This window comes from Methylomonas sp. BW4-1, assembly GCF_052474385.1.
On the sequence record NZ_CP184125.1, the window covers coordinates 3,561,661 to 3,619,331 of the forward strand.

Below are 57,671 nucleotides of genomic sequence, written 5' to 3' on the forward strand. Positions count from 1 at the left end.
CTCGGTGCTGGTATTCGATTTATTGCAGTATCAGGAGAAGGATAAAACCATACAGGAAGGCGAGCGCAAACTGGTGGGCGTGATGCTGAAAGACGCGAAAAAATTTGCCGCGACCGGCGGCTGGGGCTTTGAAGGTTTTGCCGGCAACAGTAAAACCGAGCGGCTAGTGAAAGACGGCGGCACTTCGTGCTTTGCCTGCCATGCCTCGGAGCAAAAAACCGATTATGTGTTCTCGCAATATCGGCCTTAGTCTCTAAAGCTGATACTCGGGAGAGACGTAAACTATTGCGTCTCTCCATTTGCTTTACGCTTGATCGACCAGACGAATGCCTGTCTCTTCAATCACAATCCGCCGCTGTTTATATAAGCCGCCTATCGCTTGCTTGAAGACCTTTTTGCTGACGCCAAAGGTGTCGTAAATAATCTCCGGCGCACTTTTGTCGGTTAGCGCCACATAACCGCCGCGCTTTGCCAGTATCGTCAAAATCTTCTCAGACGTGGCATCGACTTTCTGGCCGTATTTTTCCTGGCTCAGGACCAAATCCAGCTTATTGTCGGGGCGGACTTTTTTAATATAGCCGGTCAATGCCTGGCCTTTTTGCAAGGGCTGAAAAGTCTCGCTTTTATACAACACGCCCCAATATTGATTGTCCACCACGGCTTTAAAGCCCAAGTCAGTTTCGTCGGCGATAATGAGTTGCACCGCCTGGCCGGCTTTGTAATAAAACGCCTGATCCTGAATGAAATCATCCAGCATCATCGTGGCGGCGATGCGGTTGTTTTCGTCTAAAAACAGACGCACCAGATAAGAGCGGCCTTCGACGACTTTCCCCTTCTGTTCGGTGAACGGTAACAACAAATCCTTGGGCAATCCCCATCCCAAAAACGCACCGGCATGGCTGAGTGATATACATTTCAACCAGGCCACCTGATCGACTTGCGCTAGCGGAGTTTGCAAGGTAGCGATGGTTTGATTCTTGCCGTCAATGTAGACAAAGGCGTTTACGGTATCGCCAACCTTTAGATTATCCGCGGCATCTTTGTCCGCCAAGCCAATCTCGCCAAGCTCCCCACCATCCAGACCATACTGATTATCACGTTGGCTGACGACGGTTAAAGTGTTGAATTTGCCTAGTTCGATCATGAAGGTTCCGGAGTTTGATTGGGCATGAGCGTTGGCACTTGCTGGCCTCACGCGGAGAAATGAAGGGCTATTATACAAACGAATCGGTAAAACCGCAGGCTGCATCGCCTTAAACGGCGGCACCATATACTCCAAATACGCACCTAAAACGAAGTCAAAACCCCGTTATGCTGCCGCCCGTCTATAATGGGCGGTTTTTTCAATTCGATAAAACCTGCTTTTATCGAATATAAGTGTCGATTATGAATCTACTGCTGAAGTATCTATCCTCTTGCTGGTTTCTGAACAACCCGTCCGAGTTAGTCCCGCCCAACTCGTTTATGTGGAAAAACGTGGCGTTCTATCTGATTTCCGGGATGATCGTTGAAGGCTTGATCTCCGATCCCGCGGACGGCACCTTGGAAGTTTTAGGTCGCACCACAATGGCTTTCGGCTCGGTAGCGGTTTTATTGCTGATGGAGAAAAAATGGGGGTGTTTTAATCAGTTATATACCTCGATTTTCGTCTGCGAGAATTTCATCATGACTTTGGCTGTCGCTGCCGAAGCCCTCGACTATTGGCTGGTATTGCAACACCATATCTACCGCGAAGAAATTGGCATCGGCATCGCGGTGTTTCTGGTGATTTGGTATATCTCCATCGTCAGCTATATCTTTCGGGCTTTCTTCAGTTACCCAACCAGCGTCAGCGTAGTTTACGCATTTAGTTACTTCATACTGACCTACGGCATTCCAATGCTGTTGATGGATATTTGACGGTCAAGCCAGCCGGAGCCCTCTAACTCCGGCCGGCGTGTCTCTTATATTTGCGCTAAGTTACCCCGATCTTCCAGCCAGCTTTTCCTATCGCCGGCACGCTTCTTCGCCAATAACAGATCCATCTGTTCGCGGGTATCGTCGTTTTCGGCTACCGTTAACTGCACCAAACGGCGCGTGTCCGGATTCATCGTCGTTTCCCGCAATTGCGACGGATTCATCTCGCCCAAACCTTTAAAGCGCTGGATGTTGATCTTGCCGGTGAGTTTCTCGGCTTCGATGCGCGCCAATACGCCCAGTCGTTCCGATTCGTCCAGCGCGTAAAATACCTTCTTGCCGACATCGATACGATACAGCGGCGGCATGGCGACGAACACATGCCCAGCCCTGACCAATGCATTGAAATGCTGGTAAAACAGCGCGCAAATCAGAGTCGCAATGTGGTTGCCGTCGGAATCGGCATCGGCCAGGATGCAGATCTTGCCGTAACGCAGATTTTGCAGGTCGTTGCTGTCCGGCTCTATACCCAGCGCCACCGCGATGTCGTGTACCTCCTGAGATGCCATCACCTCGCCGGAATCGACTTCCCAGGTATTCAGAATTTTCCCTCTTAAGGGCATGATGGCCTGGAATTCGCGGTCCCGCGCCTGCTTGGCCGAGCCGCCAGCCGAATCACCCTCGACCAGGAACAGCTCTGTCCTGCTCAGATCTTGACCGGAACAATCCGCCAACTTGCCAGGCAAGGCCGGGCCACTGGTGATTTTCTTACGGATGATTTTCTTGCCGGCACGCAGCCGTTTTTGGGCACTGGCCAGGATAATCTCAGCGATCTTTTCGCCTTCCTGCGGATGCTGATTCAGCCACAGGCTGAACGTATCCTTGGCGACGCCGGATACAAAGGTCACGCATTCGCGCGAACTCAGCCTCTCCTTGGTTTGCCCGGAAAACTGCGGGTCTTCCAGTTTTACCGACAATACAAAATGGCAGCTTTCCCAAACGTCTTCCGGGGCGATTTTCACGCCGCGCGGCAATAGATTGCGAAAATCCAGAAACTCGCGCATCGCCTCGGTCAAGCCGGCGCGCAAGCCGTTGACATGAGTACCGCCTTGGGCAGTCGGCACCAGATTCACATAACTTTCGGCGATGGTTTCCGGCAAACTGTCCGGCGTCCAAACTATGCCCCACTCCACCGCTTCGTTGCTGGCCGCCATGTTGGCCATGAACGGCGGTTGCGGAAAAATCTCGGCATCGCCGACCCTATCCAACAGGTATTCCTGCAAACCGTTCTGGTAGCACCATTCGAACTGCTCGTCGCTGAGTTCGGAATTTAAAGTAATTTTCAAGCCCGGACACAACACGGCCTTGGCACGCAACACATGTTTCAGCTTGCTGACCGATACCCGATTGGAATCGAAATATTTACCATCCGGCCAAAAATGCACGCTAGTACCGGTGTTGTTTTTACCCACGGTACCGCTTTGCTGTAATTCGCCAACCTTGTCGCCGCCGGCAAACGCCATTTGATAGACGCCGCCGCCACGCTTGATCTCCACCAGCAGTTTTTCCGATAAGGCGTTCACTACCGACACACCAACACCGTGCAGACCTCCGGAAAATTGATAATTTTTGTTGGAGAATTTACCGCCGGCATGCAGTTGGGTCAGGATCACTTCCACGCCGGGAATGCCCTGCTCGGGATGTATGTCCACCGGCATGCCCCGGCCGTTATCATCCACCCGCACCGAGCCGTCTTTATAGAGTACAACATTGATGGTATCGGCGTGGCCGGCCAAGGCTTCGTCCACGCTGTTGTCCACCACTTCCTGCACCAAATGGTTGGGGCGGGTGGTATCGGTATACATACCTGGGCGCTTGCGCACCGGGTCCAGGCCGCTCAGTACTTCTATAGCGGCCGCGTTATATTCTTGGGTCATGATGTCTCGTAATAGGTAATAACAGAGTGTCGGCCGACCATTATATGTCAGCAACGCGCGCCAGGGAGGCTCAGGAAAGCCGGTCCTCATCACTCGGCTCACCATGCCTCGACTTCCGCAAGCGCCATCTGAAATTACCTAAGCACTGGAAAAGCCCGACCCATGGCGTTTTCCAGGGCGCCGCCACCGATTTTTGACGACAAGCCAACTGTTTGGCGCCAGCCCCGGTTTCGATCAGCGCATACGTAGAACTTGGTCAGCGGCGAACACGATGGTTTCTTTGCCGGGCGTTGTTTCGTTGAAATCGATAGCAGCAGGCCACAAGCCATTGAAGCTCCACTCCGCGATGGGCGTCATCGCCTGGTCATAGGCTATCAGCGTCGCATCGACCCGCGACCGGCCTGACCTACCGCTGACAAACTGTTGTCGCCAAGTCCAGAGATCCATCGACTTGGTCAAACCTTTACTGCAGGTAATATTTTTAGCCGATAAGCGTCCGGGTATCTTAACTGTAAGGTTCTCTCCCCGCGCACTAACCCTGGTTTGCTCCACTTCGTTCTGCGAACCCATGCCTTTGCAATCGGTGAAATAAGTGGTGACTCCTCCGGCGCTGAATTCGTAATAAACCAACGGGGCGGAATTGTCTATGACATTCTCAACGGCGCCGCCGCTGGCTGACGAGACCACGACTGCACCGAATAAAACGCTGATAAAACGACTGGTTGTTTTCATGACATATCCTCAAAAAGTTTGATTCGGTGAGCCTAAACGGCGGCCGAACGGTTCGATAATTTGGTTTAGAAGAAAGTCACCGATCCGATGTTTAAACAAACTGTCGTAAAAATCGATGAACTTCGACTTGTAATGGCAAATGGAATGCCACTTTCCAAAAACCCAAGTAACAACAAAATAAATCATTGAATAAAAACAATTATTTTTAAACCGCCATCGATAAACAGGACCGCCGATACAACCTATCGCCCACGGCATATCGTTTTTTGCACGAAATATCGTAAAACTTCGAAAGGTTAATTGGTCTGGCTTGCGAACGGTTCGTACCGAGCGGCGTAATAGCTATCGCATAATGGCTTGAGCGGAGAGCGGTTCCGGCGGAAACGGGATAGGGATAATTGCAACGTGACATTTCGGATGCCCCCCCGCTGAGTGTTTAGGTTCGGAGCACGTGAATGGCTCGGGAAGCTGGAGCCTTGGAATCCAGGCAAACCTGGGCAACCTCAAAAATGTCACCGTAACTGCAGCCGCTGACGCCTCAGTGTTAGCGAACAACTGAGCGAACCGAATTGCTGCCACTAAATCGAAAACAACAGATGCAATCCAAACTCAATGGCAGAGCAATTCATACTATAATGCTTGGTCATTTTTTGAGCACCGCGAGCCACATTTATAATATGTCGAGACGTAAAAGCGCATCCCAATTTGAGGAAGCGATGGAAGAACTGGAGAAATTGGTCGAGCAAATGGAACGCGGCGATATTTCTCTGGAAGAGTCCTTAAAATCCTTCGAACGCGGCATCAGATTAACCCGCACCTGCCAGCAAGCGCTGCAAGACGCCGAGCAGAAAGTCCAAATTTTATTAGAAAAAAACGGCCAGCAAACTTTGGAGCCATTCACCGATGAGTAACTTAAAAGCCTACCTTACCGCCTGCCAGAACCGCGTCGAACGGGCGTTGGACGCCCGGCTACCCGGCGAGAACATTCTGCCGCAAACCTTGCATCAAGCCATGCGTTACAGCGTACTGGACGGCGGCAAACGCACTCGCCCGTTACTGACTTATGCCACCGGCCAAGCCTTGGGCTTGAGTGAAGACCTGTTGGACGCTCAGGCTTGCGCGGTGGAATTTATCCATGTTTACTCCTTAATTCATGACGATTTGCCGGCGATGGACAATGACGATTTGCGTCGCGGCAAACCGACTTGTCATAAGGCTTACGACGAAGCGACTGCGATTCTGGCAGGCGATGCGTTGCAAGCACTGGCCTTTGACGTACTGGCCAACGACTCTGCCATTCAGGCCGGCGCGGAAGCCCGAGTCAAAATGATCGCGACATTGACCCGCGCCAGCGGCTCGCAAGGCATGGTTGGCGGCCAAGCCATCGACTTGGGTTCTGTCGGCCGCAAGCTGACTCTGCCGGAACTGGAAAACATGCACATCCACAAGACCGGCGCGTTGATTCGCGCCAGCGTCAATCTGGCTTCGCTATCCAAACCGGATCTCGATGCCGAAGTCGCTAAAAAACTGGATCACTACGCCAAATGCATAGGCCTGTCCTTCCAAGTCAAAGACGACATTCTGGATGTAGAAAGCGATACCGCTACACTGGGTAAAACTCAGGGGAAAGATGTCGATAACGACAAACCGACTTACCCGGCACTACTGGGAATGGCCGGCGCCAAGGAAAAAGCTCAGGAGCTGCATGAACAAGCCGTCGCCAGCCTAGCCGGCTTTGGCAGCGAAGCGGATTTGTTACGCGATTTGTCGCTGTATATCATCGAACGTACCCACTAAGCGTAGCGAACTGCACGATTTATACTTCTTGCGCCACAATCCTTCCGGTTTTCAGCTTGCGTCTACTGGGCTAGCGCGGAATATTGTGACGCAAACATATAAAGGAATTTTTTAACCCATGACAGCCTCTGATTTCCCGCTCCTCAATACCATCCAGACCCCCGCCGACGTTCGGGCCCTGAAGCCTGAACAACTCGAACCCCTGGCCGATGAGTTGCGTCGCTATCTGACCCATACCGTCAGTATCTCCGGCGGCCATTTCTCGGCAGGCCTGGGCACGGTGGAACTGACGGTGGCGCTGCATTATGTGTTCGATACGCCTTCGGATCAGTTGGTGTGGGATGTGGGCCATCAGGCTTATCCGCATAAGATTTTGACGGGCCGGAAAGAGCGGATGCCGACGATTCGCACCTTGGGCGGGGTGTCGGCGTTTCCGTCGCGCGAGGAGAGTGAGTACGATGCGTTTGGTGTGGGCCATTCGTCAACGTCGATCAGCGCGGCGCTGGGCATGGCGATTGCCTCGCAGTTGCGCGGCGAGGACAAGAAGATGGTCGCCATTATCGGCGACGGTTCGATTACCGGCGGGATGGCCTATGAGGCGATGAATCATGCCGGCGATGTCAATGCCAATCTGTTGGTGATTTTGAACGATAACGATATGTCGATTTCGCCCCCGGTAGGCGCGATGAATAATTATCTGACTAAGGTGTTGTCGAGCAAGTTTTATTCCTCGGTACGGGAAGAGAGTAAGAAGGCCTTGGCTAGTATGCCGTCGGTGTGGGAACTGGCCCGGAAAACCGAGGAGCATGTGAAGGGCATGATTGTGCCGGGCACGCTGTTCGAGGAGTTGGGCTTTAATTATTTCGGGCCGATCGACGGCCACGATGTGGAGATGTTGGTTTCGACTTTAGAGAAGTTGAAGGATTTGTCCGGGCCGGTGTTTTTACATGTAGTGACCAAGAAAGGCAAAGGTTATGCACCGGCGGAGAAAGATCCGCTGGCCTATCACGGGGTACCGGCTTTCGATCCTACCAAGGATTATTTACCCAAAGCCGCACCGTCGCCGCATCCGACCTATACGGAAGTGTTCGGCACTTGGTTGTGCGATATGGCCAAGCAGGATGAGCGGTTATTGGGGATTACCCCGGCGATGCGCGAAGGGTCGGGCTTGGTGGCGTTTTCCCAGCAGTTTCCGAAACGCTATTTCGATGTGGCGATTGCCGAGCAGCATGCGGTGACCTTGGCCGCCGGTCAAGCCTGTCAGGGGGCGAAGCCGGTGGTGGCGATTTATTCGACCTTTTTGCAACGGGCTTACGATCAGTTGATTCACGATGTGGCTTTGCAGAATCTGGATGTGTTGTTTGCTCTAGATCGAGCGGGCCTGGTGGGACCGGACGGTCCAACCCATGCTGGGGCGTTTGATTATAGTTATATGCGCTGTATTCCGAATATGCTGGTGATGGCGCCGGCCGATGAGAACGAATGTCGGCAGATGCTGACCACCGGTTTCAAACACCATGGTCCGGCCTCGGTGCGCTATCCGCGCGGCAAGGGTCCGGGGGCGACGGTCGACAAAGCCTTGACCGAGCTGGCCATCGGCAAAGGCGAAATTCGCCATCAAGGCAGCCGCATCGCGATTCTGGCCTGGGGCAGCATGGTGGCACCATCTGTGGAAGCCGGCAAACAGCTGGGGGCGACGGTGGTGAATATGCGCTTTGTGAAACCGCTGGATGAAGCCTTGATTTTAGAGCTGGCGAAAAGCCATGATGTGCTCGTCACGGTCGAAGAGAACGTGATTGCCGGCGGTGCCGGTAGTGCGGTGAACGAGTTTCTGCAGGCCCAAAACATTCTGATGCCGGTGTTGAACATCGGCCTGCCGGACCGCTTCGTCGAGCAAGGTAGTCGCGAGGAGTTGCTGGCATTATGCGGCCTGGATACTAAGGGTATCTTGGCTAAGATTCAGGCGGTTTGTGCGTAAATCTGGAGGTTAGAAATGGATAGATTGAGAAATAAGATTCGGGATATTCCGGATTTTCCAAAACCCGGCATTATCTTCAAAGATATAACACCGCTGGTCAAAGACCCCGCCACATTACGTCTAGCGGTCCATCAACTGCTACATCCTTTCTTAGGCCGCGACATCACCGCAGTGGCCGGCATGGAAGCACGCGGCTTTATTTTCGGTTCGCTGGTGGCATGGGAACTGGGCATTCCGTTTATCCCACTCCGCAAACCCGGCAAACTACCTTATGATGTACAAAGCGTTTCTTACGACCTGGAATACGGCTCGGCTGAACTGGAAGTGCATATCGATGCAGTGGACAGTAACGACAAGGTGTTGTTGATCGACGATCTATTGGCCACTGGCGGCACCGCCAAGGCTAGTTGCGAACTGATCGAAAAGCTGGGCGCTACCGTGGTAGCCTGTGCTTTTGTGGTGGAACTGGACTTCTTACAAGGGCGGGAAAAACTGGGTAACTACGAAGTGCATGCCTTGCTACATTACTGAGAAATACTACAGAGACGCCTCCCTGCGTCTCTTCAAACAAATTTAACGGCGATTAAGCGGTCTTTTTTTTTACTCATTTGGTCCATTTTGTCGGAGGCTTTTTCAAATTCCAAAGCCGCATTATCGAACGATTTGGACATGCTATCGAACGCCGCACCACTGGGCTTTACGTTGCCAGGAACTACCTCAATGCCATTTTGCACGTGCCCGGGTAGTTTTTTGGTCGTATCGACTTTTGGCTTTTGCGTCGCACTAGTTTCTTTAGGCTTTGCTGAAGAAATTTCGCCAACATCGACATCCGCATCTATATCGAGATCATAGTCAGTCGAATTACTCTTGCCGTCATTAATCAAGTTCTTGCGATATTGCAAAAATGACTCACGGGTAAACACATAAGGATCCAACGCTGCTTCGTCGATAAAATTCAACGCGCCTTCGGCATTCGCCCTATCGTTAATCCCTTCTACAATACCGGTACCCGGCACGTAAGTTCCTGGATTGGCGGCTTTATCCACCACAATTGCCGCGCCGTCACGCACCGTAGTCGGCCCCAAAACCGGCAGCACCAAATAAGGGCCTTGATCGACCCCCCAGACCGCGAGCGTTTGCCCAAAATCCTCAACATTATTTTGCAAGCCTAGATCGCTGGCCACATCAAACAAACCGAGCAGACCCACCGTGGAATTGGTCAGGAACCGCCCAGTATCGGAAGCCCCTTGTTCAAACTTACCTTGCAGAACATCGTTCAAAACAACATTGATACCTTTAAGATTGGTAAAAAAATTGCTAACTCCAGTTTGCATGAAATTGGGCGTTACAGTCTTATACCCATTAGCGATGGGCTTCAGCAAATGCTTGTCCAGACCCATGTTAAAACCGTACATGGAGCGATTGAATCCCTCGTAAGGATCCGCTGCGTCTGACTTAGCTTTAGACGCTCTGTTAGCATCGACCGGATGCTTATCCGTGGTAGCACACCCGGTTACCGATAATGCGCTTGAAAATAACACCACCCAAAACAGGGATGCCTGGCTGCTGCCTTGATAACGAGGGCTATACATTACTGACGATTCCTAACAAACTTATTGCTTTGCGTAACTTTCAATTTTCTCAGTGATTTTAACGATCAAGGCATCAAAGCCATCACGGCTTAATACACTAGTGTAATCCGATCTTTTCAATGCCAAATCACTGACGCCATCGGCTATTATATTGATAATTTGCCAGCCATCGTCTTTTTTCTTCATCATATAATCGAACTTGACATCCTTTTCGCCGGGAATATGCAAGTTGGTATGAATCACCACGCCCCCCCTACCGGTCTCCTCTTCAGAAGCAAAGGTAAACGATTCTCCCGAATAGTCTTTAAAGTTATGAGCATATGCCGACACACTAAGCTTGCTGAATACGCTTTCCAGTTTATTCTGCTGCTCCGTTGTCAACTCTTCCCATTGCTTGCCCACCACGATTCTGGCGATTTTAGGCAGATCATGGCTCTTCTTTACCGCCACATCCAGTTTGTCGTAGCGCCCTTGAAAGCCAAGCTCTTTGCCGGCTTTCATTACGCTCAGCAGCTGATTTTGAAACTCTTCGACAACCTGACGAGCAGAAATCTCTTCAGCATTAGCCAAGGACGACAGGCAGACAAGCATTAGCAAACTAAGACTGAAATACAATTTTTTAAACATAATCGTTATAAAAACCTGTTAATGAGGATGACTTCCAGGGTTAGTCTTAAGACTCTACTTTTACCGGAATCTCGGAAATTGCCGACTTTTTGAAAGAAGCAACAAACTCAGGCTGCTTTTCAGCAACCATTTCGCCGGAGGTTTTGGGACCACGCACCGCTGCCCACAAAGCTTTCAATGGATGCGCCAAGGTATCCTCAACCGCTGTTGCTTCGTAGCCGCAATGCGCCATGCAATTAGCGCATTTAGGATTTTTCACCGTACCGTATTTGTCCCAAGGCGTGTCATCCAGCAACTCTTGAAAGGAATTAGCATTACCTTCGTCAGCCAACAAATAGCAAGGTTTTTGCCAGCCGAATACGTTGCGCGTTGGATTACCCCATGGCGTACAGTCGTAATTCTGATTGCCGGCCAGATAATCCAAATACAGCGACGAATGGTTCAATTTCCACTTACGGTTCTTGCCGATTTTGAAAATACCGCGAAACAGGTTTTTAACGTCAAGGCCTTTAATAAACACGTCCTGCTTAGGCGCGCGCTCATAGCTGAATCCAGGCGCAATAGTGACACCTTCTACACCCAACTCCATCGCGTAATCCAAAAACTCCGCCACTTCTTGCGGGGTTTCACCTTGGAACAGGGTGCAGTTAACGGTGACCCTAAAGCCTTTACCCAAGGCCAATTTGATCGCTTCGACAGCGATGTCGAAAACCCCTTCCTGGCAAACGGAAGTATCATGCCGCTCTTTTAAACCATCCAGATGCACGGAAAAGGTTAAATAAGGCGAGGGGGTGTAATCGTTAATCCGTTTTCTTAACAGCAATGCGTTGGTGCACAGATAAACAAACTTCTTTCTAGCAACGATACCGGCCACGATCTGCGGCATTTCTTTATGAATCAAGGGTTCGCCGCCGGGAATGGACACCATCGGCGCGCCGCACTCATCAACCGCAGCCAAACACTCCTCAACAGAAAGCCGCTTGTCGAGAATATCATCGGGATAATCGATTTTACCGCAGCCCGCGCATGCTAAATTGCATCTGAACAGGGGTTCCAGCATCAAAACCAAAGGATACTTTTTTACACCTTTGATCTTTTGCTTGATCAGATAACTACCTACAGCCAATTGCTGACGTAAAGGAACACTCACAGCATTATTCTCCAAAAACTATCACGACATCCAGCGACCACAGCTGTTACAAAAAAACAACAGCTGCAAACCGATAACCATCCTAGAAGTGACACCTGCTGCGGCCAATTTAGACCATCAATTAGGCTCGAGGCGCACAATTAGATGTGGTCAGAATACCACTTTCCAACAACATACTCCAGATAAAATACGCAAAAAACAACAAGAACATGCGCACATTTCCTGAAAGCCACACAAAGCCGCTTAGCAACCACAAAAAAGCCTAACCCCTAAAAAACCATAATTATTTTTCTAAAACAACAACAAAGGTCAGAAACACCAACTCATATATTGCTTTTGCCAGCACCATTTCGACAAATTTGCCATAAAGCAACATCACTTTGCAAAACACCAACAAACAGTCTATCATTTGGGCAACTAATAGTTAGCCTTGATACAGATGAACGGATCTCAAACACTAATCAATAATCCGGAGTTGCTCAGACAACTAGCCGACGCCGAACTGCAAGCCACCCTGCTTGAAGGTGTGTCGCGCACGTTTGCGCTAACTATCCCGCAACTCCCGGATGAACTGTATCCGGCTGTGGCGAATGCTTATTTGCTATGCCGGATTGTCGACACCATAGAAGACGAAATATCCCTTAGCGCCGAACAAAAGAAATACTTTTGCAGCGCTTTTATAGACATAGTCAAGACCGGCAATAACGCAGACGTATTCAGCGCCGAGCTGGCTCCGCTGCTTTCAGAGCAAACCATTCCGGCCGAACATAGCTTGATCCAGCTGGTGCCTCGCGTGATTGCCATAACCCGCTCACTGGACGCTCCGCAAATCGAAGCCCTGGCGTGTTGCGTGGAAACGATGGCGAACGGCATGCCGGTCTATCAGGCGCTGGATTTACATGCCGGCTTGAAAACCCTGAAAGACATGGACGACTACTGCTATTACGTAGCCGGCTGCGTCGGTGAGATGTTGGCAAAGTTGTTCTGCCATTATTCCCCGGAAATAGCCGCGCATCGCGAAGAACTATTAAGGCTCTCAGTCTCCTTTGGTCAAGGTCTGCAAATGACCAATATCCTGAAAGATATTTGGGACGACGCCAAACGCGGCGTATGCTGGTTACCGCAAGACATTTTCACCGAAACCGGCTTCAATCTCGCCGAACTGACGCCGGAAACCGACGACGAGCGTTTCCGCCTCGGCCTGAGCCATCTGGTGGCTATCGCTCAAGGGCACTTGCAAAATGCATTAACTTACACCCAGCTCCTGCCCAGCCACGAAACCGGCATCCGCAACTTTTGCCTTTGGGCGCTGGGCATGGCCGTACTGACCTTGAAGAAAATCAAGGCAAACCTTAATTTCAACGAATCGAATCAGGTCAAAATCAGCCGTAATAGTGTGAAAGCCACTATTGTCGCGACCAAATTGACCGTGCGCAGCAATTTGCTGCTATCCCTACTGTTTAACCTGACCAGCCGTAATTTGAAATCGCCGGATTGGCACTATTCACCTATATCGCACACTGGACAATAAGGAATCACTATGTTTACTGAAGCCCATATAGATACCAGCAGCCAAGACATCAGCAATGCCAATACCGGCAAAACGGCCGGCCTTGGCTTACTGCATGCCGCCATCGAACGCGCCCAAGCCAAACTACTCAGCTTGCAAAGCCCGGAAGGTTATTGGGTCTTTGAGCTGGAAGCCGACTGCACTATCCCGTCCGAATACATCATGATGATGCACTATCTGGACGACATCGACGAAGAATTGCAGCGCAAAATGGCCGTTTACCTGCGCAGCCGCCAGGCCGAAGACGGCAGCTATCCGCTATTTACCGGCGGCCCCGGCGACATCAGCGGTAGCGTCAAAGCTTATTACGCCTTAAAAATGGCCGGCGACGCCATTGATGCGCCGCATATGGTCAAATTACGAGACTGGATACTCAGCCAAGGCGGTGCAGCGCGCGCTAACGTCTTCACCCGAATCGCACTGGCGATATTCGAACAATTGCCCTGGCGCGGGGTGCCGTATATTCCGGTGGAAATTATGCTGCTGCCCAGCTGGTTTCCGTTTCATATGGACAAAGTATCCTATTGGTCGCGCACCGTGATGGTACCGCTGTTCATCATGTGCACCCTAAAGGCTAAAGCCAAAAATCCGCACAAGGTCAACGTCTTGGAATTGTTTGTCGTTCATCCGGACGAGGAAAAACATTACTTTCCGGAACGGACTCTGCTGAATAAGTTCTTCCTGGGCCTGGATAAACTGGGCCGCGTTACCGAGCCGTTGATTCCACAACGCATGCGCGAACACGCCATTCAAAAAGCCGTTGATTGGTTTACCGAACGCCTGAATGGCGAGGATGGTTTGGGCGGCATATTCCCCGCCATGGTTAACGCCTACCAAGCCATGTTGTTACTGGGCTTCCCAGACCGATCACCCCAACGTGGTGATCGCTCGCCAATCAATCGATAAACTGCTGGTTATCAAAGATGACTACGCCTATTGCCAACCCTGCTTATCGCCAGTTTGGGATACAGCACTGGCGGCATTGGCTCTGCAGGAATCCGACAAAACCGCTAACGCTCCGCAACTAAGCAAAGCTTACGAATGGCTCAAGAGCGTACAACTGTCTGACGAACCAGGCGATTGGCGTGTTCGCCGCCCTAATCTGGCTGGTGGCGGCTGGGCATTTCAATTTGCCAATCCGCATTACCCCGATGTCGACGATACAGCGGTTGTTGGCTTTGCGATGGCAGACTCCAATCTACCTGAATTGGACGAGTCCATTCACAGAGCGACACGCTGGATTGTCGGTATGCAATCGCAAAACGGCGGCTACGGCGCGTTCGATGTCGACAACACCTATTACTATCTGAACGAAATTCCATTCGCCGACCACGGCGCCCTGCTCGACCCACCGACTGTCGACGTCAGCGCCCGCTGCGCGATGCTGATGGCCCGAGTGGCGAAGGATCACGACGAATATTTACCAGCCCTGAAACGCACTATCGAATACATCCGCGGCGATCAAGAAGCCGACGGTTCGTGGTTCGGCCGCTGGGGCACCAATTATATTTACGGCACCTGGTCTGCCTTGCTGGGCCTGGAACAAACCGATGTACCGAAAAGTGACCCGATGTACACCAAAGCTGCGGCGTGGCTGAAAAGCGTCCAACGCGAAGACGGCGGCTGGGGTGAAGACAACTTGAGTTATCACGACGATAAGAAATTTCGCGGCCGCTACCATTTCAGCACCGCCTTCCAAACCGCTTGGGCCGTGTTGGGCTTGATCGCTGCCGGCGAAGTCCACAGCCAGGAAGTCAAAGCCGGCATTGATTTCCTGCTGCGCAGCCAGCAGGCGGACGGGGTTTGGAATGACCCCTGCTTTACCGCACCGGGCTTTCCAAAGGTGTTTTATTTGAAGTATCACGGCTATGACAAATTCTTCCCATTGTGGGCGTTGGCTAGATACCGTAACGAATTAGCCAAACAGTGACCATAGGAATTCTTGTTGCCTTACCGGAAGAGCTCTCCACCCTGACCCGCCTAAAATTGGTCCAGGGTGATTGCGTCAGAATCGCCGACAACATTCTCCTGGCATTTGCCGGTGCCGGACCGGTCAATGCGGAGCGGGCCACGCGCCTGTTAATCGCCAAAGGCGCTAAAAAACTGATCAGTTGGGGCTGCGCAGCCGCATTGTCACCGCAATTGAAACCGGGCGATCTGATGTTGGCCGAACAGCTGTTATCGGAGCAACAACAGGTGTTCGATACTGATCCCCGCTGGCGTAAGCGTCTGCACGAGTTGCTGGATAAGCAGTTTCCGATTTCCAACGGCAAGTTGGCTGAAAGCAGCCATATCGTCAGCAACAGTAGCGATAAGCACAAACTATACCGGCAGACCGGTGCAATTGCCTTGGACATGGAAAGCTGCGCCATGGCCAAAATTGCCGAGCAATCGAACTTACCTTGTCTGGCAATTCGTACGATTGCCGATCCGGTAAGCATGAGCCTACCCCAAGCGGTTACTCAGGCCTTAAACGGCCAGGGGCAGGTAGAAACCAGCAAACTCTTGCGTTTTTTGGCAACCCACCCATGGGAAGCGCCCAGCCTCATCAAGTTGGGCTTACATTTTCATGCCGCGCAAAAAACCTTGAAAATCATTGCCAAACAACTAAACGAAATCATCGTTTTTTAGCAGAAAACCGTGAATTATTGAAGGGTTAAGCAGCGGGAACATAGCGTAATCCGGAAATAGACCAAGCACTTACGAGGTATTACATGTCTTTTAGCATTGCCGATCTTTTTACTCAGCATTTCGACGAGAAATTCGACCTGCATGAGCATTATCTTAACAACCAGATGGTGCGCGTCTTACGTACCATTGGTTACGACAGAAACTATAAAAAAGCGATCGGCCAATATCTTTACGACGAAGACGGTAACGAATACCTGGACTTGCTAAGTGGTTTCGGAGTGTTTGCGATGGGACGCAACCATCCGACCATCATCAAAGCCCTGCAAGAAACCCTGACGCTGGAATTACCCAGCCTGGTACAGATGGATGTGTCCTTGCTCAGCGGCCTGCTGGCCAAAGAAATTCTGGCGACCTGCCCGGACAATCTGGAGAAAATGTTTTTCTGCAATTCCGGTACCGAAGCCGTCGAAGCGGCGATCAAATTCGCCCGCTACACCACCAAACGTTCGCGTATCGTGCATTGCGACCATGGCTACCACGGCCTGACGATGGGCTCATTGTCACTGACCGGCGAACACATCTTCCGCGAAGGCTTCGGCCCACTATTGCCGGAATGTACTTCCGTACCGTTCAATGACTTGGCCGCACTGGAACAAGCCTTGAGCAGCAAAGATGTGGCGGCCTTCATTGTCGAACCGATACAAGGTAAAGGCGTCAACATTCCGGACGATAACTACCTGCCGGAAGTCGAGCGTTTATGTAAAAAATACGGCACCTTGTTCGTGGCCGACGAAATTCAGACCGGCATAGGCCGTACCGGCAAGTTCTGGGCCATCGAGCACTGGGGCGTTAAACCGGACATGATTTTGATGGCCAAAGCCTTGTCCGGCGGCTTCATCCCTGTCGGCGGCGTCGCCATGACCACCCATATCATGGACACCGTGTTCAACCGCATGGACCGAGCCGTCGTGCATGGTTCAACCTTCTCGAAAAACAATATGGCGATGGCTGCCGGCCTGTCTGCCTTGCATGTGGTTCACGAAGAAAAACTGGTCGAAAACAGTGCTAAGGTCGGGGAAGACATCATAGCCACCATCAACGCGATGGCGCCGAAATACGAATTCCTGAAAGAAGCACGCGGTAAGGGTTCAATGATTGCCATCGAATTCCAGTCACCAAAAAGTTTGGGCTTAAAGGCCGCCTGGGCCATGCTGGAAGCCGCCAACAAAGGCCTGTTCTGCCAGATGATCTTGATCCCGCTGTTCAAGGAACACCGAGTACTGGCACAAGTGGCCGGCCACGGCATGAACGTGGTCAAATTTTTACCGCCGCTGACGCTGACTCAAAAAGACCGCGATTGGATTGTCAATTCCGTGGAAAAAACCATTGCCGATACGCACAACGTCACCGGTTCGATCTGGACGCTGGGTAAAAACCTGACCGGCCATGCTTTAAAAAACAAAAAATAAGGTGCCACACATGAATTTTTTCAAACCTGCTTTGTTCGCCTTGGCACTGGTCGCCAGTAACAGCGCTTTCGGCCACGCCGTTGTCACGCATAATTCTTTAAAACTCAAACCCGTGCCGGTCAATTTGGCCAGTGACGTGGAGCTATCGTTCAATTCCAAAGTGGAATTGGATTTATCGGAAGTATTCCTGGTCAGCGCCGGCGATAAAATGCAAACCATTACGGCCACACCAGGTGAAAAACCCGGCCAAGTCTTGTTGCATCTGCCAGCCTTGGAACCCGGCGAATATGCCATCAAATTAAAAATATTCGCCGCCGACGGTCATCTCAGCGAAGACCTGCTGCGTTTTTTTGTCAAACAGGCTAAGTGATCCGCATGGAAGGCATTGCAAATTATTTAGACTCATTGATAGGCGGCGTCGATCTCACGTTTTATTCCATCACCATCGGTGGCTTACTGTGGGGCCTGTTAGTCCTGCGCCCCTGGCATGAAGAAGCGCTGTATAACTCGGCCTTGCTGAGCAAAACCGTCAACCTGATTCATTTCGGCAGTAAAGCCCTGGTCATCACCCAATTGTCGAAAATCGGCCTGAAAATATGGCTGATGGCCGTGACCTTGGGCAAATCGCCGTTCCCGGCGTTTTTCCAAACCGTGCAATTCCAGGCCGGTTTAGCGCGCGCTACCTGCGCTTTTATTTTGGCGGTGTTCATCCGGCAAGCGTTAAAAAGCAATCCACGCTCCAAACAATTCTGGGTGCTGTCCACGGCGATTATTGTGCCGCTGGTCATTTCCGCAGCTTGGCTGGTACACGGCGCGAGTCGTTTGGAGGATAGAGGTCTGTTAATGACGTTAACTGTCACGCATCAGATCGCTGCGGCCACTTGGGTGGGCGGCATATTTCAAATTCTGACGTTATGGGGCTTGAAAAAACGTAATGCCATAGCCGTTGAAGTTTGGCCTTTATTGCTGAAACGCTTCTCGGCAGTGGGCATCGGCTCAGTCGTCATATTGCTGGTCACCGGCACGCCGCTGGCCTGGTATTACATCCGCACTTTCCAAGGCTTCATCGGCGCTGGCTACGGCAATCTGTTATTGGTAAAAATCATCATGCTGGGCCTGGCATTAGGCTTTGCCTGGTTGAATCGGCAAGCCGTGAATGCCTATTTTACTAGCCGCAGCCTGTATGCCCTGACCGCGCGCGTGCCCTACTATATCGAAGCGGAAACCCTGATACTGCTGACTATCCTGTTCACTGCCGCCAGTTTGGCCTCGCAACCGCCAGCTGTCGACATTCCGCATTTGACTGCCAGTTTCGAAGAAGTCTTGAACATGTTCCATCCGCGCGTACCGCGTTGGGAATCACCGACTCACGAAGCCTTGATTGCCGGCGAAGCCGGACGGGTGGCCATCGTCGGCCAAATCCCGTCGGAAGCCGCTACCGCCTGGTCGGATTACAACCACAACATTTCCGGCATCTTCCTGGCGACCATGAGCTTCTTCGCAATGCTATCGTTTTCCGACCGCTTCCATCGTTGGGCGCGCTTCTGGCCGGTGGGTTTCATGGCATTGGGCGTGTTCCTGTTTTTCCGCAGCGACGCCGAAAGCTGGCCGCTCGGTCCTATCGGTTTCTGGGAAAGTACGTTTAACAATGGCGAAATTCTGCAACATCGGATCGCCACGCTATTGGTGTTTGTACTGGGTTTGATCGAAGTGCGCGCCCGCCTCAACAATAACAGCGGCTTCATGCCTTACATGTTTCCTTTGCTGGCGGCATTTGGCGGCATGATGCTGTTGGCGCATTCGCATGTCGGTTTCGAGGCAAAAACCGCCTTCCTGATTCAGGTCGGCCATACCATGATGGGCGTATTCTCGCTGATCCTGGCTTGCGGCCGTTGGCTGGAACTCAAATTAGATTCGCCCGGTAAAAACGTAGCCGGATTTATTTCAGTGTTCGCTTTATTCCAGATAGGCGTCATCCTGATGTTCTATCGTGAACCCCTGTACTGATCATGAAACAGACTAACGAATTTCCGTTACTAGACACCATCCAGACCCCCGCCGACGTTCGGGCCCTGAAGCCTGAACAACTGGAGCCGCTGGCCGATGAGTTGCGTCGCTATCTGACCCATACCGTCAGTATCTCCGGCGGCCATTTCTCGGCTGGCCTGGGCACGGTGGAACTGACGGTGGCCTTGCATTATGTGTTCGATACACCTTCGGATCAGTTGGTGTGGGATGTGGGCCATCAGGCTTATCCACATAAGATTTTGACGGGGCGGAAAGAGCGGATGCCGACGATTCGTACCTTGGGCGGGGTCTCGGCGTTTCCGTGCCGCTCTGAGAGCGAGTACGATGCGTTTGGGGTCGGTCATTCGTCAACGTCGATCAGTGCGGCGCTGGGGATGGCGATTGCCTCGCAGTTGCGCGGCGAGGACAAGAAGATGGTCGCCATTATCGGCGACGGTTCGATCACCGGCGGCATGGCTTATGAGGCGATGAATCATGCCGGCGATGTCAATGCCAATCTGTTGGTGATTTTGAACGATAACGATATGTCGATTTCGCCCCCGGTAGGCGCGATGAATAATTATCTGACTAAGGTGTTGTCGAGCAAGTTTTATTCCTCGGTACGGGAAGAGAGTAAGAAGGCCTTGGCTAGTATGCCGTCGGTGTGGGAACTGGCCCGGAAAACCGAGGAGCATGTGAAGGGCATGATTGTGCCGGGCACGCTGTTCGAGGAGTTGGGCTTTAATTATTTCGGGCCGATCGACGGCCACGATGTGGAGATGTTGGTTTCGACTTTAGAGAAGTTGAAGGATTTGTCCGGGCCGGTGTTTTTACATGTAGTGACCAAGAAAGGCAAAGGTTATGCACCGGCGGAGAAAGATCCGCTGGCCTATCACGGGGTACCGGCTTTCGATCCTACCAAGGATTATTTACCCAAAGCCGCACCGTCGCCGCATCCGACCTATACGGAAGTGTTCGGCACTTGGTTGTGCGATATGGCCAAGCAGGATGAGCGGTTATTGGGGATTACCCCGGCGATGCGCGAAGGGTCGGGCTTGGTGGCGTTTTCCCAGCAGTTTCCGAAACGCTATTTCGATGTGGCGATTGCCGAGCAGCATGCGGTGACCTTGGCCGCCGGTCAAGCCTGTCAGGGGGCGAAGCCGGTGGTGGCGATTTATTCGACCTTTTTGCAACGGGCTTACGATCAGTTGATTCACGATGTGGCTTTGCAGAATCTGGATGTGTTGTTTGCTCTAGATCGAGCGGGCCTGGTGGGACCGGACGGTCCAACCCATGCTGGGGCGTTTGATTATAGTTATATGCGCTGTATTCCGAATATGCTGGTGATGGCGCCGGCCGATGAGAACGAATGTCGGCAGATGCTGACCACCGGTTTCAAACACCATGGTCCGGCCTCGGTGCGCTATCCGCGCGGCAAGGGTCCGGGGGCGACGGTCGACAAAGCCTTGACCGAGCTGGCCATCGGCAAAGGCGAAATTCGCCATCAAGGCAGCCGCATCGCGATTCTGGCCTGGGGCAGCATGGTGGCACCATCTGTGGAAGCCGGCAAACAGCTGGGGGCGACGGTGGTGAATATGCGCTTTGTGAAACCGCTGGATGAAGCCTTGATTTTAGAGCTGGCGAAAAGCCATGATGTGCTCGTCACGGTCGAAGAGAACGTGATTGCCGGCGGTGCCGGTAGTGCGGTGAACGAGTTTCTGCAGGCCCAAAACATTCTGATGCCGGTGTTGAACATCGGCCTGCCGGACCGCTTCGTCGAGCAAGGTAGTCGCGAGGAGTTGCTGGCATTATGCGGCCTGGATACTAAGGGTATCTTGGCTAAGATTCAGGCGGTTTGTGCGTAAATATCGTATATGGACGTATCAGCTTCTAGCACTGATGCGTCTTGCCGGTTAAGAATCCCACACTGCAAATTGAAAACAGGTGCGGATAAGTTGTTAGACTTCGTTATTGAGCGAGGCTAGGCTTCATACCATGTTGAGTATTCTTATCGTCCCAGCCCTAACCGATAATTATATTTACCTGCTGCACGAATCAAACAGCGGCAAAACAGCTGTGGTCGATCCAGCTGTTCCCGAGCCGGTGCTGGATGCACTTCAGCAACAAGGCTGGCAACTTGATTACATTTTTAATACCCATCATCACAGCGACCATATAGGCGCCAATTCACAACTCAAGCAGCAAACCGGCTGCAAGATCGTTGGCTCAGCAGCCGACCAGGCGCGTATCCCCGGCATTGACATCCTGCTCGGCGACGGGGATGTAGTAAAACTCGGCAATCAGTGCTTTCAGGTCATCGACACACCCGGCCATACCGTAGGGCATATCGTTTATTACAGCGCCGATAGCCAGGCTTTGTTTTGCGGCGACACTTTGTTTTCGCTAGGCTGCGGTCGGTTGTTCGAAGGCAGCGCCGAACAGATGTGGCATTCGTTGGAAAAACTGAAAGCCTTGCCGGCCGAAACCCGCATCTACTGCGCCCACGAATATACCGCCGCGAATGGCCGCTTTGCGTTGTCGGTTGATCCGGACAATCCGCAATTGCGACAGCGAATTGATCAAGTCGCCGAACTTCGTCAACAAAACCGCCCCACCCTTCCTTCGACTATAGGCCTGGAATTGGCGACCAACCCTTTTTTTAGGGCGCACGACCTCGGTATTCGCAGGAATATCGGCATGACAGACCAATCCGACTTGGCGGTTTTCAGGCAATTACGCCTATTGAAAGACCAGTTTCGATAAATCGACCCCAGCTGTCGATACCCTTTAATTCTGCTAGACTGTTGTCCTCATTTCGGCATGTTTCCTTGCCAACCTTTGGATTTTCATGAATAACATCCCCTCGATCAGCATCGTAATCCCCGCGAAAAACGAGTCTAGAAATCTGCCGTCCTTTTTACCGATGTTACATCTGCTGTACCCTGATGCGGAGATTCTGCTGATAAACGATGGCTCGACGGACGATACTGCCGCCATCGCTCGCGCGGCCGGTGTCACAGTGATTGATCACCCTTACAGCATGGGCAACGGCGCGGCTATCAAAACCGGAGCCAGACATGCAAAAAACGATATTTTGGTGTTTATGGATGCCGATGGCCAACACGACCCCGGCGACATTCCGGCGTTGCTTAACAAACTGAACGACGGCTACGATATGGTGGTCGGTGCCCGAAACGCCGGTAGCCATGCCTCATTATTCCGACGTCTGGCGAATAAGTTCTACAATAAGCTGGCATCAGTGATGACTGGGCACAAAATAGAAGATCTTACGTCCGGATTTCGTGCGGCCCGAGCCAACAAATTCCGCAAATTTCTTTACCTCTTACCCAACGGTTTTTCTTATCCGACCACCAGCACAATGGCGTTTTTTCGTTCCGGCTTCCCGGTAGCCTACATTCCTATCCACGCCGGCAAACGCAGCGGCAAAAGCCATATCCGGCTGATGCATGACGGTTTTCGATTTTTTATTATTATCTTACGGATTGGGGTGCTGTTCTCACCCATGCGGCTGTTTTTACCCATCAGCAGCATAGTATTTAGCTTGGGCGCCGGCTATTACGGCTACACTTATTTTACCGAAAACCGATTTACCAATATGAGCGCGGTACTGTTTTTGTCGTCCTTGTTTATCTTTCTGATCGGCATCGTTTCCGAACAGATTTCATCCTTACATTATAAAAATATCGAATAGCTCAAACCTTCTCGCTGCTGAAAATCACGAACTTGGCATTAGCCGCCACTTGTCGGCAATTGCCGAATAATTTCTTCAGCGCCAGATGATAGTTCAAATGGCGATTACCGATTACCCGCAACTCACCGCCCTTACGCAAGACCTTATGTGCCTGCCGGAACATCTGCCAGGCAATATGATCGCCTATGGTGTGCTGTTGATGGAACGGCGGGTTACAGACTATGCAGTCTGCACTGTTCTCCGGGTAATCGCTCAAACAGTCGGCAACTAAAAAATCGGCCTGCCGACTATCGGCAAAAGCCGCCGCAAAATTTTCTTTGGCCGAGGCGATAGCCATAAACGATTCGTCGACAAACCCAATTCGCGCGTTCTGGTTCTGCTTTGCCAGCATCACGCCGACAATCCCATTACCGCAACCCAAATCGATAAAATCGTAATATTCGGGATTTTGCGGCAGATGCTCCAATAAAAAACGAGTGCCTATGTCTAGGCTATCGCGAGAAAATACGTTGGCGTGATTGCAGACCGAAAGATCGCTATTCTCCAACTGATAGCGCGTGGGATAAGGGTTTTCCGGCAGTTGCAGATTTGGGTCCACCTGGGCAAAAATCAGCCGGGCTTTTTTTACCGCCAAGGAAGGTTGCGTGGGCCCGACCAAGCGCTCCAGCAATTTCCAGGCGTTTGGCGGCAAGGTCTTTACCATACCGGCAGCGATTACCCGACAATCAGCCTTCAACAACGGTTTAAGCCTATGCAATTGATATTCCAGCAAAGCCATGGTCTTGGGGATTTTAATCAGTAGGTAATCAATGTCCGCTTCCGGTAGCGACAAGCTATCCAACAAGCGCACTCGCTCGTGGTCTATGCGATTCAATGCCAGATTAATACGTGTCGCCTGCTGCGAAAGCCAGGAATCGGACATAGCGGTTGGCCGGTAAGCGCTGAGCGAAACTGCCAACGCACCGAAGCTGTCATTGAGGATAACGATACTGCCATGCTCGGCAATGCCTGCGGCAGCCAGGTGATTTAACAGATATTCGTCAGCAGCATCCCAAGCCCGTAGCAGTTCATTTTTGCGAAAGGGTAAGCGCTGGAGTTGAAAAATTCCTAGCGGACTAGCTAATTCCAGATCCATATTCCGAGAAAAATAAAGTTGCTATACCCCTGGGCATAAAAGGTAGATTGATGTCATGACGGCATTTCAAGGAATTATGTTAACCACCAGGGCAGCGACAATTTGCCACGCGGCAAAATGCCACATTTTCAGGACAGTGTCGCTTCAGTAAACTGCAAGCAACTCTTGTATGCGCCCCTATGGGGAATGAGAGTTATACCCCACCTCTCCGAACGGCCGGTCCATCGCAACATGGACCCGGTCGTTTTTTTTAGCTAGCCCGACGTAGCTTATCGGCCGAAGAGCCGGCAAACAGGCGATAAAAGTTCTCGGTCGATTGCTCGGCAATGGCTTCGACAGAGGTTCCGCGCAAATCCGCAATATGTTCCGCCACATAGCGGACATAGGTCGGATAATTCGGTTTACCGCGATACGGGACCGGTGCCAGATACGGTGAGTCGGTTTCAATCAGAAAACGGTCGGCTGGTATTTTACGCGCCACATCTTTGATGGCTTCCGCGTTCTTGAAGGTCACGATGCCCGAAAAAGAGATATAAAAATTCAAATCCAATGCTTTTTCCGCATAAGCCCAATCCTCGGTAAAACAGTGGATAATCCCGCCCACTTGGTCCGCGCGTTCTTGCCGCAACACATCTAAGGAATCCTGCCCAGCCTCGCGAGTATGGATAATTAAAGGCTTGTTGAGTGTCTTGGCGGCGGCGATATGGGTGCGAAACCGTTGAAACTGCCATTCCAAATCGCCCTCGCTACGAAAATAGTCCAGCCCCGTCTCACCAATGGCGATCACTTTTTCGTTATCGGCCAACTGCAGCAAGTCGTCCAGCGTGGGTTCACGCCCATCATGAACATTCGGATGCACGCCCACCGACAAGGAAATATCCGAATACGGCATGACTTGCTCCAGCATAGCCGGATAGGCTTCCATATCGATGGCAATACACAGCATATGTCGAATCTTGGCGGCCCGCGCCGCATCGACAAAGTTATTGAAATCGTTAGCGTAAGGTGCCAAGTCAATACGGTCGAGGTGGCAGTGGGAATCGATGAACATGAGAATTGCGAAAAGTTAAAACCAGCGAGACAACACTACCGCCGGCAGAGGGGTTTACATTGTATGCGTGGAACGATCGGATTCCAGCGCACCGGCCAGATAGGTTTCGATTTTATTGCGCGCAGCGCCGCCATCCTGATCGCTGAATTGCACGCCAATACCGGCGGCGCGATAGCCTTCCGCGCCGGACGGCGTTTTCCAGATAATTTTACCGGCAATCGGCAAGCGTTCAGTTTCGTCCATTAAATTCAGCAACATGAACACTTCCTCACCCATCTCGTATTCGCGTTTGGTCGGGATGAACAAGCCGCCATTTTTCACGAAGGGCATGTACGCCGCATACAGCGCGTTTTTATCCTTGATCGATAAGGACAGGATACCTTGTCTGGGTGCTGCTGATTCTGCCATACGCTTAGTGTCTATTCAGTTGCGACCAGCTAATCAATAGCTGCTCGACCATCAATTGTTTATTAAGTTGCGTGTTCAATTGCGACTTGGTGGTAAGCACATTATCGTAAAACCGATAGAGGCGTTTCAATTCTAGCCGCTCGGCAAGGGCTTGCAAGGCATTTTTCAGATCCGGATTGGCAAGCGCCGGCGATTCCGCCCGGTAAGCACATTTAACAATGTCAGCAACCCAGCTTGCCATCCAGCGTAACACCACGGCCAAATCAATCTTTTCCTGCTTTTGCCAAAGCTCGGCGACGGTTAACAGATTCTCCTTGCCGTTCGCCACTTGCCACCAAGCGTCGAAATACTGCTGCCGGAGCTGAATCATATTAAGCTCGGCGTATTGCTGGGCCAATAGCGGCGAGCCTTGGGCCAGAGTTAAGAGCAGATCGGCCTGCTCTCCGACACTGCGCTGCTGCCGCAACCAAGTCATTGCCAGTTCGTGAGCGGGGGTTACGCAATCGATTTTCTGGCAACGACTGCGAATCGTCGCCGGCAAGCGACTCGGTTGCTCGCTGATCAACAATAAACAAGTGCGTTCGGTCGGCTCTTCCAGGCACTTCAAAAACGCATTCGCTGAAGCCGTATTCAAGGCATCGGCCGGCTGAATAATCACCACGCGATAGGCATCGTCGTACTGCGGTTTCAAAGCCAGCTTGACGATTAACTGTCTGATTTTATCGATACCGATGGCCTTGCCGGGTTCGTCGGGCTCTATCGTCAGAAAATCGGGATGGGTTTGTGCATCGAATAATTTACAAGCAACGCAATGACCGCAGGCACTCGCATCAGCTAGCGGCGCATGGCACAACAGGGTTCGAGCGTAATATCCGGCCAAATGCCGTTTGCCTTGCCCTGCCGCGCCGGAAAACAGCAAGGCTTGCGGGATGCGTTGTTGCTCGATATAACCGCGCAGCTGCCGCCAATTATCCTGTTGCCAGGGATAAACCTGCATTTGGGTAGACATCAATCCGCCCACAAGCCGGCCAACTCAACACGCAACTGTTGTTGCACCTCGCTGAGCGGCAAACTGGCATCGATAATTTTGTAACGACGGAAATCCGTCGCGGCACGTTGTAAATATGCTTGCCGGACTCGGTCGAAAAACGCTAACTGTTCGGTTTCAAACCGGTCCAGTTCGCCCCGATGCTTGGCGCGCTGCATACCGATTTCTATCGGCGCATCGAAGACAAAGGTCAAATCCGGCCGAAGCGTGCCCTGCACGGTGTTTTCCAGCCAGGCTATGGTGTGTAGATCCATATGGCGGCCTCCGCCCTGGTACGCATAAGTAGCGTCAGTGAAACGGTCGCACACCACCCACTGCCCTTGCTGCAACGCCGGCAAGATCACTTGTTGAATATGTTGAGCGCGAGCCGCGAACACCAACAACAACTCGGCTTGCTCGGTCAAACTTTCCGCTTGCCGTTCCAACAAAATCCCGCGAATCTTTTCGGCAATGCCGGTACCACCCGGCTCGCGGGTCAGCACGAACCGGACGCCTCGTTCTTCCAGCAGCTGTTTGATAAATTGCAAATTGGTGGACTTGCCAACGCCTTCACCACCTTCCAGCGTAATAAATCGACCGTAAGTCATCGTTGATATTGATCGACGTATTTTTCGTGTTCAGCCAAGGTCGAAGAAAACGCATGGCGGCCATTTCCGCGGGCGACAAAGAACAAAGCATCACTATTATCCGGATGCAAAGCGGCTACAATCGCCTGCTTGCCCGGCATCGCAATCGGTGTAGGCGGCAGGCCTTCGATAATATAGGTGTTGTAGGGCGTGGGTTCGCGCAAATCTTTATGCCGGATATCGCCATGGTAATCGTCGCCCATGCCATAAATGACGGTAGGATCGGTTTGCAACAACATGCCTTTCTTTAAACGCCGGGCAAATACCCCGGCGATCTTTCTGCGCTCTTCGCCAGCGCCTGTCTCTTTTTCGACAATAGACGCCAAAATCAACGCCTCGTAAGGGTTTTCCAAGGGCACGCCGTCGTCGCGTTTTTGCCATTCTTCGTTCAACACCGCTTGCATGCGATCATGCGCGCGTTTCAGCAAATCGACATCCGAGGTATTTTTTTCAAAGAAATAGGTGTCGGGAAAAAACAAACCCTCCGGATGATTCTTATCCGAGCCGATTTGCGCCATTAGGTCTTCCAATTGGTTATCGGTCAGCGTGTGTTGCAGGTTGGGGTTGTTTTTGATGGTATTGAACATTTGCTTGAAGGACCAACCCTCTGGAAACGTAATCGAATACTTGCGGGTTTTACCATCGGTCAATTGTTGCAGAATGTCGGCGGCGGTAGAACCTTTCGCTAACACATACTCACCCACCTTCAACAAATGGTCGAGATTTTTCCGATAGGCAAACAACCGAAACCACAAGCGATTCACCGTCACCTGCTGCGCACGCAGATTTTTCACCACCGATTCCAGCGTATCGCCTTTTTTAATTTCAATCACGGTTTCGGTCATGACGACCGGCTTTTTTAGAATCAGTTGATAGTGCATGCCGGCCCAAACCGACACCAAGCCCAATACCATCAGTAATGTAAATGCGATAATGCTTCTAAACACTTCTATACCTCTGCCATGCGGGCTGCGTTGAGCAAGTCTTGCAAGCCCCGGGTGATGGCGCCGACACTAAAAACTTGCGCTTCCAGCCGTTTAATCGGCCAGATACCGATTACCGAGTTGCTGACAAATAGCTCGTCAGCGTGCAAAACGGCAGTTTGATCGATTGCTTGCTCAAACAACGGTAGCTTGCTGCACTGCGCGAACGCCATAATCAACTCTCGCACAATACCCGCAACGCCGCATTGCCCTAACGGCGGCGTGTATAAACTGCCTGACTTGACGATGAATAGATTACTCATCGTGCCTTCCACGACCCGGTCTTGAGTATCCAACATCAAACCCTCTTGAATTGAATCATCTTGCCATTCCGCTCTGGCTAAAACCTGCTCGAGTCGATTCATGTGTTTGATACCGGCCAAGCTAGAATTCAAAGACAAACGCTGTTCGCAAAAACGCGCGGCGATGCCGTCTGTTTGAAATTGCAGGGGATAATCGGGGTAAGGATGCAGGCTGAACAGCCTGGTAGGGATAACTTGCTCTGGCTGCCGGTAACCGCGACCACCGCTGCCTCGCGTCACGATCAACTTCAACACGGCCCGCTCGCTGGATTTGCTCAATTGCCGGGCTTCAGCATCGAGCAAGGCGCTATCCGGCATCGGGATCAGCAATCGCCGACAGCCTTCGGCCAAGCGTTTTAGGTGCCGGTCAAAAAACAGCGGCTTGCCCTGCAAGACTTCGATGGTTTCAAACAGACCGTCGCCGTATTGAAAACCTCGATCAGAAACATCGACACAGTGTCTGTGCTCGCCGTTTAATAAAAACATAGAGACACTGCGGAAGCGGAAGCGCTTATTGGTAACGTTTGAAAACCAGAGAGCCATTGGTACCGCCAAAGCCAAACGAGTTGGAAATAGCGACGTCGATGTGCATGTTTCTGGCGATATTCGGAACGTAATCCAGATCGCACTCGGGATCCGGATTTTCCAAATTGATGGTGGGTGGCGCGATTTGATGCTGAATAGCCAGGGCCGTCAATACTGCTTCGATACCCCCGGCAGCACCCAACAAATGACCGATCATCGACTTGGTGGAACTAACGGCCAATTTGTAAGCGTGATCGCCTAGCGCCAACTTCATGGCATGCGTTTCACCAATATCCCCAGCCGGCGTCGAGGTGCCGTGGGCATTAATGTAGTGCACGTCTTCAGGATTAACTTTAGCGTCACGCATCGCGTTGCGCATGCAGCGCGCAGCGCCTTCGCCACCTTCAGACGGCGAAGTAATATGGTATGCGTCGCCACTCATGCCGTAGCCAACCAGCTCCGCGTAAATTTTCGCCCCGCGCGCCTTGGCATGCTCCAGTTCTTCCAGGACCACTACGCCTGCGCCGTCGCTGAGTACAAAACCGTCACGGTCGCGGTCCCAGGGTCGGCTAGCAGTCGTAGGGCTGTCATTACGGCGCGACAAGGCTTTTGCCGAAGCAAATCCACCCATCGCGGTCGGCGAGGTCGTGCAGCGCTCTGCACCGCCGGCCACCATCACATCGGCATCGCCGTATTTGATCAGGCGCGCAGCGTCGCCAATATTATGCGTACCCGTCGAACAGGCGGTGACGATGGCAAAGTTGGGGCCTTTCAAACCATATTTGATCGACAGATTACCGGAAATCATATTAATGATGTTGCCCGGCACAAAGAAAGGCGAAATCCGTCTTGGTCCGCCGGCCACGTAGGTGGCATAGCATTCTTCAATACCGGTAATGCCGCCGATGCCGGCGCCGATAGCCACACCGATCCGTTCCGCATTTTCTTCGGTGACTTCAAAACCGGAATCCTCAATCGCCTGGCAGCCTGCCGCAATGCCGTAATGCACGAAACCGTCCATGCGTTTGGCATCCTTCTCGGCAATATAGTCGCCGATATTGAAATTTCTGATGACACCGCCGAACGTCGTTGCAAAAGGGGATATGTCAAATGAATTGATCGGACTAATGCCGCTCTTCCCGTTGACAATGCCATCCCAGGTATCGGCAACATTATTGGCTAACGGCGTAATGGCGCCTAAGCCCGTTATAACAACTCGACGTGTGCTCACAGTAAACTACCGGTAAAAAAAGAAGACAACCAGAGAAGGGAGATAAACCGGCTAGTGGATGGCAAGCACCCACTAACTTTTGGAAACAACTTACTGCAGATTGGCGTTGATGTAATCGATAGCCAATTGGACTGTGGTGATTTTTTCAGCTTCTTCGTCTGGAATTTCGCATTCGAATTCTTCTTCCAGAGCCATGACGAGTTCAACTGTGTCTAAAGAATCAGCACCAAGATCGTCAACAAAAGACGCATCGTTCGCGATTTCTTCTTTTACGCCTAATTGTTCTGCGACAATCTTTTTTACTCGTTCTTCGATATTACTCATATTTTTTTCCTCGAACAATGCAAATGCCTGACTGCGAGCACTTACCTTATCTTTAGTGTTGTATTAATTGAATTTGCAATCTCGTCACTGGCCTTGCCTAACGACAGCGCGGATTATACTTTATGTTCCAAAAAATTCACAACATTCGCCCGCGACTAGGCGATTCGCGGCCTGAGGCTATGTTTTCCCGCTCAAATTTTTAATAATTTCTTCCAAAGGCACCAAATTCAGTTTGATCCGGAACAAAACCGCTTTGTTCTCCAACACGCCAAAACATTCGTAGGTACGCAGCATGATACTGGTGTGATTCAGGGTTTTATCCGGGGACTCCGGCAGTTGCTTGACCAGAATATGCAGCTTGTCGTTGTTTTTCAAAGTCGCCAGATGCACGCGATCCACTGAAATGTCGTGAGAGGTGTATACCATCGGATTGCGTTTGAAGTCGTGGTTTTCCAACTGCGCCTTCTCCAGCAACGCGCCGGACGTCAAACTGCAGGGAAACACTTCCGGATACTGCGCCACCTGCAACAACTCGTCGAAATAATCGGACTGTTCCGCAAACGAGCCGGACAAAAAGTTCTTGACGTTGCCGTTATTCATCCACTTGCGCTTTAAAAAAAACGCGGTGCCGGGCACCACGGTTTTATCGCATAGGGCATTCAAATCCGGCAGGCCGCTTAAATCGGTATCCGCTAAAAACAAAGGCTGTTTGGTTTCTTTTTTATACCCCAGCAAAATGGTTTTGCCTTGCGACTTGATCGCGATGCGATTGGTCAAAGTCAGCTCGGGTATTGTCGCAATCAAGGTCTTTTTAATATCCAGCGTCATCTCTTGCCGCGGCCGCAAGGCATTAACAAAGATGATCTGATAATTACTAAAACGCAGCTGATTGTCGGCGATAATCTGGTCTTCGTGATGCGCCTCCCGGTATAAGCGCATCTGATATTCGATCAAAGTATTTAACTGAAAGCCCAGCACAATCGGGCCTTTAAACGGATTGTGCGTGACCTGCAGCCATTTATGCTTGTCGTGAAACAAGTTGAAATCGTCAGATGCATTGCGGGCGACTTCGATATGAATTTGTTCGAAAGTAAACGATTTATCTTTCATCGATGACCAATGACAGTAGATATGAGCCGGCTATTCTAGGCCGATTGCGGCGAATCAGGAAATAACGTACCCAACCAGCTTGTTCTGAGCCGACAACAATCGTCGGCCTGGACCGGAAATCAGCTTACTATCGACATAACCTTACTAACTTGGTTAACGACAAGCCATCTGCATATCTAATGACACAAAAACCGCCGGCGTGCTTATCAGTTATTCATCTTGATAAGTGCCGCTACCTGCCCGCGTATTTCTGCACCCACCCGGCTATCCAATTGGCCCAACCACCGTCCCGGAATCTGCGCCAATCCATATTTGGCCCCTGCCAACATCCCGGCCAAGGCCCCCGTCGTATCCGCATCGCCGCCCTGATTCACGGTAGCAATCAGGCAGGATTCGAAATTATCGGTATTGAAGAAATAATTCAGCACCGTCTGTGTGGTATCGACGATGTAGGCCGAGGCTTTACTCGGATAAGGGTGGTAGGCAAATTCGCTGTATTGGTTGATCAAGCGTTTGACCTCCAGTAAACAGGCTTCAACAGGTTGTCCATGAATCAACCGGTTAGTCATTCGACCCAATGCCAGCGTAGCAGCGTCGGACAATGGATTATGGTGGGTGATGCGGCTCTGCTCCAGACTCCATAATTCGAAATCATCCGGCCGATTTAGCGTCGCCAACACCACCGGCAAATTACGCATACAGGCGCCGTTACCGGCGTCATCTTCACGCGGCAACCCCATCAATACACCTTCATCACGATACCGCACGAGGCCGCGTCGGCAAGTATTGCCCACATCCGGCGGATCGCTTTCCAACCAGGCGAGAAAATTGTCGGCCACAGACTTCAAATTCCAACCTTGATGCTCAATGATAGCCCGCCCCAAGGCCAGCGACATTTGCGTATCGTCTGTCACCTGCCCCGGCTCCAAACCCAGCCAGCCGCCGCCTATCATTTCGGTATGCACGCCGTAACGACTCTGAATTTGCTTCGGCGACATGAATTCCACCGTCGCACCCAGCGCGTCACCACAAGCAAAACCCAGGTAAGCACCCAGGGCCCGATCCATTAATTGCTCATTCATCGCAACACCTTCACTCGATAATCGCCGCCAATCACCAAATATTCGGCCTCGCCGCGCAAGGCGTGGTGTGGCAACAAATCGTTAAAAAACACCAGCTTCACCATCGGCACCTCAACCTCCAAAACATAGCCGCCAAATTCGCTGGCGATACTGTAGCGGTCGGTAAACGACACAATGCTGTTGAAATGCACAATCTTGTGCTCGCGGCTCCAATCGCCCAAGGCATTGACCCCTCGATAAAGGGTTTTGTGGGTTGCAGCCGGCACCTGAAAGCGCTCGATCACCCACTGGCAAAACTCATATAACAAATCCAACTGCATGTAGATGCAATTATTGTGGTAGCGGCTGTTCATCTTTTCTTCGATGTAAGTTACCCAGTCCTTACTCATGAAACTGCTGATTTGTTGTTTATGGTAATTGGGGAACAGGCCAAAGCGGCTTTCCACCCAACCCTTCAGTACCGCACCTTGAGCGTTATTGGAATCCAGACCCCAATCTTGAATCAGGCGCAGATAGCTGTTGCGGTAACGCCGCCGGCCGTCGGCATCGTCGCGTAAACGCTGCTCGGTTTCGAAGCCGAATACCACGCACATGTAGTCTTGAAATATCCGCCCGCAATCCGCCAACGAGGCTTGTCCGGCCAACTGCTCAAACAGTCCGGGCGCGGATTCTCGGGTTCCGGCGATATGCAAGGGCTTGGGGTATTCGTTAAATAGGTGACTGGCCAAACACGCCGTCGCCATGCCGATCAAATTGGTACTGTGGCCGTGCTGGGAAATATCGGGCATGGGGGCTAACTGAGAAGAATGTCGGACACTGATAAGCCCTAATTCTCACATCGAATAGGGAAATTAGCCATACGAAATAAACTTTCCCGAACTATTCTTCCGGAATTCCCGGTACCACAAAACACTCTCGATTCCGCGCAACCGGCTAGCTAGCTGGAAATAGCAAGCTTCAAGCAAGAACCTAGCCGTTTTTTGTGATTGACATCACACAAAGACAGAGAATACAGTGCGCTAGCCAATTGATTATTAAACAAAAAACAAGCGATCAATAACAGGCAAAACAATAACAACACACAGGAGAGTCATATGAAAAAGTATGTAGCCGAGTCCTTCGGGACATTTTGGTTGGTTCTTGGTGGCTGCGGTAGTGCGGTATTAGCCGCCGCATTTCCGAATGTGGGCATCGGCTTGCTCGGCGTTTCGCTGGCGTTCGGTTTGACAGTACTGACCATGGCCTATGCCATCGGCCATATTTCCGGCTGCCACCTCAATCCGGCGGTATCGGTTGGCTTGTGGATGGGCGGCCGCTTTCCGGCCAATCAATTGTTGCCTTACATCGTTTCGCAAGTGCTCGGCGCGATTGCGGCCGGCGGCGTGTTGTATTTAATCGCCAGCGGCAAGGCCGGCTTCGATGTGTCCGCCGGCTTTGCCTCCAACGGTTACGGCGAACATTCGCCGGGCGGCTACTCCCTACTCTCCGCGTTGATTACCGAAGTGGTCATGACGATGATGTTTTTACTGATCATCCTCGGCGCCACCGACGCCCGCGCCCCTGCCGGCCTGGCGCCTATCGCGATTGGCTTGGGATTAACCTTGATTCACTTAATCAGCATTCCGGTCACCAACACCTCGGTCAATCCGGCTCGCAGCCTAGGCGTGGCGGTTTATGTCGGCGATTGGGCCTTGGCACAACTTTGGCTGTTCTGGCTGGCGCCGATTATTGGCGCGGTTTTGGGCGCATTGATTTATCGCTTTATCGGCAGGCCAGACGAGTAACCCCCGAGCTTAGTTCAGCGCAGTTCAGCAAGCCTTCGTCATTCCCGCGAAAGCGGGAATCCATTTTGGCAACAGGGCTACCTGCTGCGCGTCAGCGACAATATTAGGGCCGGATTAATTCAGGCATCGCCGGCCGGCCACCTATCTTGAAATCAACATTTCGCCAGCAATTCTGATATGGATACAAAAACCTACAAAGGCCGATCAAATGTATCCGGCGCAATAGCCCTAAATGACCGTTACTTCATCGTTGCGGACGGCGAAGACAACGAACTAAGCGTGTTCGACCATCTGACGCAAAATCCCGCCGATCTCGAAGAGCTGAATATCCAAGCCGCGTTCTTTTTTCCAAATAATGAAAACCAGATCGTACTGCTAAGCGACGAGAGCAAGGACAAGAAAAGCTTTCAATGCGTTTCTGTGGCGCTTTAACAGGCTGGTGAAAAACCCGCCGATATTTCCCCTTACCCACGATGTTCGTGATTTTTTCGAGTTGAAATCGGTCATGACATCGAGTTTCAAGCGTTTTGCCCCGGTTTCAAGGGCTTTTTATTCGCCTGAAGCCGTCTGTGGACGGTTTTCAGGCGAACTTCACCCTAGGCGGGTGCACTCCACGCCGGTTTCGGCGTGAACACCAATAGGTTGAGCATGCGCGTCAGGTTGTAGGCGGCAAAGCAAAACAAGGCCTGACCCGCGACTTTGGCTAAGCCGATGTGACGGGTTTTGCGCAGGCCGCCGACCGTTTTGACCCAGCCAAAGGCTTCTTCGACGATTTTGCGGCGCTTGAGACTTTGGGCGTAACCTTTGCCGCGCGCGGTGCGGCCGTCGACGGCACTGCCAATCTTTTTGCGGGCCACATGGGCTTTGATATCACGGGACTCGAGTCCGTTGACGAACGCCGGTTGGTCATAGCCTTTGTCGGCACCGACGCTGCCACCTTGGGGCACGCGGCGTTTGATCATTTTTTGCGCGGCTTCGATTTCGGCGGTGCCGGTGGCTTGAGTGGTTTCGACATCGACAATCAGGCCGTTGCGATTCTCGGACAAGGCATGGGTGATGTAACGCAGTTTGGCCTCGGTGTATTCGCCTTTCTTGTAAAGCCGGGCTTCGGGATCGGTTGTACTTTGATGGGTGGCGTTGCTGCGCTTTTCGCCACTGAAGTCGATCTCGGGATTGCGGCCGGCGGGTTTATCGGGACCACTACCATCTTTTTTGACGAAGCTTTTGTGCGAGGCCCAGGCTTCAATGAGGCTACCGTCGACGCTGAAGTGTTCGTCGGACACCAGATTTTGCCATTCGGCTATGGCCAGTACCCGCTCAAAAAATTCGCGACTCAGGGCTTCGGACAGCAGGCGTTCGCGGTTGGCACTGAACACTGTGCGTTCCCACACGGCGTCGTCGATGCCCAGACCGACAAACCAGCGAAACAACAGGTTGTAGTCCAGTTGTTCCATCAACTGACGCTCGCTACGGACCGTATACAGGACTTGTAACAGCAAGGCGCGCAGCAGTTTTTCAGGGGCCATCGAGGGACGGCCTGTGTGCGAGTAACGCTCGGCAAAGACGGCATCCATAGAGGCCAATACGCCATCAACCAGTAGCCGTAAACGACGCAACGGATGCTGTTTGGGAATACGGTCTTCCAGGCTAACATAGCTGAACCAGCTGTTTTGAATGGCATCGTGTCCGCGCATTGAAAGGCTCCAAATTTAGGTAGCCTATTTTAACAGTTGGCCGCTCATCTATGCCTTAGCTTACTTGGCTTTTCGAGTTTTTCACCAGCCTGATAAAGCAGATATTTTAAAAAATAGCGCTCTAGTTAAGAAGTTCATCAAAAAACCCAAGCAGGTTTCAAAATTTTATGGATGCTATACCGAAGGCTTCGCAAAAACCTGGAATGGAGTTTTCGGCGTAGCTAGCGCGGGGGCAAAAAATAAAATCGATTTTGGCGTTGTCGATACTCCATCTAACATAACAAATATAATGGAACGGATTGAAAAAACACCCACTTCACTCGGTAATCCCGACTGGACGGAATACAAATAATGTATATAACAGTCCTTGTGAAAACCATCATTTTCGCGCTGCTTTTAATACTTAGCTTCAGCTGCGATGCTGTAAATACCGAACAAAAAAATCTTGAACTTCTTTTACCAAAATCCTTTGAGCAAATATATCTCGCCAAATTTGGCCTGGACTTTCCTAAAACATTAGACATTTTAAATAGATGCATTCAATATAATGACACGCAATGTTTGAAAGCTTATAACGAGGTTATGGAAGGAAAAAAAACACTCCAATCCATTTCCTCCTCTCATGTCTTAGAAACAACACTGAATATTATTGAAAAAGCCTGTCTTTCCAAAGATGAAAACCTGGCAAATTTTACTTGCTATGGCGGCATTATATCCTTGTATTTTTATAACTCTCCGGAACAGGATGCCAAAATTCTTCAGCGAATTAAAATCTATCCAAAGAAGATTAAAAACATGATCTTTGATAATGAATTCTATTGGTTTTACAACAGGCCAAATAAGGATGTATGGATAAGCGCGGTATCAACGATGGATGTGGATTGGAAAAACGACACTTACAAACAATATATTTTGAGCCTTTTTAGAAAAAGCATTGAAGAAGCAAAAGGTGAAACTTGGGTATCGAAATAGGACCGCAGATTGATTTGGAGGAAAGCCAGTTTTCCTCCAAGATTGATAGATTAACCAGTCCAGCGTACTCTTCCGCCTCCACAACCTTAGCCAACTCCCGATTAGTCAAAAAACACACCATCGAGATAGCCTCCAAAAAAACAAGTCAAAGCAAAAATCGCATTCATGATCGGACCAAAAAAGATCTGACTCCTATCATCACAACCCCGAGTACCACAACAAGCACTGTCAAAGAATCCAGATATAAACCGGTAACTCCGAACAGGACAATCACATCGACCAACCCCATGTAAAGACAACAAAGCAGCGATCCAATTAGCTTTTTTATCCCAGCCTGTTCATTTTTGCTACAGTTCCCCTTAAGATACGACCCAATGACTAAAAAAATGAATGCTTGAAATGTTCGAACGGCGTGGTAACTTTAACCACTTAACCATAATAATAACTAGCTTAAGAGGAAACATCGCATGAGCCTTGACGAAAACAACAACGAGACTGAAGCCCAAAATCAAGCTGAAGAGCCTAAGCAACCGGAAACAAGTTCAGCCGCTGATTCCGCCGTAGCGGCAAAAGATGCGGCCGGAAATATTGTCGCTAACCTGTTGGCACTGAAAGAATCCAATCCTAAAGTATTTTTTGGCGGCGTGGGCGCTGCGGCGCTGGTCTTGGTCGCCTTGATTTTTGGTGGTGGCTCCGATGCCAAATTGCCTGTTCACCAAGCCAAAGCCATGGTTCCCGGTCAGAACTACGTGTTGAAAAGCCCCAACACTTATGATCCAAATGCAACTGTAAGATTGGTCTCCGTTCCCGGCTCCATGGCCGCTTACGATGATACCGAAGAAAATGACCGCGACGGCGCTTGCAAACACATGCCGCTTAACACTCCTGTAAAACTGATTCAATCTCAAGCTGACACCACCGACAAAAATGTTCTGTGGGCGGAAGTTGAGATCACTGAATCCGGCGAATGCCAAGGCCGAAAAGCCTGGACTTCGGCAATAAACCTGCAATAACTGTTGACACAAAAAAATATCTTTTTATAATACGCAGGATAGTAAGCCAAGCGGGAATAGCTCAGTTGGTAGAGCACGACCTTGCCAAGGTCGGGGTCGCGAGTTCGAGTCTCGTTTCCCGCTCCAAATTTGAAAAGCCGCGGCAAATCGCGGCTTTTTTATTGTCCTTATAAAGGCTGCGTAGCAAAATGGTTATGCAGCGGCCTGCAAAGCCGTATATACCGGTTCGATTCCGGTCGCAGCCTCCATTACTATATTTTGCGGGAATAGCTCAGTTGGTAGAGCACGACCTTGCCAAGGTCGGGGTCGCGAGTTCGAGTCTCGTTTCCCGCTCCAAATTTAAAAAGCCGCGATTTATCGCGGCTTTTTATTGCCTGAAGATAAGCAAACCACAGCTTGTGGACTGGTGTAAAAGCCAGATTTTACGACGTACAAATGGCAAAGCCGGCTGAAGAATCGCCGGCTAACCAATTCTTTAACTCACACCAAAACCCGCTCAATACCGCCCTTGGTGACCTGATCCAAATACCCGGTCATCCAGTTTTCACCCAATATATGCTTGGCGATTTCCACGACGATGTAATCGACTTCCATTTGCTCGACTTCGTCTTCGAACCGCTGTAAACCTTGCATGCACGAGGGACAAGAGGTCAACATCTTCACCGCGCCGTCGTAACCGTCTGAGCGTAATTTAGCCGTATCTTTCTGCAATTCTTCCGCCTTACGAAAACGAATCTGCGTGGAAATATCCGGCCGCGCCACCGCCAAAGTGCCCGACTCGCCGCAACAGCGCTCTGATTTCGCAACCGGCGCACCGATCAACTGATTGACCACTTTGATCGGATCTTGCTGCTTGAACGGGCTATGACACGGGTCATGATATAGATAACGCGCACCATTCACCCCTTCCAGCCGCACACCTTTTTCCAGCAGATATTCGTGAATATCGATCAGGCGGCAACCGGGGAAAATTTTCTCGAATTCGTAATCCTGCAATTGATCCTGGCAAGTACCGCAGCTGACCACCACGGTCTTAATATCCAGATAATTCAAGGTATTGGCTACCCGGTGGAACAACACCCGGTTATCAGTGGTAATTTTCTGCGCCTTATCAAACTGCCCGCCGGCACGCTGCGGATAGCCGCAGCACAAATAACCGGGCGGCAGCACAGTTTGCACACCAATCTCGTACAACATCGCCTGAGTCGCCAATCCGACTTGCGAGAACAAACGCTCGGAACCACAGCCGGGGAAATAAAACACCGCCTCGGAATCGGTGCGGGTTTTGGCATGGTCACGAATGATCGGCACAATCTGCCCGTCTTCGATATCCAGCAACGCCCGCGCGGTTTTGGTCGGTAAATCGCCAGGCATTTTCCGATTCATGAAGTGAATTACCTGCTCGCGCATCGGCGGCTTGCCGACCGTGGCCGGCGGCTGCGCGATCTGCGCTTTGCTCCAAGGTTTTAACAGCGTATTGCCGATGCGTTGCGCCTTGTAGGTCCAATCAATCATCGCCGTGCGCATCGCCTTGACCGTGTTCGGGCTGGACGCGGTCAGAAAAGCAATCGCCATGGTCTTGGCCGGATTGAAACTTTGCTTGCCCATCTTGCGCAGCAAATTGCGCATATTCATCGACACATCGCCGAAATCGATGTCCACCGGACATGGATTGAAGCATTTGTGGCAGACCGTGCAATGGTCGGCAACATCCTCAAACTCTTTCCAATGCGTAATCGAAATCCCGCGCCGGGTTTGTTCTTCGTACAAAAACGCTTCGATCAATAATGAAGTCGCCAAAATCTTATTGCGCGGCGAATACAACAAATTGGCCGGCGGCACGTGCGTGGCGCAGACCGGTTTACACTTGCCGCAGCGCAAACAGTCTTTCACAGAATCGGAAATCGCGCCAATATCGCTTTGCTGCATGATTAAGGACTCAAAACCCATCAAACTAAACGACGTGGTATAAGCCGAACGCAAATCGGCACCCGGCATCAACTTGCCGCGATTAAAACGGCCTTCTGGATCGATGCGGTTTTTATACGCATGAAAATCCGCCAACTCGTCCTCGGTCAAGAATTCGTATTTGGTAATGCCGATGCCATGTTCGCCGGAAATCGCCCCGCCCAATGAACGCGCCAGGGCCATAATCCGCGCCACTGCAGCATTGGCTTCTTGCAGCATTTCGTAATGATCGGAGTTGACCGGCAGATTGGTATGCACGTTGCCGTCACCGGCGTGCATGTGCAGAGCCACGAATACGCGACCGCGCAGAATTTCTTTATGCAAAGCCTCGATGCGCTCGACGATGGGCCGGAAATTATCGCCTTCGAAAATTTCCCGCAAGCGTGGTAGCAATTCCTGCTTCCACGACACCCGTAACGAATAATCCTGCAAGCGATGAAACAAAATCGGCTCGACGGCACGATTGCTCAGTTCGCCGGCCTGGATACCTTGTGACACGAAGGCTTTTTCGGCTTCGGCCAACGGCAAATCCAAATTATCGTAAATCCATTGCCAGCGCTGCTTTACCGTGTCTACCGCATCCAACGCCAAGGCCCGACGCTCGTCCAACAATTCGGCTTTATTCACGCCTTCTTCGTAGGCTCTAAGCGGCAAGTCGCCGCCCAGCAGTTCAATTAAGGCACTGCATAAGCGCAATTTATTATTCAGTGACAATTCGATGTTGATGCGCTCGATGCCGTCGCAATAATCGCCCATGCGCGGCAGCGGAATCACCACGTCTTCGTTGATTTTGAAGGCATTGGTATGCCGGGCAATCGCTGCGGTGCGGCCGCGATCCAGCCAGAATTTCTTGCGGGTTTCCGGGTTCACGGCGATAAAGCCCTCGGCACCGCGCGCATTACATATGCGCACTACTTCGGACGCCGCCATCGCGACTTGGTTTTCATCGTCGCCAACAATGTCGCCGATCAGCACCATTTTCGGCCGGCCGTGGCGCTTGGCTTTAGTAGCATAGCCGACTGCTTTGACGTAGCGCTCGTCCAGATGCTCCAAACCAGCCAGCATCACTCGACTATCGCCCTCTTTCGGCAAATCCGCCAGGTAATCGCGAATTTCGACGATAGAAGGCACCGCCTCGCGCACCTGCCCGAAGAATTCCAGGCAAAACGTGCGGCTAACCGGTGGCATTTCATGCAGAATCCAGCGTGCGGAGGTGATAATGCCGTCACAACCCTCTTTTTGAATACCGGGCAAACCGCCGAGAAACTTGTCGGTCACATCCTTACCCAGGCCGGTCTTGCGGAAAAAACTGCCGGAAATTTCCAGGGTTTCTTCGCCCAGCAATTGCTTGCCACCGGCATCGAAACGCTTTAACAAAAAACTGGCTTTATCTTGTTCGTGGATCTTACCCAGATTGTGATTCAGCCGCTCGACTTCCAACCAATTGCCGTCCGGCGTCACCATCCGCCAGGAGGCCAGATTGTCCAACGCGGTTCCCCATAGCACGGCTTTCTTACCGCCGGCGTTCATCGCGATATTGCCGCCGATGCAGGACGCATCCGCGGAGGTCGGATCACAGGCAAATACCAAACCGGCCTGTTCGGCGGTTTCCATCACCCGCCGGGTGACGACGCCGGCGCCGGTGTAAATCGTCGCATACGAACACTCCACGCCCGGTAATAGCGTATGCCGCTCTACCGCCCCCATCACCAACAGCTTTTCGGTATTGATCACCGCCGAATAAGCATTGAGCGGCACCGCACCACCGGTGTAACCCGTGCCACCGCCGCGAGGGATGATAGTCAAGCCCAGCTCGATACAGCCGCGCACCAAATGCCCGACTTCATCTTCCGATGTGGGATACAGCACGACAAACGGATATTCCACCCGCCAGTCGGTGGCATCGGTCACGTGGCTAACCCGCGCGAAACCATCGAAGCTGATATTGTCTTTGCGGGTATATTGCGACAGCAGCGTCAACACGCTACGGCGCAGTTGCGCGGTACGTTCGAAATGGGCTTCGAATTCATTCACCGCCTGATGGGCCGCAGCAATCAATTGCCCCACCCGCCCGGCCCGCCCGGTGTGCTGATTCTCCAGTTCGGCTTGCCGACCCTCCATCTGCCCCAAACGATGCCGCAAGGCTTGCAGCAAGGCGCGCCGCCGCTTGGCATTATCGAGCAAATCGTCTTCGAGATAAGGGTTACGCTGTACCGCCCAAATGTCGCCCAATACTTCATACAACATCCGCGCGGAGCGCCCGGTAATTCTCTCACCGCGTAACGACTCAAGCACCCACCACATGTCTTCGCCGAGCAGACGTATGACGATTTCACGATCAGAAAACGAGGTGTAGTTATAAGGAATTTCCCGCAGTCGCGCGGGCGTTGCATCATCGGATACTGGGAATAATTGAGAAGCCACTGGCAATCGGCGCATAGGAAGTCATAATGCGCCGAATTTTAGCATGTCATCCGCGCCAACCCCTTAAATATCCACCTGCACCAGGAGGCCACCGATCATCAAAAAAACCACCTGTTTGCCAATTTACTAATTTGCCTTGCAACCGGCACGGCAAGTCTTTTATTTATTTCAAAACAACAAATTGAAAACCATCGAACTTCCGGTCTTGAAATCTAAAACCAATCGATAGTCCGCCCCCTAAAATAGTGTCGATTTTTTTTACAAAAAAAATACGTCGAACAATCCGTTCAAGTGCAAATTATTGAAAATAATAAGGTGGCCCAATACTTGCTTTTTATGAATTGCTTTCCCCCAACTAAGAGACACTACCTAGCAATCGGGACTCGTCCAACGAAAACGCTTTGCCAGGTAAAAACGCTCCGAACTGCTGGGGAGTTAACTTGAATGGAACACTTTTTGGAGATCACATGAGAAAAATCCGCAAACTCACTTTGGCTGCGTCAATGGCGGCTACCTTCGCACTAAGCGCATTTGCGTCCAGCTCAGCCAATGCCGGCACCATCCAACTTGGCTTTATTCTCGACGAATCAGGCAGCATTGGCTCATCAAACTGGAATATCATCAAAGCTGGATTATCCAACGCTGTTAATAATTTGATTCCGCTGAACAGCAACTATGAAATCTCTGTCGTGACATTTAGCAGCTCTGCGACCGCGGACATTCAAAACTTCCTCGTCACAGACGCGGCCAGCCGCACATCACTGGCCACGAGTATCGCCAACCTAGGTTATAGTGGTGGCGGCACAAACTTTACAGCGGCATTCGACACCATGCGAACCACTCTGGCGGCGTCTACTTTGAATATCGATTTTTCTTACGTAAATTTTGCAACAGACGGAGTCACAAGCAACGAAGCAACCGCAATTACCGCGCGCAATAATTTGATTGCTGCCGGCGTGGATAACATCAGTATCGAAGGCATTGGTAGCGGGGTGGATACTGCCTATCTGCAAAACAGCATTTGCTACCCGGGTCCTTGCGACACAACCTCACCTTACAATTTCCCAACTCAAGGCTTTTACATTGGCGTTGCTAACGCGACTGCTTACGCAGCCGCGATTGAAAACAAAATTCGCGTTGTGACCCAACCAAATAATACTGTACCCGAACCAGCAAGCTTGGCCTTGACCGGGCTGGGCTTGTTTGGCATCGCCATGTCTCGCCGCCGTAAAGCTGCATAATCAACACTAAGCTGCGCTTTCATCCTGCTAAACTCGGTCACAGACCGGCTTTAGCAGGCTTAGCCGCGACAAATAGCCCAATCAGAATTACTTGCAGAATTATCTGCTGATAATCTGCGTAAACACACCTCTTCCCCCAGATTCACCGCTCTTTGAAAATCCCTCCGCAAAGATCGGAAAACTAAATCAATTAAACCTGAGCTTATCTCGCAAACTCTGTAAGCCCTTGTGCACAGGGTTGACTTCCAAACCTTCCTGTACTTTTTTCAAAGCCTCCGAGCGGTCGTTCTTTTCGTAAAACTCCCACGCCTGCTGTTCCAGCGTATCGGCAATTTTATTGATGCCATCCATGGCCGCTTTGTTGTATGGATCAATTTTCAAAACTTCCTGATAAGCCCAGAACGCATTGCTGCCGGTCGGCGCGGTGAGGTAACCGACATCAAAATGAATATCCGCCAATTCCAGCAAATCCTTAATTTTTTGGTTTTGCTCCGGATTGAGCTCAACAGCGACCTTTACCACTTCGGTAGCGGTTTGCTTTTCATTGAGAGTCCAATAGACGTTCAACCCGATCAAACAAGCCAGCAACACACCCGTTGACCACAGTCCGTAATAGACCGACGTATGCGGTCCGATAGCCGCTAAAAATTCGTCGATAGTGGCGCAGCGATCCTCCTGCCTAAAAGCCAGAGCCTTTTGCAATCCTTTCCATTGCCGGCGTTTAAGCTGCGCAATGGGTTTGGGCTGTAGATTGACCTCCGTGGCCTTTTCCGCCGATAACCGGCCAAACGGATGCTTGCCGCTCAACAGTTCGTAAGTGATGCAAGCCAAAGCATAAATATCGTCGCGCGGATCGGGATCGCTATTTTGCAGTTGCTCCAAACTGGCATAGGCTGGAGTCATAGCGCCCAGCGACCGCGCATTAAAAATCGTCGCGTCGTGACCGTCTGTTTCGCTGCGGCCAATGGCGCAAGCAATCCCGAAATCCAGCACCCTGATTTCGCCGTCGTCGCCGACAAACACATTCCCCGGTTTAAAGTCGGAATGCACGATATTTTTCTTATGCGCATGCGCCAAGGCTTCTGCCATCGCACTGATGATAGGCCAGGCTTTTTTGAAGGGTAATCCGCTGTCGACATGCTCGCGTATCAGATGACTGAGCGGCCTACCCTGCAGGTATTCCATCGACATAAACACGTGCGTGCCGTCCCGATCAAAATCGTAGACTTTAATAATATTGGGGTGAGACAGGGTTTGCGCGCGCTTGGTCTCCCGCTGCAAAGCCACCAGCGCCATCGGATTGAATTGAAAATCCTGGTTTAACACCTTTAAAGCGACGAAAGGCTCTTTATCCGAGGCCTCTACTTTGCGCAAGTCGGTGGCTTTAAACACCATACCCATGCCGCCCACCCCGAGCAACTCTTCGAGCACAAAACGACCTTTCAAGGTACTCCCGACTGTCAGCTCGGCGCGCGGCTGCGAGGGATCCAAGCCTTGCAGCAAGGATTCGGTCGTCAGGGTAGGTGTTTGCGTAGCGGGTGAAACCGGCAGTATCGTCGTCGCCGTAGCCGGCGCCGAAACTATGCTGGTTGCATCGTCCGCAGCGGAGCCCCGTGAAGGCGCCATTTGGGTTTGGTCGTCGACAAACCGGGTTTCGTCTTGCATGACCGATTGCAAACCGCGATAAACATCCGCGCCAATTTTTCCGTTCCGATATTCGTTTTCCAAGAATTGGCGGGCTGCATCTAAAACCTGTTCGGGTTCCGCGCTTAACGCGGCTGCCACCGCCAATAAATCTTCATAGGCTAGTTGAGCCTGCTGAAAGGCTTTCAATGCGAGCTCAAATCTGGACATGGCAAACGACAGTCAGGGAAAGTGTAAGGATTTTAGCCGAAGAGCTTGTTCGTGTCGCGGCAATTGCCCTTGATGGTCTAAAAACCGCCAAGCACCAAAATCGACCAGGATAAATCCCGTCCAGGTCCGGCAAATTCTCGCCACCGCTGCATTTGATCTCTCCCAAGCCCGACGGTCATCAGAAATTTACTGACCACGATTCAATAAGAAAAAGCGCGATTGGCCGACACCGAATCTCCAGAAAAATTTAATTACTATTGAAAACATCAACATGCATCTATAATAAGTTGCAAAAATTATTTGGAATAAATGCTCATGAAATCACTGTTTTTTTTTGAACTATTCTGCTCTAAAACCGCTGTTGCGCGATTAAGCAAACGGCAATCCCTAACCGCAGGCTCGTTAGTGACATTGCTGCTGGCGTCGCCACTCGCGGCAGGCGTGGAATTCGCGAGCGGCACATTCAATCTAACCGGCTCCGGGGCGGGATCCGTGGGCTACCTGCCCTTCTCGCTATCACAAACCACACTGGTCGATATTGCCACCAGCGGCCCCACAACGGACCCCTATATTTTCCTGCTGAGCGGCACCGGCAATTTTACCAGCCTCTCCGTACTCACTCAGAACGACGACGGTTGTAACCAAATAGACTGCGGCGCGGCGGGCGTTTCTCCGAATTTTAACTCGCTGATTAACGACTACCCCTTGAGCCCCGGCAGCTATACTGTCGCGCTGGCAAACTACCCGTTTGCATCAACCGACGCTATCGCGGGTTCCAATATAAACAGCGACACGGGCAATGTGTTACTGATAGTCGGCGACTCGGGACTGATCATTCCCGGCACCGGCACCGGCTCGGGCAGTGCAAGATTGATTAGCTATGCCGGCAGCGGTGGCGCAGTCATTTCCCAATCGCAAATTATCGAATCCACCTCCAACGCCAGCGCTACCTCTCTGGCAATTAATAGCTTGTGCGCCTCACCCACCAGCAGTGCTGTTATCAGCGACTGCGCCAGAATCGCCGGCCTGGGCGCGGCTGCCAAAGCCGATGTTATCGATCAAATCACCCCTGAAGAGATCAATACGATTGCAGCCACCACGGTTGCCACTTCGCGAGCGAATTTTAGCAGCGTAATGGATCGCATCGCCACCTTGCGCGCCGGTAATGCGGGCGGCATCAACCTGGGCGGCACCAAAATCGGCGGCGGCAGCGGCGACGAACTACCGGAAATATTTCAACGCCTGGGCCTATACGGCAATATCGACGGCAGTTTTGGTAGCCGGAACCGCACTGCCAACGAACAGGGTTACAGCTTCGACAATCAAGGTGTCACGGTCGGTGCGGATTATGCTTTCACCGATAATTTTTTTGTGGGGGTGGCCTTTAATAACGCTCACAACAAAGCCGATTTCAGCAACCGCGCCGGCCAGCTTTATACCGCAGCCTATACCGGCTCGCTATACAGCACTTTGAATATTCAGGATTTCTATATCGACGCGCTGGCCAGTGTCGGCGGCATCGATTACGAATCCGAGCGGGCAATGAGCTTTTTCAACACCTCGGCAAAAGGCAGCACCTCGGGCATGCAGTATGCCTCCAGCTTGGGCGCGGGTTATAACTACCACATCGACAAGGTAGTGGTCGGACCTTATATCGGTTTCGACTACGCCAAAACCGAAGTGGACGGCTACCGCGAAACAGGTGGCTCCAGCTTCGGCACCAGCTACGGCAAACAAAACATAGAATCCATGCTGACCAAAGCCGGCGCCAGGGCTTCGTATGCGTGGAGCTTGCCTTGGGGCGTCATCGTGCCGCAAGTTAATGCTGAATGGGTACATGAATCCAGCTATAACGCCCAAGTCAGCGTCGTGCGCTTCGTGCAAAACAATGCCGGCTTTAATATCCGTTCCGACAATCCGGACCGCGATTTCATGCAACTGGGATTTAACGTGGCCGGCCAATTTGCCGATGGCATGTCCGCTTTCGTGGCCTACAACACCATCATCGACCGGGCAAACGTGTCAAACCACGCCTTTTCCAGCGGCTTGCGGCTGTCGTTTTAAACAACCTGGCAAACGGTCGATTGCCGGACGACCAAGCCTCCTGACCACGCTGCATGCCCCGCATGCAGCGTGGCCTATTCTAAATCGCCTGTAACTCATGCGTGTCAAGCGGCTACATTTGCTGATTAAACTAAGTCTGCTGCTTTTCCTGGCAGCTTGCAGTACCCCGGCGATGCGCCTACATGAGCAAGCCACGGCATTCGGCTTTCAGGCCTTAGAATCCAAAGTAGCCGGATTTAAACTGACATCGTTTACCCATTTGCCGCCATCAGCCGGTAAACGCCTGCATGTTTATCTCGAAGGTGACGGCTACCCTTGGGAACGCGGACTATTTCCAGCCTCTGACCCGACCACCCGCACAGCTACCGTCCTGTCATTAATGGCTTCCGACCCGAAGCCAGCTTTATACCTGGGACGGCCATGCTACAACGGCCACGCCGGCGACCCCGGCTGCACACAAAGCTTGTGGACCGGCGCCCGCTATAGCGAAAGAGTGGTAACGGCTATGACCCAAGCATTAACAAAATTCTGCACGTTAAACGGTTACAGTGAAGTGGTGTTGATAGGCCACAGCGGCGGCGGCACGTTGGCACTATTGATAGCCGAGCGTTTGCAGCAAACCGTCGCGGTGGTGACGCTGGCGGGGAATTACGACATCGATATATGGGCCGATCATCACGGCTACCAGCGTTTGCATGACTCACTAAACCCAGCTAAGCGCGCCGGCAAACCCGGCATTGCGGAATGGCACCTGCTGGGCCAACGCGATAACAACATTCCGCCGGCATTATTCCAACAAGCCTTACAGCAACGCCCCAACAGCCACGTACAAATCGTCGATGCCGATCACGGCCATGGCTGGCAAGCCATTTGGCCGCAGATGCTAAAACGCCTGGACCACCAGCCCTAGCCATTTGCGGGGTAGCGGATTTCTGCTATGGTTGCCGGATAAAATCAATCATTCGAGGCGGCACACCATGGCGACACAAAGAGTATTGAACCGTACGCTGGCATTGGCAATTGGCGGCATTTTAATGTCCGCCTGCGCCCGCGACGTCAGCCAGGAAGAAATGGCCAAAGCCACCGAAGGCTATATCGTGGCCGACACCAGCAAACTGTTTGTCGTCGATTGCCTGCTGCCCGGACAGGTACGCAAGCTAGGCTCGCAAATGACTTATCTCAGCGCCCGCCGCCCCATCCGCACGACCGCTGCCGATTGTGAAGTCCGCGGCGGCGAATATGTCGCTTACGACCGCGCCAATTACGCCAGCGCACTGAATATCTGGCTACCCAAGGCGCAGGAAGGCGATGCCGCCGCCCAGCTGTATGTCGGCGAGATTTTCGAAAAAGGCCTGGGCACCCAAGCCGATTACAAAGCCGCCGCGCAGTGGTACGAAAAAGCCGCCAATCAGGGTAACTCTCAAGCACAATTGAACTTGGGCCATCTTTACGAAAAAGGCCTGGGCGTTACCGAAGACAAAGAAGCCGCACTGCGTTGGTACCGCAAATCGGCCGGCCTGGAAGACGCCGGCATTCAGTTCGCGCCCGCCGTCAATGCTCAAGCCATCGCCAATAGCGAAGAATTGGCCACCTTGCGCAGCGAAGTAGCCGAATCCCGCCGCGAAGCGGAACAACTGCGCGAGCAACTGCAAAGCACCCGCCAGCAAACCCTGGATCAACAGGAAAGTTTACGCAAGGCTCAAGACGAGTTGGAAGCCTTGCGTAACAAACTGCAACAACAAAAATCCACCACGCCCGGCGGCTCCAGCGACATCGAATCGCTGGAAAAACAGTTGCGCGAAAAAGAAAGCCAATTAAAAGACCAACAAGCCAAATTGGGCAGTTTGACGCAATCTCTCAGCCAGGAAAGGCAACGTATGAAACGCGAACTGGAAGCGGCGCGCCAGCAAAGCCCCAGCGCTAAAGCTGTCGAAAGCAAAACCAACGACATCGAAAACAAGCTCAACGAAAAAATCGAAACCTACCAAAAACAATCGGCCGAACTGACCGGCTGGCTGACCTCACAGGACAAACTGGACAGAAATCAAATAGATTTGCGCAAGCAGGCCTTACAACAGCAAGCCAAGGAGATTGCCGCGCTGAAAGAAAAATTACAGCATCAATCATCCAACGTGGTGGCTTCGGGCAACGGTCCGAATATCGAATTGCTGGAACCCGCCGTCACCGTCACCAGGGGTATTCCCAGCATTCAATTTGGCTTGGGCGAGAGCAGCAAACGCATCGTCGGCAAAATCGACGCGGCGACCGGCCTGAGCCGCTTGCTGTTAAACGACAAAGCGATAAAAGTCGATGCCAACGGCCGTTTTGAAACCGATGTTAGCCTAAAAGGCGACGAAACCTTGGTGCGCATTGTCGCTACCGACAAACGCAATCAAAGCAGCGATTTAAGCCTGCGCTTGTTGGCGTCCGGCAATGCGGCCGAGGCAGTGTTTCCGAGCAGCAACGGCAGTGAATTGAAACGCTCCGGCGATATTCAATTCGGCAAATTCTACGCAATCATCATCGGCAATAACGAGTACGGCGCTTATCCGTCTTTGAAAACCCCCATCGCCGACGCGAAAAGCCTGGAATTGCTGTTACGCGAACGCTATGGCTTCAAAACCAAATTGCTGATCAATGCCAATCGCCACACGATCATGTCGGCGTTCAACGAACTGAATCAAAAACTCACCGAACAAGATAATTTACTGGTTTATTACGCCGGCCACGGCGAGATCGACAAGAAAAGTCAGACCGCTTATTGGCTGCCGGTCGATTCGGAAACCGGCAATAGCGCCAATTGGATTTCCAGCCAAAGCATCACGGAATTTTTGAGCATCATGCCGGCCAAGCACATTATGGTAGTGGCCGATTCCTGCTATTCCGGCGCGTTGACCGGCTCGGCGGTGGCAAAACTGCCGGAAGGCATGGACGACGCCAAGCGCGAACGCTGGTTAAAAGCCATGAACAGCCGCAAAGCCCGCACCGTGCTGACTTCCGGTGGCGTTAAACCGGTGATGGATCAAGGCGGCGGCGACCATTCGGTGTTCGCCAATGCGTTTTTGAAAGTGTTACGCGGCAACAAACGCATCATTGAGGATTACGACATCTTCCGGGACGTGGCCAATCAAGTACGTGCGTCTGCGGCGCGCGGCGGTTTCGAACAAATGCCGCAATACGCCCCCTTACAGCACGCCGGCCACGAAGGCAGCCCGTTCTTTTTTGTGCCGGAAGTTTAGGCGGATTGGCTATTCCGACTGGAAACCGCCATTTGTCCCGATGAATTGTCGGCCACTAAACTCGATAAGATTATGCGGGTAGTGGTTTAAGTTTTTGGAAATCACGAACTGTCACGGCCGACCCGTTGCGGACTATCATTCGATCTGATTCAATGGCAGCAATCTGGCCGTTAGCGGAAACTTATTGTCCGTTGAATGATATATAGAACCAGGGAGATCATATGCAGATCAATAAATTGTCGTGCCGAAGAGCGTTTTTCGGTAGCTATATGGAAACTATCTAATTCATTGTTAGAGCTAAAGATACCGTGATGCCAATTACACAGAAGGAAATAAACCAAATTGTTGCTCGGATTGTCCCGATCTTTCAGCAAGTACTCAATGAGTATGACTTCAGAAAATATCCAGCGGCTGACTATGCACGGTTCAAGAATTCGTTCACCGCTCTTGCCAACCAGAACAACGACATTGCTGACGCAATGATTTGGAAATGGGGTCATTGGGGAAAGCCCAACTATCCGCAACGCCACCAAGATTTAATTACCGAAATACAGGGGCTTTGGCCGCAATACGTTGCCTCCTTTAATAACAATACTTCTAAGCAGACGTTCCAGTGGTGGAGTGAACACCTCAATAGACAAACCACCTACATCACTGTTGCATACATCACTCATTTGGTTCATCACCAAGAGCCACTTCCAATAATTGACCAACACAACTTTCGGGCGATGAACTCTTTTTTGAGCTGTGTACGACCGCCTGCGCGCTCTAAAAAGAAACCTTCAAATTGGAATGACATTATTGCGTTAAAGCATTTCATGACATCTATTCATGCCGCTTTGCCCGCACAAACCTTTAGTGAACTCGATCGCTTCCTGATGATGTATGGAAGAAACTATGTTGCGCGTTAGCTCTAACAAAACGGTCAAAGGGACGCAAGTTGCCTTTCATTGCTTTTATAGTCGCTCTGTTTACCCTTTATCGACTTTTGGTAGAACAAAAAGATGCAACAATTCAATTGCAGAAGGAAAACATTGCGTATCTTAAAGATCAACTCACAGATGCAAAATCGCAGTCTCCAGACTCACTTGCCCAAAGCTTATCAAGCAGAATCAAGCTTTATGAGGAAGAATTACTTAGGCTTAAGCAAGATAAAACCTCTACGCAAGAGCAGGTTCAAGCAAAGGAGACTGAACTAAAACAAGTGCGTGAAGAGGCGGAAGAACTGACAAGGAAAATTCTTCATGCCAAAGAATTGCTAAGTGATTTTCTTTGCCCATACTGCGGCGCACCGTTAGCAGAGAAAGCTTATCAAGAAGAATTTGTCGAACACAAAGGATACGAGTTCAGCATTGACCACGAATATATAGCATTTGAATGTGGATACTCAATTTTGGATGGCAAACCTGGCGTGTGTCCATCCCAGCATAGTAAACATGAAAATGCCTAACCCAACGCTCCAGCTTAGTAGGGTGGGCACGGTTTTTGTGCCCACGCGGTTAAGGAACTTTTGTGTTTGTGTCGCTAACGCGACGACTGATTTCAATGTCGGTTTCACGAAAAACCTCCCTGTTTTTCGCCCTTCGGGTGCGAACGCATGCAAATCGGCTATCCTGCCGATTTGTCGGCCCGACAGCCGAGTAACTTTTCTTTGTTTGGCCAAAGAAAAGTCACCAAAAGAAAAGCCACCCGAATGCCGCTTATTCCCTGCGCTCCTCGCTTTTGAACGGGGTTGCCGAAAGGGGCTTCCTGCCCCCTTCGGTAACGTGCGGCACATGCCGCACCCCTGCGGGCTGTTCCGTTCAAAAGCAAGTAGCCTCGATGGAATCGAGGAATCGAAGGCCAACACCCTTAAAATTTGGCGAGGTTAGTCTGATGGCGGATGGTCGACACCCTCGATTCCGCTAACGCTGCATCGAGGCTACGCAAGACCAGGATCATAGGATTTGCTGAACAGCGTGAAGCGCATCGTTCGCGATTGGTGCGGTTCGTAACTCTCCACACCCTACGCCTGTTTTAGCTGGTCGCCGCCCACGGCGGGTTTCGATTGGAGTACCTGCCGTTTAGAAACAGGAATTGGTGGCGGATTTAATTGAAATACGCAGACGATTAAACAGCCGGACAAACAACGCCCGCCCGGCTGATGTTTAAACAGTGGAAACTATCATTTCCACTTTTTAAGCAGCCCTTTTAGCCCGGCAGGCTTGGCGGGTTCGACTACGGCGGCGGCTTCGGCAATCGGCTCGGGCTCCGCTACCGGTTCAGACGCAACGACAGGTTCTGCCGCTTTTTTACCGAACAAACCTTTCAGCTTACCGCCAACGCCGGCGGCCGGTTCTTTAACGGCTTCGGCCGCAGTTTCCGCAATTTCCACCACATTTTCCTTAAGCTCAGCGGCCGCTTCCACTATAGGTGCGGCGATTTCTTCCAACTCTTCCTGGATGGCCTCGGCAGCGACTTCGGTCTGTGTTCCCAGCTTTTGGTCCAACTTGGCCATCTGCTGCATGGTGTTGTTCAACATTTGCTTGAACTTGCCGAAACCGCCGCTTTTTTCGGCCAATTTATCGACGGATGACTGCTTCGCCGGTGCCGGCTCGGCAACCACTGCTTTGGGCTTCTCGACAACCTGCGCAACTTCACGCTCGACCGGCTTTGGCGGCTCGACAGGCGCCTGAACCACAACAGGTTCAGCAACAACAGCCGGGACAGGCTGGATAACGGCAGGAGCTTCGTTGATGACAACTTTGGGCTCCGGCTGAGATACCGGCTGCGAGTAAGCAGGCGTAGGCGTCGCCGAATGTTTGGCCGAGTCGGCGTAACGCGCCAATTCGGCTTGATGTTTGGCTTGGGCCTCTGCCAGCAGTTTTTCCGCGCTGGCTTGTTCGCGCTCGCGTAGAATTTTTTGCTCTTCCACCGCCAACTCCAGCTTATTCAGCTGTTCGGTTTGCGATTCCAAACGTAATTGCAGCGGCCCCAATAGCGCATCTTTTTCAGCGACTTTGGAAGTTTCCGCCCACAGTGCCAGTTGCAGCTCGGTTTTGCCTTGTTGTTCGGCTTTAAAGCGCTCGGTAATTTGCGCGGTAAGCGCGAAATATCGTGACCACAGATCAGTCGATTGCAGATCGTTGGCGGCCGGTAAGGCCGGCTCGGTCAATTCGAAACTGGTAGCCAAGGTTTTGATGCTGTCGATCACCTGCCGATTCGCCTGTACCAGCTTTTCTTCCAGACCGGCTGCCCGTTGCGCTTCGTTATCGGCAACGGTTTTGGCGACCTCCAGCTGCTCGGTATTGGCAGTCAATTGCTCTTGCAAGGCTTGCTGCTGCTGTTGCGCCGCATCGAAATCGGCTTGTAAAGCAAGGCGCGCTTTTAAATTAATCGCATTGGTTTTCTTTAAAAAATAAATCCTGATGCTGTAAAACATTGCCGTCAGCAACCACACGGCAAGCGCTAAAGCGCCGGCATATTCCTGGTTTTCCAGCGTAAATCGATACCAATCCGACAGTATGCTTTGAATCATGGGCAAATAAGCTTCCATAAATAATCCTGGCTAATATAGTTTTTATAATAATGACGTAGGCTTCCGACCCGGAACAGCAGATAGCTAACCTGAGACAGACAAAAGCCAGTATATCAGTTTGACTCTGCAACTTTACCGTAAGCTGCTGGAATAGGACAGAAAAACGCCCACCCAAAAACGGCTGCACACCGTCTGCAACGGGTGGCCGGCAGCCTCGGCAAATTCAAAATGGATTGTTTACGTGCGGACTGTATCTTATATAGATTCCCGGTACGGCCGGACCTGAGGCATCAAGCTTTCGGTTTGACGTGTGTGGTTCTTTTCGACTGGCGCTAACTAAACAGCTCAAGCCTGCTCGGTCTGACGTTAGAGGAACTGAGAGCGTAAAGGCTTAACGACGAGCCGCGACGTAATGGCTTTCAGAAGAAGGAAGTTTCCGGGAATAAGCTGCGCGGGGGATTTAAACAATGCTGGCACGCGCGCACTGCGTCTGCCGCATAACTTAGGGCTGTTTTCACGCTCTGGTCTACGGCATCGGTAACCACACTAGCAGCTTACTCCAATCCGGCAGCCGCACCGCCCAGATTTAATAGATCACCAGCGCAAACCGGGCTTTTTTGGATGCGATAAAGTTGCCCTGCAAACCGCTTAGTATCTGAAACTGGGCATGATCGCGCGCCGATACTTTAAGCTCTTTGCCGCTTAGCCACCGATTGCTCTAGCAGTTCTGAATATTTGCGGTAATCCAACTGATAGTCTTTTTGCCACAAAGGATTGGCAAGAATATGCTCAACATCCAATGCATAAGGAATACGCTGACCGCGATGGTCGCAGGCGCCGCCTACCTGTTGCATTTCAAACCCCTCTTTCTTAACCGCGTAAGCCAAAGACGGCGTTACCAATATGTACCACTGTTTAATATCGTTCCGCGCCGAGTAGACAACCGCCGCCCGATACAAACCCCACATAATGCTGCGAGTCTGATTTTTAATGGTATGCAGATAACGGATGTTACCGCTGTCCTTGGCAACTTGTTCAGCGTCTTGCTCCTGTTGCGGGAAAGCCCTCGGGGCAAAGCGTCTGGCTTCTCTCAATACGCAGAGGCGGGATATTTCTATTGATTGCTGGTATTGCTGAGGGGTTATAGGCTGATCGGGAACGCACTTGGCTTCGAAAGGGAAAACGGCTTGGTTCTGATAAACCAAGCGTAACGCGCCCAGCCATTGCCCGGTGTATCGGTGCCGAACCATGAAATGCACGGAATGGCGGTCCCATTCGTCAAACTCCATTTGTTCCGGAAAATTTTCTTTATCCTCATACCCCATTTCGTCGCAATAAACTTGGTATCTGAGGTTGTAATGAATGCGTTTGCTTTCAGGCGTATCAGCTAAAAAAACCTCAAAACAACTATCAAATGAATGCTTTTCAGAAATCAAGATGAAACTCCATAACGTAATTAATCAAATTCCCTAAACATCCGGGCACTACTCTTCAAACTCAAAGAATTGATAACAACTGTTGCTGTTATCCCCGCTCTATCGGTGAAAGACCCTGTCGGTCTTTTGCACATCCAACCTTGTATTTTTTTCCGAATTTTTGCTGAACCATACCGGCGCGACGCCTACGTACAATTAACAAAAAAAACCGGTTCTGACCGGAAAAACACAATGTTGGTTAGGAATCTACAGAGTCAAGATGAAGAAAAACTGTAATTTAGATTAGGATAAGATGAAGATTGGATTAATTTTAGAACCAGTTTTGCCGTTATTCCGCGAAAATACTGGCTTAGTCGTCATAAGGAAAGCATCGATTTACGATCTGCCGTTAAGGCTATTTTCAGAAATAGCGCCCGCCCAATAAGCTTTATGCAAACTCAAGCGTCTGTTCAAGCTCTGCGGCATTCTAGCGTGCATCCCCCCGCCCATTTTATAGCCCAGCCATTTCAGACCGGTGCGCAAACACGCCGAAGGCAGCAGCCAGGGCGCATTTTTCAATAGATACTTCAACTCCGACACGACAAAACGCCGGCCTTCGCCCGAAGCACCGCCAAAGGTCTGCTGCAACCAAGGCGTATGGGCGTGAAAAACGCCAATATCGAAATAGCGCTTAAATTCGTCGGCAAATCCGTAATCGTGGGAATGAAACACAGCGGCATCGCCGCAATAAGCCACCTTCCAGCCGTTTAGCAACATCTTGCCGACCACAAAAGTATCTTCGTTCATGATGGTATTCAGCGGAAATCCGCCAACGCCCATCAACGCGCTGCGCCGGTACGCGGCAAACGAATTGGATATAAACGCCGTCTTGATGCCGAATTGCGCCTTATCTTGCATGCTGCGCAACTGACTTTGCGACGGATAATTGAATAAACGGGCATGCGCGCCGATTGGCCCGGCATTGCGGTGAGGCAATTGCCGACCGTAAGCTGCGCCGACGCTGTCGTCTGTAAACGCTGCCAGTAACTTTTCGATGGCATCGGGGGCCGCCAGCAAGGCATCCTGAGTCAGAAATAGCAAAATATCGGCATCCGCCAGCCGGTTCACGCCTAGTTGCCGGGTGCCGCCATGATTAAACTCGGACTTGGCTATCACTTGCACCTCAAAACCTGCGTCGCGGGCCAAAACCACCGTATTGTCGGCGGATGAGGAATCTATCAGCAGCCGATAATCCGGCTTCACGGTTTGTGCGGCAAAGGCTTGTAACCACGATTCCCAAAGCTCGCCGGCATTCAGAGTCGGCACGATCAGACCCACTTTTTTATTCATAAGACGAACCTTCTATTAAGGACTGCGGCAATTTGACGTGATCGGCTTTTGTCATCACTTTCCAGGCTTTATCGCCTAATTTAACCGGGTCCAGCTGCTGTTCGACATATTCACGGCTACGCAGCGCCATGTCTTGCCAAGTCGCTTGAGTCACCACTTGCGTTTGCCGTAGCACCGCACAAACCGAAGCCTCATTGCGCTCGAACACCAAAC

General features: G+C 51.4%; 52 protein-coding genes and 3 tRNA genes (2 of these 55 only partly in view). 30 read left to right on the plus strand and 25 right to left on the minus strand.

Translation table 11 applies throughout. The features are described 5' to 3' along the window. A protein-coding gene (locus ACH5Y9_RS16500; protein WP_445366874.1) for a cytochrome P460 family protein crosses the window boundary here: on the plus strand, positions 1-250 show its 3' portion. 233 nt of this gene lie to the left of the window's left edge; 250 of the gene's 483 nt are visible here — the last part of the coding sequence; the start codon falls outside the window, past its left edge; its stop codon occupies positions 248-250. 54 nt (positions 251-304) lie between these two features. On the opposite strand, the gene ACH5Y9_RS16505 is transcribed toward ACH5Y9_RS16500, so the two are convergent. After that, complete coding sequence (locus ACH5Y9_RS16505) at positions 305-1,144, minus strand: CvfB family protein (protein ID WP_445366875.1); 840 nt, start codon at positions 1,142-1,144, stop codon at positions 305-307. 242 nt (positions 1,145-1,386) lie between these two features. On the opposite strand from ACH5Y9_RS16505, the gene ACH5Y9_RS16510 reads away from it, so the two are divergent. Beyond that, the gene (locus ACH5Y9_RS16510) at positions 1,387-1,899 is read left to right on the plus strand and encodes a hypothetical protein (RefSeq protein WP_445366876.1); all 513 of its coding nucleotides are present in this window, start codon (positions 1,387-1,389) and stop codon (positions 1,897-1,899) included. A gap of 44 nt (positions 1,900-1,943) precedes the next feature. Here the strand turns inward: ACH5Y9_RS16510 and parE are convergent, their stop codons facing one another. Together parE and ACH5Y9_RS16520 are read right to left on the minus strand one after the other, a co-directional pair. After that, on the minus strand, positions 1,944-3,833 hold the full coding sequence (parE, locus tag ACH5Y9_RS16515; protein WP_445366877.1) for a DNA topoisomerase IV subunit B: 1,890 nt from the start codon (positions 3,831-3,833) through the stop codon (positions 1,944-1,946). A gap of 234 nt (positions 3,834-4,067) precedes the next feature. Then, complete coding sequence (locus ACH5Y9_RS16520) at positions 4,068-4,565, minus strand: phage tail protein (protein ID WP_319961289.1); 498 nt, start codon at positions 4,563-4,565, stop codon at positions 4,068-4,070. Between the two features lie 677 nt (positions 4,566-5,242). On the opposite strand from ACH5Y9_RS16520, the gene ACH5Y9_RS16525 reads away from it, so the two are divergent. From ACH5Y9_RS16525 to ACH5Y9_RS16540, 4 genes are all read left to right on the plus strand, one after another. Further along, positions 5,243-5,476, plus strand: a complete 234-nt coding sequence (locus tag ACH5Y9_RS16525; RefSeq protein ID WP_020484945.1) for an exodeoxyribonuclease VII small subunit — start codon at positions 5,243-5,245, stop codon at positions 5,474-5,476. Beyond that, positions 5,469-6,362 (plus strand): (2E,6E)-farnesyl diphosphate synthase, encoded by an 894-nt coding sequence (gene ispA, locus ACH5Y9_RS16530; protein WP_445366878.1) that lies wholly within the window; start codon positions 5,469-5,471, stop codon positions 6,360-6,362. The genes ACH5Y9_RS16525 and ispA overlap by 8 nt, the downstream gene beginning before the upstream one ends. 118 nt (positions 6,363-6,480) lie before the next feature. Beyond that, entirely contained in the window at positions 6,481-8,340 is a 1,860-nt protein-coding gene (dxs, locus tag ACH5Y9_RS16535) for a 1-deoxy-D-xylulose-5-phosphate synthase (protein WP_445366879.1), read from the plus strand. A 15-nt stretch (positions 8,341-8,355) separates the two neighbouring features. Continuing rightward, positions 8,356-8,871 carry an adenine phosphoribosyltransferase gene (locus ACH5Y9_RS16540; RefSeq protein ID WP_319961292.1) on the plus strand — a complete coding sequence of 172 codons (516 nt, stop codon included), beginning with the start codon at positions 8,356-8,358 and terminating at the stop codon, positions 8,869-8,871. A gap of 32 nt (positions 8,872-8,903) precedes the next feature. Here ACH5Y9_RS16540 and ACH5Y9_RS16545 read toward each other — a convergent pair whose 3' ends face one another. Genes ACH5Y9_RS16545 through hpnH form a run of 3 tightly spaced genes read right to left on the minus strand, consistent with a single transcriptional unit; the run spans position 8,904 to position 11,709 of the window. After that, positions 8,904-9,932, minus strand: coding sequence for an MlaA family lipoprotein (locus ACH5Y9_RS16545; RefSeq protein WP_445366880.1), 1,029 nt, complete (start codon positions 9,930-9,932; stop codon positions 8,904-8,906). A gap of 21 nt (positions 9,933-9,953) precedes the next feature. Next, complete coding sequence (locus ACH5Y9_RS16550; RefSeq protein WP_101053361.1) at positions 9,954-10,559, minus strand: ABC transporter substrate-binding protein; 606 nt, start codon at positions 10,557-10,559, stop codon at positions 9,954-9,956. Positions 10,560-10,605: 46 nt separating this feature from the next. Next, entirely contained in the window at positions 10,606-11,709 is a 1,104-nt protein-coding gene (hpnH, locus tag ACH5Y9_RS16555; RefSeq protein WP_205453454.1) for an adenosyl-hopene transferase HpnH, read from the minus strand. Between the two features lie 439 nt (positions 11,710-12,148). Between hpnH and ACH5Y9_RS16560 the strand changes: the two genes are divergently transcribed. From ACH5Y9_RS16560 to ACH5Y9_RS16605, 10 genes are all read left to right on the plus strand, one after another. Then, on the plus strand, positions 12,149-13,240 hold the full coding sequence (locus tag ACH5Y9_RS16560; protein ID WP_445366881.1) for a phytoene/squalene synthase family protein: 1,092 nt from the start codon (positions 12,149-12,151) through the stop codon (positions 13,238-13,240). A gap of 9 nt (positions 13,241-13,249) precedes the next feature. Continuing rightward, positions 13,250-14,185 (plus strand): hypothetical protein, encoded by a 936-nt coding sequence (locus ACH5Y9_RS16565; RefSeq protein ID WP_445366882.1) that lies wholly within the window; start codon positions 13,250-13,252, stop codon positions 14,183-14,185. Beyond that, a complete protein-coding gene (gene shc / locus ACH5Y9_RS16570; RefSeq protein ID WP_445369900.1) occupies positions 14,073-15,209 on the plus strand; it encodes a squalene--hopene cyclase in 1,137 nt (378 codons plus the stop codon). The genes ACH5Y9_RS16565 and shc overlap by 113 nt, the downstream gene beginning before the upstream one ends. After that, a complete protein-coding gene (locus ACH5Y9_RS16575) occupies positions 15,206-15,910 on the plus strand; it encodes a phosphorylase family protein (protein ID WP_033159607.1) in 705 nt (234 codons plus the stop codon). Before shc ends, ACH5Y9_RS16575 begins: the two co-directional genes overlap by 4 nt. An 83-nt stretch (positions 15,911-15,993) precedes the next feature. Next, a complete protein-coding gene (locus tag ACH5Y9_RS16580) occupies positions 15,994-17,379 on the plus strand; it encodes an aspartate aminotransferase family protein (RefSeq protein WP_445366883.1) in 1,386 nt (461 codons plus the stop codon). A gap of 10 nt (positions 17,380-17,389) precedes the next feature. After that, the gene (locus tag ACH5Y9_RS16585) at positions 17,390-17,749 is read left to right on the plus strand and encodes a copper resistance CopC family protein (protein ID WP_033159609.1); all 360 of its coding nucleotides are present in this window, start codon (positions 17,390-17,392) and stop codon (positions 17,747-17,749) included. A gap of 5 nt (positions 17,750-17,754) precedes the next feature. Further along, a complete protein-coding gene (locus tag ACH5Y9_RS16590) occupies positions 17,755-19,386 on the plus strand; it encodes a copper resistance D family protein (protein ID WP_051670568.1) in 1,632 nt (543 codons plus the stop codon). Positions 19,387-19,388: 2 nt separating this feature from the next. Then, positions 19,389-21,251 (plus strand): 1-deoxy-D-xylulose-5-phosphate synthase, encoded by a 1,863-nt coding sequence (gene dxs, locus ACH5Y9_RS16595; protein ID WP_445366884.1) that lies wholly within the window; start codon positions 19,389-19,391, stop codon positions 21,249-21,251. A 130-nt stretch (positions 21,252-21,381) separates the two neighbouring features. Next, positions 21,382-22,149: a hydroxyacylglutathione hydrolase gene (gene gloB / locus ACH5Y9_RS16600; protein ID WP_445366885.1), complete on the plus strand. Its 768-nt coding sequence runs from the start codon at positions 21,382-21,384 to the stop codon at positions 22,147-22,149. Positions 22,150-22,234: 85 nt separating this feature from the next. Next, positions 22,235-23,098 carry a glycosyltransferase family 2 protein gene (locus ACH5Y9_RS16605; RefSeq protein WP_171696422.1) on the plus strand — a complete coding sequence of 288 codons (864 nt, stop codon included), beginning with the start codon at positions 22,235-22,237 and terminating at the stop codon, positions 23,096-23,098. A gap of 1 nt (position 23,099) precedes the next feature. On the opposite strand, the gene ACH5Y9_RS16610 is transcribed toward ACH5Y9_RS16605, so the two are convergent. The 12 genes from ACH5Y9_RS16610 to ACH5Y9_RS16665 form a co-directional block, all read right to left on the minus strand. After that, entirely contained in the window at positions 23,100-24,233 is a 1,134-nt protein-coding gene (locus ACH5Y9_RS16610; protein WP_445366886.1) for a methyltransferase, read from the minus strand. A 250-nt stretch (positions 24,234-24,483) separates the two neighbouring features. After that, positions 24,484-25,284: a TatD family hydrolase gene (locus tag ACH5Y9_RS16615; RefSeq protein WP_445366887.1), complete on the minus strand. Its 801-nt coding sequence runs from the start codon at positions 25,282-25,284 to the stop codon at positions 24,484-24,486. A 54-nt stretch (positions 25,285-25,338) separates the two neighbouring features. Next, complete coding sequence (locus ACH5Y9_RS16620; protein ID WP_033157114.1) at positions 25,339-25,692, minus strand: PilZ domain-containing protein; 354 nt, start codon at positions 25,690-25,692, stop codon at positions 25,339-25,341. A gap of 4 nt (positions 25,693-25,696) precedes the next feature. Beyond that, positions 25,697-26,701, minus strand: coding sequence for a DNA polymerase III subunit delta' (locus ACH5Y9_RS16625; protein ID WP_445366888.1), 1,005 nt, complete (start codon positions 26,699-26,701; stop codon positions 25,697-25,699). Continuing rightward, a complete protein-coding gene (gene tmk, locus ACH5Y9_RS16630) occupies positions 26,701-27,327 on the minus strand; it encodes a dTMP kinase (protein WP_445366889.1) in 627 nt (208 codons plus the stop codon). The genes ACH5Y9_RS16625 and tmk overlap by 1 nt, the downstream gene beginning before the upstream one ends. Then, the gene (mltG, locus tag ACH5Y9_RS16635; RefSeq protein WP_445366890.1) at positions 27,324-28,313 is read right to left on the minus strand and encodes an endolytic transglycosylase MltG; all 990 of its coding nucleotides are present in this window, start codon (positions 28,311-28,313) and stop codon (positions 27,324-27,326) included. Before mltG ends, tmk begins: the two co-directional genes overlap by 4 nt. A 2-nt stretch (positions 28,314-28,315) precedes the next feature. Further along, positions 28,316-29,137: an aminodeoxychorismate lyase gene (gene pabC / locus ACH5Y9_RS16640; protein WP_445366891.1), complete on the minus strand. Its 822-nt coding sequence runs from the start codon at positions 29,135-29,137 to the stop codon at positions 28,316-28,318. A 25-nt stretch (positions 29,138-29,162) separates the two neighbouring features. After that, positions 29,163-30,407, minus strand: coding sequence for a beta-ketoacyl-ACP synthase II (fabF, locus tag ACH5Y9_RS16645; RefSeq protein ID WP_445366892.1), 1,245 nt, complete (start codon positions 30,405-30,407; stop codon positions 29,163-29,165). Positions 30,408-30,497: 90 nt separating this feature from the next. Further along, on the minus strand, positions 30,498-30,731 hold the full coding sequence (gene acpP, locus ACH5Y9_RS16650; RefSeq protein WP_013820083.1) for an acyl carrier protein: 234 nt from the start codon (positions 30,729-30,731) through the stop codon (positions 30,498-30,500). 177 nt (positions 30,732-30,908) lie between these two features. After that, positions 30,909-31,841, minus strand: a complete 933-nt coding sequence (locus ACH5Y9_RS16655; protein ID WP_445366893.1) for a hypothetical protein — start codon at positions 31,839-31,841, stop codon at positions 30,909-30,911. 206 nt (positions 31,842-32,047) lie between these two features. Continuing rightward, positions 32,048-32,923, minus strand: coding sequence for an ADP-ribosyl-[dinitrogen reductase] hydrolase (gene draG / locus ACH5Y9_RS16660; protein WP_445366894.1), 876 nt, complete (start codon positions 32,921-32,923; stop codon positions 32,048-32,050). Then, entirely contained in the window at positions 32,920-33,711 is a 792-nt protein-coding gene (locus tag ACH5Y9_RS16665) for an NAD(+)--dinitrogen-reductase ADP-D-ribosyltransferase (protein ID WP_445366895.1), read from the minus strand. The genes draG and ACH5Y9_RS16665 overlap by 4 nt, the downstream gene beginning before the upstream one ends. A 306-nt stretch (positions 33,712-34,017) precedes the next feature. On the opposite strand from ACH5Y9_RS16665, the gene aqpZ reads away from it, so the two are divergent. Both aqpZ and ACH5Y9_RS16675 read left to right on the plus strand, forming a co-directional pair. Next, a complete protein-coding gene (gene aqpZ / locus ACH5Y9_RS16670) occupies positions 34,018-34,707 on the plus strand; it encodes an aquaporin Z (protein ID WP_445366896.1) in 690 nt (229 codons plus the stop codon). Positions 34,708-34,884: 177 nt separating this feature from the next. Then, complete coding sequence (locus ACH5Y9_RS16675) at positions 34,885-35,139, plus strand: hypothetical protein (protein WP_445366897.1); 255 nt, start codon at positions 34,885-34,887, stop codon at positions 35,137-35,139. Between the two features lie 164 nt (positions 35,140-35,303). Here the strand turns inward: ACH5Y9_RS16675 and ACH5Y9_RS16680 are convergent, their stop codons facing one another. Beyond that, positions 35,304-36,401 carry an IS5 family transposase gene (locus ACH5Y9_RS16680; RefSeq protein WP_445366898.1) on the minus strand — a complete coding sequence of 366 codons (1,098 nt, stop codon included), beginning with the start codon at positions 36,399-36,401 and terminating at the stop codon, positions 35,304-35,306. A gap of 64 nt (positions 36,402-36,465) precedes the next feature. On the opposite strand from ACH5Y9_RS16680, the gene ACH5Y9_RS16685 reads away from it, so the two are divergent. The 6 genes from ACH5Y9_RS16685 to ACH5Y9_RS16710 all read left to right on the plus strand — a co-directional run bounded on the left by ACH5Y9_RS16685 (position 36,466) and on the right by ACH5Y9_RS16710 (position 38,722). Continuing rightward, a complete protein-coding gene (locus tag ACH5Y9_RS16685; RefSeq protein WP_445366899.1) occupies positions 36,466-36,753 on the plus strand; it encodes a hypothetical protein in 288 nt (95 codons plus the stop codon). A 17-nt stretch (positions 36,754-36,770) separates the two neighbouring features. Beyond that, positions 36,771-37,373, plus strand: a complete 603-nt coding sequence (locus tag ACH5Y9_RS16690; RefSeq protein WP_445366900.1) for a hypothetical protein — start codon at positions 36,771-36,773, stop codon at positions 37,371-37,373. 467 nt (positions 37,374-37,840) lie between these two features. Further along, positions 37,841-38,386 carry a hypothetical protein gene (locus tag ACH5Y9_RS16695; protein WP_033157127.1) on the plus strand — a complete coding sequence of 182 codons (546 nt, stop codon included), beginning with the start codon at positions 37,841-37,843 and terminating at the stop codon, positions 38,384-38,386. 50 nt (positions 38,387-38,436) lie between these two features. Then, a tRNA-Gly gene (locus ACH5Y9_RS16700) sits at positions 38,437-38,512 on the plus strand. Between the two features lie 48 nt (positions 38,513-38,560). Next, positions 38,561-38,634, plus strand: a tRNA-Cys gene (locus ACH5Y9_RS16705). 12 nt (positions 38,635-38,646) lie between these two features. Beyond that, positions 38,647-38,722: transfer RNA gene (locus ACH5Y9_RS16710), tRNA-Gly, on the plus strand. 144 nt (positions 38,723-38,866) lie between these two features. Here the strand turns inward: ACH5Y9_RS16710 and ACH5Y9_RS16715 are convergent. Further along, positions 38,867-42,793 (minus strand): DUF3683 domain-containing protein, encoded by a 3,927-nt coding sequence (locus tag ACH5Y9_RS16715; RefSeq protein ID WP_445366901.1) that lies wholly within the window; start codon positions 42,791-42,793, stop codon positions 38,867-38,869. 452 nt (positions 42,794-43,245) lie between these two features. Between ACH5Y9_RS16715 and ACH5Y9_RS16720 the strand changes: the two genes are divergently transcribed. After that, positions 43,246-44,019: a VWA domain-containing protein gene (locus tag ACH5Y9_RS16720; protein ID WP_319960492.1), complete on the plus strand. Its 774-nt coding sequence runs from the start codon at positions 43,246-43,248 to the stop codon at positions 44,017-44,019. A gap of 186 nt (positions 44,020-44,205) precedes the next feature. Here the strand turns inward: ACH5Y9_RS16720 and ACH5Y9_RS16725 are convergent, their stop codons facing one another. Next, on the minus strand, positions 44,206-45,873 hold the full coding sequence (locus ACH5Y9_RS16725; RefSeq protein ID WP_445366902.1) for a serine/threonine-protein kinase: 1,668 nt from the start codon (positions 45,871-45,873) through the stop codon (positions 44,206-44,208). Positions 45,874-46,188: 315 nt separating this feature from the next. Between ACH5Y9_RS16725 and ACH5Y9_RS16730 the strand changes: the two genes are divergently transcribed. From ACH5Y9_RS16730 to ACH5Y9_RS16750, 5 genes are all read left to right on the plus strand, one after another. Further along, positions 46,189-47,937 carry a DVUA0089 family protein gene (locus ACH5Y9_RS16730; protein WP_033157131.1) on the plus strand — a complete coding sequence of 583 codons (1,749 nt, stop codon included), beginning with the start codon at positions 46,189-46,191 and terminating at the stop codon, positions 47,935-47,937. A gap of 118 nt (positions 47,938-48,055) precedes the next feature. Then, on the plus strand, positions 48,056-48,847 hold the full coding sequence (locus ACH5Y9_RS16735) for an alpha/beta fold hydrolase (RefSeq protein WP_445366903.1): 792 nt from the start codon (positions 48,056-48,058) through the stop codon (positions 48,845-48,847). Between the two features lie 67 nt (positions 48,848-48,914). Further along, entirely contained in the window at positions 48,915-51,176 is a 2,262-nt protein-coding gene (locus tag ACH5Y9_RS16740; RefSeq protein WP_445366904.1) for a caspase family protein, read from the plus strand. A 311-nt stretch (positions 51,177-51,487) separates the two neighbouring features. Beyond that, complete coding sequence (locus ACH5Y9_RS16745; RefSeq protein ID WP_445366905.1) at positions 51,488-52,087, plus strand: hypothetical protein; 600 nt, start codon at positions 51,488-51,490, stop codon at positions 52,085-52,087. 29 nt (positions 52,088-52,116) lie between these two features. Further along, complete coding sequence (locus tag ACH5Y9_RS16750; protein ID WP_445366906.1) at positions 52,117-52,626, plus strand: hypothetical protein; 510 nt, start codon at positions 52,117-52,119, stop codon at positions 52,624-52,626. Between the two features lie 714 nt (positions 52,627-53,340). On the opposite strand, the gene ACH5Y9_RS16755 is transcribed toward ACH5Y9_RS16750, so the two are convergent. The 4 genes from ACH5Y9_RS16755 to ACH5Y9_RS16770 form a co-directional block, all read right to left on the minus strand. After that, a complete protein-coding gene (locus tag ACH5Y9_RS16755; RefSeq protein ID WP_445366907.1) occupies positions 53,341-54,711 on the minus strand; it encodes a hypothetical protein in 1,371 nt (456 codons plus the stop codon). 668 nt (positions 54,712-55,379) lie between these two features. Continuing rightward, positions 55,380-56,129, minus strand: a complete 750-nt coding sequence (locus ACH5Y9_RS16760) for a PEP-CTERM/exosortase system-associated acyltransferase (protein WP_033157138.1) — start codon at positions 56,127-56,129, stop codon at positions 55,380-55,382. A 375-nt stretch (positions 56,130-56,504) separates the two neighbouring features. Then, entirely contained in the window at positions 56,505-57,458 is a 954-nt protein-coding gene (locus tag ACH5Y9_RS16765; protein ID WP_445366908.1) for a glycosyltransferase family 2 protein, read from the minus strand. Beyond that, positions 57,451-57,671, minus strand: partial view of a glycosyltransferase family 4 protein gene (locus ACH5Y9_RS16770; RefSeq protein ID WP_445366909.1) — the end only. The gene runs 982 nt beyond the window's last position; the window shows 221 of its 1,203 coding nt (coding positions 983-1,203); its start codon lies off the right edge, out of view; its stop codon occupies positions 57,451-57,453. Before ACH5Y9_RS16770 ends, ACH5Y9_RS16765 begins: the two co-directional genes overlap by 8 nt.

What these genes read in the sequence shown, in the direction of transcription:
- ACH5Y9_RS16715 (WP_445366901.1), bottom strand. Translation starts at nt 42,793, where the DNA reads ATGCGCCGATTGCCAGTGGCTTCTCAATTATTCCCAGTATCCGATGAT.
- ACH5Y9_RS16605 (WP_171696422.1), top strand. Translation starts at nt 22,235, where the DNA reads ATGAATAACATCCCCTCGATCAGCATCGTAATCCCCGCGAAAAACGAG.
- shc (WP_445369900.1), top strand. Translation starts at nt 14,073, where the DNA reads ATGGTTTGGGCGGCATATTCCCCGCCATGGTTAACGCCTACCAAGCCA.
- acpP (WP_013820083.1), bottom strand. Translation starts at nt 30,731, where the DNA reads ATGAGTAATATCGAAGAACGAGTAAAAAAGATTGTCGCAGAACAATTA.
- ACH5Y9_RS16725 (WP_445366902.1), bottom strand. Translation starts at nt 45,873, where the DNA reads ATGTCCAGATTTGAGCTCGCATTGAAAGCCTTTCAGCAGGCTCAACTA.
- draG (WP_445366894.1), bottom strand. Translation starts at nt 32,923, where the DNA reads ATGAATGAGCAATTAATGGATCGGGCCCTGGGTGCTTACCTGGGTTTT.
- tmk (WP_445366889.1), bottom strand. Translation starts at nt 27,327, where the DNA reads ATGACTTACGGTCGATTTATTACGCTGGAAGGTGGTGAAGGCGTTGGC.
- ACH5Y9_RS16655 (WP_445366893.1), bottom strand. Translation starts at nt 31,841, where the DNA reads ATGAAAGATAAATCGTTTACTTTCGAACAAATTCATATCGAAGTCGCC.
- ACH5Y9_RS16740 (WP_445366904.1), top strand. Translation starts at nt 48,915, where the DNA reads ATGGCGACACAAAGAGTATTGAACCGTACGCTGGCATTGGCAATTGGC.
- ACH5Y9_RS16615 (WP_445366887.1), bottom strand. Translation starts at nt 25,284, where the DNA reads ATGTTCATCGATTCCCACTGCCACCTCGACCGTATTGACTTGGCACCT.
- ACH5Y9_RS16695 (WP_033157127.1), top strand. Translation starts at nt 37,841, where the DNA reads ATGAGCCTTGACGAAAACAACAACGAGACTGAAGCCCAAAATCAAGCT.
- ACH5Y9_RS16550 (WP_101053361.1), bottom strand. Translation starts at nt 10,559, where the DNA reads ATGTTTAAAAAATTGTATTTCAGTCTTAGTTTGCTAATGCTTGTCTGC.
- ACH5Y9_RS16520 (WP_319961289.1), bottom strand. Translation starts at nt 4,565, where the DNA reads ATGAAAACAACCAGTCGTTTTATCAGCGTTTTATTCGGTGCAGTCGTG.
- ACH5Y9_RS16560 (WP_445366881.1), top strand. Translation starts at nt 12,149, where the DNA reads ATGAACGGATCTCAAACACTAATCAATAATCCGGAGTTGCTCAGACAA.
- ACH5Y9_RS16675 (WP_445366897.1), top strand. Translation starts at nt 34,885, where the DNA reads ATGGATACAAAAACCTACAAAGGCCGATCAAATGTATCCGGCGCAATA.
- ACH5Y9_RS16620 (WP_033157114.1), bottom strand. Translation starts at nt 25,692, where the DNA reads ATGGCAGAATCAGCAGCACCCAGACAAGGTATCCTGTCCTTATCGATC.
- ispA (WP_445366878.1), top strand. Translation starts at nt 5,469, where the DNA reads ATGAGTAACTTAAAAGCCTACCTTACCGCCTGCCAGAACCGCGTCGAA.
- ACH5Y9_RS16720 (WP_319960492.1), top strand. Translation starts at nt 43,246, where the DNA reads ATGAGAAAAATCCGCAAACTCACTTTGGCTGCGTCAATGGCGGCTACC.
- ACH5Y9_RS16610 (WP_445366886.1), bottom strand. Translation starts at nt 24,233, where the DNA reads ATGGATCTGGAATTAGCTAGTCCGCTAGGAATTTTTCAACTCCAGCGC.
- ACH5Y9_RS16510 (WP_445366876.1), top strand. Translation starts at nt 1,387, where the DNA reads ATGAATCTACTGCTGAAGTATCTATCCTCTTGCTGGTTTCTGAACAAC.
- ACH5Y9_RS16580 (WP_445366883.1), top strand. Translation starts at nt 15,994, where the DNA reads ATGTCTTTTAGCATTGCCGATCTTTTTACTCAGCATTTCGACGAGAAA.
- dxs (WP_445366884.1), top strand. Translation starts at nt 19,389, where the DNA reads ATGAAACAGACTAACGAATTTCCGTTACTAGACACCATCCAGACCCCC.
- ACH5Y9_RS16755 (WP_445366907.1), bottom strand. Translation starts at nt 54,711, where the DNA reads ATGGAAGCTTATTTGCCCATGATTCAAAGCATACTGTCGGATTGGTAT.
- ACH5Y9_RS16765 (WP_445366908.1), bottom strand. Translation starts at nt 57,458, where the DNA reads ATGAATAAAAAAGTGGGTCTGATCGTGCCGACTCTGAATGCCGGCGAG.
- ACH5Y9_RS16540 (WP_319961292.1), top strand. Translation starts at nt 8,356, where the DNA reads ATGGATAGATTGAGAAATAAGATTCGGGATATTCCGGATTTTCCAAAA.
- ACH5Y9_RS16590 (WP_051670568.1), top strand. Translation starts at nt 17,755, where the DNA reads ATGGAAGGCATTGCAAATTATTTAGACTCATTGATAGGCGGCGTCGAT.
- dxs (WP_445366879.1), top strand. Translation starts at nt 6,481, where the DNA reads ATGACAGCCTCTGATTTCCCGCTCCTCAATACCATCCAGACCCCCGCC.
- ACH5Y9_RS16625 (WP_445366888.1), bottom strand. Translation starts at nt 26,701, where the DNA reads ATGTCTACCCAAATGCAGGTTTATCCCTGGCAACAGGATAATTGGCGG.
- pabC (WP_445366891.1), bottom strand. Translation starts at nt 29,137, where the DNA reads ATGTTTTTATTAAACGGCGAGCACAGACACTGTGTCGATGTTTCTGAT.
- ACH5Y9_RS16730 (WP_033157131.1), top strand. Translation starts at nt 46,189, where the DNA reads ATGAAATCACTGTTTTTTTTTGAACTATTCTGCTCTAAAACCGCTGTT.
- parE (WP_445366877.1), bottom strand. Translation starts at nt 3,833, where the DNA reads ATGACCCAAGAATATAACGCGGCCGCTATAGAAGTACTGAGCGGCCTG.
- ACH5Y9_RS16665 (WP_445366895.1), bottom strand. Translation starts at nt 33,711, where the DNA reads ATGCCCGATATTTCCCAGCACGGCCACAGTACCAATTTGATCGGCATG.
- ACH5Y9_RS16545 (WP_445366880.1), bottom strand. Translation starts at nt 9,932, where the DNA reads ATGTATAGCCCTCGTTATCAAGGCAGCAGCCAGGCATCCCTGTTTTGG.
- ACH5Y9_RS16525 (WP_020484945.1), top strand. Translation starts at nt 5,243, where the DNA reads ATGTCGAGACGTAAAAGCGCATCCCAATTTGAGGAAGCGATGGAAGAA.
- aqpZ (WP_445366896.1), top strand. Translation starts at nt 34,018, where the DNA reads ATGAAAAAGTATGTAGCCGAGTCCTTCGGGACATTTTGGTTGGTTCTT.
- ACH5Y9_RS16680 (WP_445366898.1), bottom strand. Translation starts at nt 36,401, where the DNA reads ATGCGCGGACACGATGCCATTCAAAACAGCTGGTTCAGCTATGTTAGC.
- gloB (WP_445366885.1), top strand. Translation starts at nt 21,382, where the DNA reads ATGTTGAGTATTCTTATCGTCCCAGCCCTAACCGATAATTATATTTAC.
- ACH5Y9_RS16745 (WP_445366905.1), top strand. Translation starts at nt 51,488, where the DNA reads ATGCCAATTACACAGAAGGAAATAAACCAAATTGTTGCTCGGATTGTC.
- ACH5Y9_RS16585 (WP_033159609.1), top strand. Translation starts at nt 17,390, where the DNA reads ATGAATTTTTTCAAACCTGCTTTGTTCGCCTTGGCACTGGTCGCCAGT.
- ACH5Y9_RS16505 (WP_445366875.1), bottom strand. Translation starts at nt 1,144, where the DNA reads ATGATCGAACTAGGCAAATTCAACACTTTAACCGTCGTCAGCCAACGT.
- ACH5Y9_RS16565 (WP_445366882.1), top strand. Translation starts at nt 13,250, where the DNA reads ATGTTTACTGAAGCCCATATAGATACCAGCAGCCAAGACATCAGCAAT.